The organism is Buttiauxella sp. BIGb0471 (assembly GCF_024807715.1).
In the GTDB taxonomy this organism is placed as follows: Bacteria; Pseudomonadota; Gammaproteobacteria; order Enterobacterales; family Enterobacteriaceae; genus Buttiauxella; species Buttiauxella agrestis.
In genome coordinates, this window is record NZ_JANUEU010000005.1 from 1 (window position 1) to 57,671 (window position 57,671).

52 protein-coding genes, 2 tRNA genes, 1 rRNA gene and 4 pseudogenes (1 of these 59 running past the window's edge) are annotated in these 57,671 nt (G+C 48.4%); 29 read left to right on the plus strand and 30 right to left on the minus strand.

Annotation, left to right across the window (positions count from 1 at the left end; genetic code table 11):
• From rrf to dkgB, 3 genes are all read left to right on the plus strand, one after another.
• A 5S ribosomal RNA gene (gene rrf / locus M2371_RS15885) occupies positions 1–87 on the plus strand; the annotation flags it as partial.
• A 63-nt stretch (positions 88–150) separates the two neighbouring features.
• Positions 151–227, plus strand: a tRNA-Asp gene (locus M2371_RS15890).
• 174 nt (positions 228–401) lie between these two features.
• Positions 402–1,205 (plus strand): 2,5-didehydrogluconate reductase DkgB, encoded by an 804-nt coding sequence (gene dkgB / locus M2371_RS15895; protein WP_259268142.1) that lies wholly within the window; start codon positions 402–404, stop codon positions 1,203–1,205.
• On the opposite strand, the pseudogene yafC reads toward dkgB, so the two are convergent.
• Positions 1,202–2,115 (minus strand): annotated as a pseudogene (gene yafC / locus M2371_RS15900) (DNA-binding transcriptional regulator YafC). The gene dkgB and the pseudogene yafC overlap by 4 nt on opposite strands.
• 104 nt (positions 2,116–2,219) lie before the next feature.
• On the opposite strand from yafC, the gene M2371_RS15905 reads away from it, so the two are divergent.
• The 3 genes from M2371_RS15905 to M2371_RS15915 all read left to right on the plus strand — a co-directional run bounded on the left by M2371_RS15905 (position 2,220) and on the right by M2371_RS15915 (position 5,187).
• Positions 2,220–3,395 carry an MFS transporter gene (locus M2371_RS15905; RefSeq protein WP_259268143.1) on the plus strand — a complete coding sequence of 392 codons (1,176 nt, stop codon included), beginning with the start codon at positions 2,220–2,222 and terminating at the stop codon, positions 3,393–3,395.
• A gap of 150 nt (positions 3,396–3,545) precedes the next feature.
• Positions 3,546–4,343: an endonuclease/exonuclease/phosphatase family protein gene (locus M2371_RS15910; RefSeq protein ID WP_034493561.1), complete on the plus strand. Its 798-nt coding sequence runs from the start codon at positions 3,546–3,548 to the stop codon at positions 4,341–4,343.
• A gap of 76 nt (positions 4,344–4,419) precedes the next feature.
• Positions 4,420–5,187 carry a class I SAM-dependent methyltransferase gene (locus M2371_RS15915; protein WP_172895478.1) on the plus strand — a complete coding sequence of 256 codons (768 nt, stop codon included), beginning with the start codon at positions 4,420–4,422 and terminating at the stop codon, positions 5,185–5,187.
• 59 nt (positions 5,188–5,246) lie between these two features.
• Here the strand turns inward: M2371_RS15915 and mltD are convergent, their stop codons facing one another.
• Together mltD and gloB are read right to left on the minus strand one after the other, a co-directional pair.
• Positions 5,247–6,605 (minus strand): murein transglycosylase D, encoded by a 1,359-nt coding sequence (gene mltD / locus M2371_RS15920; RefSeq protein ID WP_259268144.1) that lies wholly within the window; start codon positions 6,603–6,605, stop codon positions 5,247–5,249.
• A 70-nt stretch (positions 6,606–6,675) separates the two neighbouring features.
• Positions 6,676–7,431, minus strand: a complete 756-nt coding sequence (gene gloB, locus M2371_RS15925) for a hydroxyacylglutathione hydrolase (protein WP_259268145.1) — start codon at positions 7,429–7,431, stop codon at positions 6,676–6,678.
• Positions 7,432–7,467: 36 nt separating this feature from the next.
• On the opposite strand from gloB, the gene M2371_RS15930 reads away from it, so the two are divergent.
• A complete protein-coding gene (locus M2371_RS15930; RefSeq protein ID WP_172895475.1) occupies positions 7,468–8,232 on the plus strand; it encodes a methyltransferase domain-containing protein in 765 nt (254 codons plus the stop codon).
• Here M2371_RS15930 and rnhA read toward each other — a convergent pair.
• Positions 8,183–8,755 carry a ribonuclease HI gene (gene rnhA, locus M2371_RS15935; protein WP_167333327.1) on the minus strand — a complete coding sequence of 191 codons (573 nt, stop codon included), beginning with the start codon at positions 8,753–8,755 and terminating at the stop codon, positions 8,183–8,185. The two genes, M2371_RS15930 and rnhA, sit on opposite strands and share 50 nt — an antisense overlap.
• On the opposite strand from rnhA, the gene dnaQ reads away from it, so the two are divergent.
• From dnaQ to M2371_RS15955, 4 genes are all read left to right on the plus strand, one after another.
• Complete coding sequence (dnaQ, locus tag M2371_RS15940) at positions 8,709–9,440, plus strand: DNA polymerase III subunit epsilon (protein WP_172895474.1); 732 nt, start codon at positions 8,709–8,711, stop codon at positions 9,438–9,440. The genes rnhA and dnaQ overlap by 47 nt on opposite strands.
• Positions 9,441–9,574: 134 nt before the next feature.
• Positions 9,575–9,651 (plus strand) — tRNA-Asp (locus M2371_RS15945).
• A 308-nt stretch (positions 9,652–9,959) separates the two neighbouring features.
• Positions 9,960–10,850, plus strand: coding sequence for a hypothetical protein (locus M2371_RS15950; protein ID WP_259268146.1), 891 nt, complete (start codon positions 9,960–9,962; stop codon positions 10,848–10,850).
• 2 nt (positions 10,851–10,852) lie between these two features.
• Complete coding sequence (locus M2371_RS15955) at positions 10,853–11,302, plus strand: hypothetical protein (RefSeq protein ID WP_259268147.1); 450 nt, start codon at positions 10,853–10,855, stop codon at positions 11,300–11,302.
• A gap of 38 nt (positions 11,303–11,340) precedes the next feature.
• Here M2371_RS15955 and M2371_RS15960 read toward each other — a convergent pair whose 3' ends face one another.
• From M2371_RS15960 to tssB, 17 genes and pseudogenes are all read right to left on the minus strand, one after another.
• On the minus strand, positions 11,341–11,820 hold the full coding sequence (locus M2371_RS15960) for an Hcp family type VI secretion system effector (protein WP_259268148.1): 480 nt from the start codon (positions 11,818–11,820) through the stop codon (positions 11,341–11,343).
• A 158-nt stretch (positions 11,821–11,978) separates the two neighbouring features.
• Positions 11,979–12,530: a VasL domain-containing protein gene (locus M2371_RS21640; RefSeq protein ID WP_404979404.1), complete on the minus strand. Its 552-nt coding sequence runs from the start codon at positions 12,528–12,530 to the stop codon at positions 11,979–11,981.
• A 77-nt stretch (positions 12,531–12,607) separates the two neighbouring features.
• Positions 12,608–12,661 carry a hypothetical protein gene (locus tag M2371_RS21645; RefSeq protein ID WP_404979405.1) on the minus strand — a complete coding sequence of 18 codons (54 nt, stop codon included), beginning with the start codon at positions 12,659–12,661 and terminating at the stop codon, positions 12,608–12,610.
• A 328-nt stretch (positions 12,662–12,989) separates the two neighbouring features.
• A pseudogene (locus M2371_RS21650) lies at positions 12,990–13,358 on the minus strand (type VI secretion system ImpA family N-terminal domain-containing protein); the annotation flags it as partial.
• A complete protein-coding gene (tssM, locus tag M2371_RS15970; protein ID WP_259268150.1) occupies positions 13,358–16,900 on the minus strand; it encodes a type VI secretion system membrane subunit TssM in 3,543 nt (1,180 codons plus the stop codon). The pseudogene M2371_RS21650 and the gene tssM, both read right to left, overlap by 1 nt.
• A 14-nt stretch (positions 16,901–16,914) precedes the next feature.
• Positions 16,915–18,321, minus strand: a complete 1,407-nt coding sequence (gene tssA / locus M2371_RS15975) for a type VI secretion system protein TssA (protein WP_259268151.1) — start codon at positions 18,319–18,321, stop codon at positions 16,915–16,917.
• Positions 18,322–18,339: 18 nt separating this feature from the next.
• A complete protein-coding gene (gene vasI / locus M2371_RS15980) occupies positions 18,340–19,026 on the minus strand; it encodes a type VI secretion system-associated protein VasI (RefSeq protein WP_259268152.1) in 687 nt (228 codons plus the stop codon).
• Entirely contained in the window at positions 19,026–21,656 is a 2,631-nt protein-coding gene (gene tssH, locus M2371_RS15985; protein WP_259268153.1) for a type VI secretion system ATPase TssH, read from the minus strand. The genes vasI and tssH overlap by 1 nt, the downstream gene beginning before the upstream one ends.
• Before the next feature lie 16 nt (positions 21,657–21,672).
• Complete coding sequence (gene icmH, locus M2371_RS15990) at positions 21,673–22,434, minus strand: type IVB secretion system protein IcmH/DotU (RefSeq protein ID WP_172895464.1); 762 nt, start codon at positions 22,432–22,434, stop codon at positions 21,673–21,675.
• 4 nt (positions 22,435–22,438) lie between these two features.
• Positions 22,439–23,782 carry a type VI secretion system baseplate subunit TssK gene (gene tssK / locus M2371_RS15995; RefSeq protein WP_259268154.1) on the minus strand — a complete coding sequence of 448 codons (1,344 nt, stop codon included), beginning with the start codon at positions 23,780–23,782 and terminating at the stop codon, positions 22,439–22,441.
• A 5-nt stretch (positions 23,783–23,787) separates the two neighbouring features.
• Positions 23,788–24,318 carry a type VI secretion system lipoprotein TssJ gene (tssJ, locus tag M2371_RS16000; RefSeq protein ID WP_172895462.1) on the minus strand — a complete coding sequence of 177 codons (531 nt, stop codon included), beginning with the start codon at positions 24,316–24,318 and terminating at the stop codon, positions 23,788–23,790.
• Positions 24,315–25,640, minus strand: coding sequence for a type VI secretion system-associated FHA domain protein TagH (tagH, locus tag M2371_RS16005; RefSeq protein WP_259268155.1), 1,326 nt, complete (start codon positions 25,638–25,640; stop codon positions 24,315–24,317). Before tagH ends, tssJ begins: the two co-directional genes overlap by 4 nt.
• A 26-nt stretch (positions 25,641–25,666) precedes the next feature.
• Positions 25,667–26,704 (minus strand): type VI secretion system baseplate subunit TssG, encoded by a 1,038-nt coding sequence (gene tssG / locus M2371_RS16010; RefSeq protein ID WP_259268156.1) that lies wholly within the window; start codon positions 26,702–26,704, stop codon positions 25,667–25,669.
• Positions 26,668–28,506, minus strand: coding sequence for a type VI secretion system baseplate subunit TssF (tssF, locus tag M2371_RS16015; RefSeq protein ID WP_259268157.1), 1,839 nt, complete (start codon positions 28,504–28,506; stop codon positions 26,668–26,670). Before tssF ends, tssG begins: the two co-directional genes overlap by 37 nt.
• 5 nt (positions 28,507–28,511) lie before the next feature.
• Positions 28,512–28,943: a type VI secretion system baseplate subunit TssE gene (tssE, locus tag M2371_RS16020; protein ID WP_172895458.1), complete on the minus strand. Its 432-nt coding sequence runs from the start codon at positions 28,941–28,943 to the stop codon at positions 28,512–28,514.
• A 2-nt stretch (positions 28,944–28,945) separates the two neighbouring features.
• Positions 28,946–30,430: pseudogene (gene tssC / locus M2371_RS16025) on the minus strand (type VI secretion system contractile sheath large subunit).
• Between the two features lie 14 nt (positions 30,431–30,444).
• Positions 30,445–30,948, minus strand: coding sequence for a type VI secretion system contractile sheath small subunit (tssB, locus tag M2371_RS16030; protein WP_259268158.1), 504 nt, complete (start codon positions 30,946–30,948; stop codon positions 30,445–30,447).
• A 536-nt stretch (positions 30,949–31,484) separates the two neighbouring features.
• Here tssB and M2371_RS16035 point away from each other — a divergent pair.
• Positions 31,485–32,003 (plus strand): Hcp family type VI secretion system effector, encoded by a 519-nt coding sequence (locus M2371_RS16035; protein WP_172895455.1) that lies wholly within the window; start codon positions 31,485–31,487, stop codon positions 32,001–32,003.
• Between the two features lie 86 nt (positions 32,004–32,089).
• Here the strand turns inward: M2371_RS16035 and M2371_RS16040 are convergent, their stop codons facing one another.
• Both M2371_RS16040 and M2371_RS16045 read right to left on the minus strand, forming a co-directional pair.
• The gene (locus M2371_RS16040) at positions 32,090–32,860 is read right to left on the minus strand and encodes a hypothetical protein (RefSeq protein WP_259268159.1); all 771 of its coding nucleotides are present in this window, start codon (positions 32,858–32,860) and stop codon (positions 32,090–32,092) included.
• Positions 32,861–33,021: 161 nt separating this feature from the next.
• Positions 33,022–34,515, minus strand: a complete 1,494-nt coding sequence (locus M2371_RS16045) for an NCS1 family nucleobase:cation symporter-1 (protein ID WP_172895453.1) — start codon at positions 34,513–34,515, stop codon at positions 33,022–33,024.
• 220 nt (positions 34,516–34,735) lie between these two features.
• Between M2371_RS16045 and hpxA the strand changes: the two genes are divergently transcribed.
• Together hpxA and puuE are read left to right on the plus strand one after the other, a co-directional pair.
• Entirely contained in the window at positions 34,736–35,473 is a 738-nt protein-coding gene (gene hpxA / locus M2371_RS16050) for an allantoin racemase (RefSeq protein WP_259268160.1), read from the plus strand.
• Positions 35,474–35,503: 30 nt separating this feature from the next.
• Positions 35,504–36,460: an allantoinase PuuE gene (puuE, locus tag M2371_RS16055; protein WP_259268161.1), complete on the plus strand. Its 957-nt coding sequence runs from the start codon at positions 35,504–35,506 to the stop codon at positions 36,458–36,460.
• 34 nt (positions 36,461–36,494) lie between these two features.
• Here puuE and hpxZ read toward each other — a convergent pair whose 3' ends face one another.
• Genes hpxZ through M2371_RS16075 form a run of 4 tightly spaced genes read right to left on the minus strand, consistent with a single transcriptional unit; the run spans position 36,495 to position 40,050 of the window.
• Positions 36,495–36,878: an oxalurate catabolism protein HpxZ gene (hpxZ, locus tag M2371_RS16060; RefSeq protein WP_034493573.1), complete on the minus strand. Its 384-nt coding sequence runs from the start codon at positions 36,876–36,878 to the stop codon at positions 36,495–36,497.
• A 10-nt stretch (positions 36,879–36,888) separates the two neighbouring features.
• Positions 36,889–38,268 carry an AtzE family amidohydrolase gene (locus M2371_RS16065; protein WP_259268162.1) on the minus strand — a complete coding sequence of 460 codons (1,380 nt, stop codon included), beginning with the start codon at positions 38,266–38,268 and terminating at the stop codon, positions 36,889–36,891.
• Positions 38,265–38,453 carry an oxalurate catabolism protein HpxX gene (hpxX, locus tag M2371_RS16070; RefSeq protein ID WP_259268163.1) on the minus strand — a complete coding sequence of 63 codons (189 nt, stop codon included), beginning with the start codon at positions 38,451–38,453 and terminating at the stop codon, positions 38,265–38,267. The genes M2371_RS16065 and hpxX overlap by 4 nt, the downstream gene beginning before the upstream one ends.
• 10 nt (positions 38,454–38,463) lie before the next feature.
• A complete protein-coding gene (locus M2371_RS16075; RefSeq protein ID WP_259268164.1) occupies positions 38,464–40,050 on the minus strand; it encodes a gamma-glutamyltransferase family protein in 1,587 nt (528 codons plus the stop codon).
• Between the two features lie 115 nt (positions 40,051–40,165).
• Here M2371_RS16075 and M2371_RS16080 point away from each other — a divergent pair, with 115 nt between their 5' ends.
• The 5 genes and pseudogenes from M2371_RS16080 (at position 40,166) to uraH (ending at position 44,605) form a co-directional block, all read left to right on the plus strand.
• Entirely contained in the window at positions 40,166–41,005 is an 840-nt protein-coding gene (locus tag M2371_RS16080) for a MurR/RpiR family transcriptional regulator (RefSeq protein ID WP_259268165.1), read from the plus strand.
• Positions 41,006–41,277: 272 nt separating this feature from the next.
• Entirely contained in the window at positions 41,278–42,519 is a 1,242-nt protein-coding gene (locus M2371_RS16085; RefSeq protein WP_115630661.1) for an alanine--glyoxylate aminotransferase family protein, read from the plus strand.
• A pseudogene (hpxK, locus tag M2371_RS16090) lies at positions 42,519–43,769 on the plus strand (allantoate amidohydrolase); the annotation flags it as partial. The gene M2371_RS16085 and the pseudogene hpxK, both read left to right, overlap by 1 nt.
• 3 nt (positions 43,770–43,772) lie before the next feature.
• Positions 43,773–44,273 carry a 2-oxo-4-hydroxy-4-carboxy-5-ureidoimidazoline decarboxylase gene (gene uraD, locus M2371_RS16095; RefSeq protein WP_259268289.1) on the plus strand — a complete coding sequence of 167 codons (501 nt, stop codon included), beginning with the start codon at positions 43,773–43,775 and terminating at the stop codon, positions 44,271–44,273.
• Positions 44,270–44,605 (plus strand): hydroxyisourate hydrolase, encoded by a 336-nt coding sequence (gene uraH, locus M2371_RS16100; protein ID WP_259268166.1) that lies wholly within the window; start codon positions 44,270–44,272, stop codon positions 44,603–44,605. Before uraD ends, uraH begins: the two co-directional genes overlap by 4 nt.
• Here uraH and M2371_RS16105 read toward each other — a convergent pair whose 3' ends face one another.
• Both M2371_RS16105 and fadE read right to left on the minus strand, forming a co-directional pair.
• The gene (locus M2371_RS16105; protein WP_172895444.1) at positions 44,606–45,373 is read right to left on the minus strand and encodes an amidohydrolase; all 768 of its coding nucleotides are present in this window, start codon (positions 45,371–45,373) and stop codon (positions 44,606–44,608) included.
• Positions 45,374–45,482: 109 nt separating this feature from the next.
• Positions 45,483–47,927: an acyl-CoA dehydrogenase FadE gene (fadE, locus tag M2371_RS16110; protein WP_259268167.1), complete on the minus strand. Its 2,445-nt coding sequence runs from the start codon at positions 47,925–47,927 to the stop codon at positions 45,483–45,485.
• Positions 47,928–48,140: 213 nt separating this feature from the next.
• On the opposite strand from fadE, the gene lpcA reads away from it, so the two are divergent.
• Positions 48,141–48,722 carry a D-sedoheptulose 7-phosphate isomerase gene (lpcA, locus tag M2371_RS16115; RefSeq protein ID WP_115631891.1) on the plus strand — a complete coding sequence of 194 codons (582 nt, stop codon included), beginning with the start codon at positions 48,141–48,143 and terminating at the stop codon, positions 48,720–48,722.
• Between the two features lie 76 nt (positions 48,723–48,798).
• A complete protein-coding gene (locus M2371_RS16120; RefSeq protein WP_172895442.1) occupies positions 48,799–49,566 on the plus strand; it encodes a class II glutamine amidotransferase in 768 nt (255 codons plus the stop codon).
• On the opposite strand, the gene dpaA is transcribed toward M2371_RS16120, so the two are convergent.
• Entirely contained in the window at positions 49,537–50,274 is a 738-nt protein-coding gene (gene dpaA, locus M2371_RS16125; protein ID WP_115630651.1) for a peptidoglycan meso-diaminopimelic acid protein amidase, read from the minus strand. The two genes, M2371_RS16120 and dpaA, sit on opposite strands and share 30 nt — an antisense overlap.
• Positions 50,275–50,761: 487 nt before the next feature.
• Between dpaA and M2371_RS16130 the strand changes: the two genes are divergently transcribed.
• The 8 genes from M2371_RS16130 to dinB all read left to right on the plus strand — a co-directional run.
• On the plus strand, positions 50,762–52,105 hold the full coding sequence (locus M2371_RS16130; protein ID WP_172895441.1) for a Na(+)-translocating NADH-quinone reductase subunit A: 1,344 nt from the start codon (positions 50,762–50,764) through the stop codon (positions 52,103–52,105).
• A gap of 3 nt (positions 52,106–52,108) precedes the next feature.
• Complete coding sequence (locus M2371_RS16135) at positions 52,109–53,347, plus strand: NADH:ubiquinone reductase (Na(+)-transporting) subunit B (RefSeq protein ID WP_172895440.1); 1,239 nt, start codon at positions 52,109–52,111, stop codon at positions 53,345–53,347.
• On the plus strand, positions 53,340–54,134 hold the full coding sequence (locus M2371_RS16140; protein ID WP_034493592.1) for a Na(+)-translocating NADH-quinone reductase subunit C: 795 nt from the start codon (positions 53,340–53,342) through the stop codon (positions 54,132–54,134). Before M2371_RS16135 ends, M2371_RS16140 begins: the two co-directional genes overlap by 8 nt.
• On the plus strand, positions 54,127–54,765 hold the full coding sequence (locus M2371_RS16145; protein ID WP_081908371.1) for an NADH:ubiquinone reductase (Na(+)-transporting) subunit D: 639 nt from the start codon (positions 54,127–54,129) through the stop codon (positions 54,763–54,765). The genes M2371_RS16140 and M2371_RS16145 overlap by 8 nt, the downstream gene beginning before the upstream one ends.
• Positions 54,766–54,771: 6 nt before the next feature.
• On the plus strand, positions 54,772–55,368 hold the full coding sequence (gene nqrE / locus M2371_RS16150; RefSeq protein ID WP_034493595.1) for an NADH:ubiquinone reductase (Na(+)-transporting) subunit E: 597 nt from the start codon (positions 54,772–54,774) through the stop codon (positions 55,366–55,368).
• Positions 55,369–55,380: 12 nt separating this feature from the next.
• A complete protein-coding gene (nqrF, locus tag M2371_RS16155) occupies positions 55,381–56,604 on the plus strand; it encodes an NADH:ubiquinone reductase (Na(+)-transporting) subunit F (RefSeq protein ID WP_115630643.1) in 1,224 nt (407 codons plus the stop codon).
• Positions 56,605–56,615: 11 nt separating this feature from the next.
• A complete protein-coding gene (nqrM, locus tag M2371_RS16160; protein ID WP_259268168.1) occupies positions 56,616–56,840 on the plus strand; it encodes a (Na+)-NQR maturation NqrM in 225 nt (74 codons plus the stop codon).
• Between the two features lie 103 nt (positions 56,841–56,943).
• On the plus strand, positions 56,944–57,671 hold the 5' portion of the coding sequence (gene dinB / locus M2371_RS16165; protein WP_259268169.1) for a DNA polymerase IV. Its footprint extends 328 nt past the window's final position; 728 of the gene's 1,056 nt are visible here — the first part of the coding sequence; it begins with the start codon at positions 56,944–56,946; its stop codon lies beyond the right edge, outside the window.

A 57,671-nucleotide genomic window follows, 5' to 3' on the forward strand; every position in this document is an offset into this window, starting at 1 on the left:
TGACCCCATGCCGAACTCAGAAGTGAAACGCCGTAGCGCCGATGGTAGTGTGGGGTCTCCCCATGCGAGAGTAGGGAACTGCCAGGCTCCAAATTCAAAGCAGTAAAAGCCAGAATGTGACACCTGGTGGTAGTAAGAAAGAAATTCAGTGGAGCGGTAGTTCAGTCGGTTAGAATACCTGCCTGTCACGCAGGGGGTCGCGGGTTCGAGTCCCGTCCGTTCCGCCACTTATTTAAGCCCTGAGTCTTTTAGACTCAGGGCTTTTTTATGCATAAAATTTAGCATATCTCTGTATTATTGTGTTTAACGCAAATATCTTCTGCATTTACCTGACTTTTTTAGCAAAGTTATCCGCTGCATAATCCTCGTATAACAAACATATATCCCCAACGAGGTAAAAAATGACAATTCCTGCATTTGGTTTAGGTACATTTCGTTTGAAAGACGATGTTGTGATCGCATCAGTAAAAACAGCGCTTGAATTAGGTTATCGCGCGGTCGATACAGCACAAATTTATGAGAATGAAGCTGCTGTAGGGCAGGCTATTGAAGAAAGTGGTGTTGCACGTAGTGAGCTTTTTATCACCACTAAAATCTGGATTGAGAATCTAAGCAAAGAAAAATTAATCCCAAGCCTGAAAGAAAGTCTGCGCAAATTGCGTACAGATTATGTCGATTTGACTCTAATTCACTGGCCATCATCCAATGATGCTGTGCCAGTTGCAGAGTTTATGCAGGCGTTACTTGAAGCGAAAAAAGAAGGACTAACGCGCAATATTGGTGTTTCTAACTTCACTATCGACCTGATGCAGCAGGCAATTGATGCGGTGGGGGCTGAAAATATAGCGACCAACCAAATTGAGCTTTCACCGTATTTGCACAACCGCAAAGTCGTTGATTGGGCACATGAACATAATATCCATATCACCTCATATATGACTCTTGCCTATGGTAAGGCACTGAAAGATGAAGTCATTGGACGAATTGCACAGAAATATAATGCAACTCCGGCTCAGGTTATTTTGGCATGGGCAAGGAAGTTGGGTTATGCGGTTATTCCTTCTTCAACAAAACGTGAGAATCTGCAAAGTAATTTACGATCGCAGACTCTTATGCTCGATGAGGAAGATATGATGGCCATTACAGAACTGGACTGTAACGATCGACTGGTTAGCCCGGAAGGTCTGGCTCCACTCTGGGATTAATCTTCCATTACAGCCCCTGCGGGGGCTGTTGCACATGCTCACTTAGAAAATCAATAAATGCTCTAATCCGGCTACTGACAGCGCGATCGCTGTAATACACCGCACTGAATGGCATTTCTACGGGCAGCAGTCTGTCTGCAAGTAATTCCACAAACTTCCCTTCAGCTATTTCTTTATTAATCATGTAGTCAGACAGGCATGCAATACCATTCCCGGTCAGGCAAAGCTGCTTGAGTGTTTCACCGCTATTGGATGTTATTCCCGGTGTGATGTCATACCGTAATCCATCAGCTTGGGCGACCGGCCATTTGTTCAAACTTTCTGTTTCAGAGAAACCCAGGCAGATATGATCCTGAAGTTCCTCTGCACTTCGCGGTATTCCGTTTTGTGCTAAATATTCAGGAGAGGCAATAATTTTACGCTGGCTAGTGAAAAGAGGTCTGGCCCGAAGTGTTGAATCCGTCAACGTTCCTGCGCGAATGGCAACATCGACTTTACGTTCAATCAGGTTAATAAATGTCTCTGAGGAAATAAGCGAAAGTGTTATCTCCGGATAGCGTTCACGGAAAGGTTTAATGAGCGGCATCAAGAGGTGGAGCATCACAGGGGTCGCGGCATCAATGCGCAGTAAACCTCGAGGCCTTTGTCGTGTTTCCATTAGTTCATTTTCAGCCGCTGCCATCTCTTGCAAGATCTGTTGTACGCGGCGGAAATAACGCTCACCTTCTTCTGTAAGGCTCAGCTGGCGCGTTGTGCGATTTAGAAGTGTTACCCCTAGCTTCATCTCTAATTTTTTCACCGAGCGGCTCACAGCTGAATTAGCCAGTTCGAGCTGTATCGCTGCACGACTAAAACTTCCGCTTTCCACAACGGCGACAAAGATCGTCAGTTCTTCAGAGGTGGCCTTCATTATTGCTCCTGAGACAAAATTGTATTGAGATTTTGCATATTTTTGTTATTTAACCATCACGCCATACTGCGTGTCATCAAAAGACACGCAGTATGGAGTAAATTATGCCTCTGGCACTATGGGCGCTGACTATCAGTGCATTTGCAATCGGTACTACAGAATTTGTCATTGTTGGGCTGGTACCAACAATCGCTGACCAACTTTCAATTTCATTACCTTCTGCTGGATTGTTAGTCTCTATTTACGCGTTGGGCGTCGCTGTGGGCGCTCCTGTTTTAACGGCATTAACCGGGAGATTGCCTCGTAAGCAATTACTGATTGGTCTGATGGCATTATTTACCGCGGGTAATCTGTTAGCCTGGCTTTCGCCAAACTATGAAACCCTCGTTATTGCTCGTCTTCTGACAGGACTTGCGCATGGCGTGTTTTTCTCAATTGGCTCAACCATCGCAACCAGTCTGGTCCCTAAAGAAAAAGCGGCATCTGCCATTGCGATTATGTTTGGTGGTTTAACCGTGGCATTGGTTACTGGCGTACCCCTCGGGACGTTCATTGGCCAGCATTTTGGTTGGCGCGAAACGTTCCTTGCCGTTTCGGCTATTGGTGTTATTGCCTTAATAAGCAGCACGATTCTGATTCCAAAGAATATTCCAACCCGCGCTGTCGCCAGTTTAAAAGATCAACTGAAAGTGATGACTCACCCACGCTTGTTGATTATTTATGCGATCACGGCGTTAGGTTACGGTGGCGTGTTTACGGCATTTACCTTCCTGGCTCCGATGATGCAGGATCTTGCAGGTTATTCGCCAGCAGCAGTGAGCTGGATTTTATTAGGCTATGGTGTGTCCGTAGCAATAGGGAATATCTGGGGCGGGAAACTTGCTGACCGTCATGGTGCTGTGCCTGCCTTGAAATTCATTTTTGCAGCACTTGCCGCATTACTCCTGGTATTCCAGTTTACGGCTAGTTCACATATTGGTGCCTTAGTGACGGTGTTAATCATGGGGATTTTCGCTTTCGGCAATGTACCTGGTTTGCAGGTGTATGTTGTGCAGAAGGCTGAGCTTTACACGCCAAATGCGGTAGATGTTGCTTCTGGTCTGAATATCGCGGCTTTTAACGTTGGGATCGCATTAGGTTCTGTTATTGGCGGTCAAACGGTTCAAAGCTTTGGTTTGGCGCAAACGCCCTGGATTGGCGCGGTGATTGTTGTTGGTGCATTACTTTTAATTACGTTCAGTGGCCGACTTGATTCCCGCCGAGAAATTGCTGTCGGGTAACTCATTTAAACAAGATCGTTAGCAATTGCTTACGGTCTTGTTCATCAATGGTTTGAATTGGTCGTTGAAACTCTGCACTAAAGTCCCTATAACTGAAAGACAGCCTTCGATATGGAGGCTTCTTTGGTTACAGAGGTCATTAGTAAAAAAGTGCGCAAAAATACTTATGCCATGAGATATGTTGCCGGTCAGCCAGCAGAACGCATTCTGCCTCCTGGCTCCTTTGCAACTATTGGTCAGGCATTGCCACCCGGGGAACCTTTGCCGAGCGAGGCTTCCTTAAAAGTATTGGTATGGAATATCTTCAAGCAGCAACGAGCTGAGTGGCTTTCGGTGCTGCAAAATTTTGGTAAAGATGCTCACCTCGTCTTGTTGCAGGAAGCGCAAGCCACTCCTGAACTGGTAAAATTTGCGACCAGTAATTATCTGGCCGCAGATCAGGTTCCGGCGTTTGTATTGCCTCAACACCCCTCTGGCGTGATGACGTTGTCTGCCGCACATCCTGTCTACTGTTGCCCACTGCGCGAACGTGAACCGATTCTACGTTTGTCTAAATCCGCGTTAGTAACAGTTTACCCGCTGCCTGATGGCCGTTTATTAATGGTCGTGAATATTCATGCCGTGAATTTCAGCCTGGGTGTGGATGTTTACAGTAAGCAACTTGGGCCAATTGGTGATCAAATTGGCCATCATAATGGGCCGATTATTATGGCAGGCGATTTTAATGCCTGGAGTCGCCCTCGCATGAATGCACTCTACCGCTTTGCTCGCGAGATGACTCTGCGTGAGGTGCGCTTTACTGACGATCATCGCCGTCGGGCTTTTGGTCGCCCTCTCGATTTCGTGTTTTATCGTGGATTAAATGTTACGGAAGCCTCTGTTCTGGTTACCCGCGCGTCTGACCACAACCCTCTACTAGTCGAATTCCGTCCCGGCAAACCTGATTGAAGTAAGGTTAGTCAGGTCTGCCACTGGGCAGACCTGTGTGCTGCCCTTACTTATAATCAACTGCAAGGACAATACAATGACAACACAAACTCACCATGACAAAGTCAGCCAACAATTTAGCTCTCAGGCAGGGGCGTATCTGAGTAGCGCTGTACACGCTTCAGGAAGAGACCTGGAGCGCTTGAACGCGCGTCTGGCCGATTTTCCTGAGGCCCAACTGCTTGATATGGGATGTGGGGCAGGGCATGCGAGTTTTATTGCCGCGTCACAGGTGAAAGATGTTGTTGCTTACGATCTCTCCGAACAAATGCTGTCGGTGGTCAGTGAGGCAGCTAAAACTCGTAATATCTCCAATATAAAGACGCAGCAGGGTTATGCGGAAGCTTTACCATTTGCGGATGAATCATTTGATGTTGTGATCAGCCGCTATTCAGCTCATCACTGGCACGACGTTGGCAAAGCGTTACGGGAAGTAAGGCGCGTATTGAAACCTGGCGGCGTGGTGGTGTTTATGGATGTTATGTCACCTGGCCATCCTGTTCTGGATATCTGGTTACAAACTGTTGAAGCATTGCGGGATACTTCGCATGTTCATAACTATTCCAGCGGAGAGTTACTGGGCATGTTTAACGAGGCAGGTTTAGTGACGCAAAACTTATTGTGCGACCGATTGGTTCTGGAATTTTCAAGTTGGATTGCACGTATGCGAACACCTACGGTAATGGCTGATGCTATCCGTGCTTATCAACGAAGCGCATCAGACGAAGTACAACGCTATTTTGATCTGCAGGCTGATGGGACGTTTACCAGCGACATTGTGATGGTCGAAGCTAGGAAAGTCTGACATTGCGAAGCAGGAATAAAAAAGGCACCTAAATAGGTGCCTTTTCTTCGAATAAACAATCATGTATCAGGTGTAGAGTTGTTGCTTACAAACAGCGTCAACTGATCGCCAGGTTTCAGATTGTCCGTATCATCGTTCCAGCGTAGAACATCTTTGATATTCACACCGTGACGTTTAGCGATACTCGACAACGAATCACCCTTGCGCACCTTATACGTGATGCTATCGTTCTTAGCTAAGCTCTGAGCGCCATTTTTGACACTGAGTGTTTGGCCAACTTTGATATGCGCGCCACGTATGCCGTTCCAACTTTGCAAATCTTTTGAGCTAACGCCTAAGCGTGAAGCGATGCTCGACAGGGTATCACCCGAGCGAACACGATAAGATTTGCTGCCACCTGCGCTGATACGGTTATCCGCGACAAGCGTTGGCTGCACTGCTGCAATTTCACCGGAAGCCAAAGAGGCTTTCAGCTTGTCGGCATGCTTTTTAGGCACCATCACATAACGCTGATTTTTGCCAACAGTCGAGGTTTTAACCCCAGCGTTGAACGTTTTAAGCGTACTTAATGGTATTCCCGCCATTTCAGCCACTTGTGTCAGTTCCACCGGATCGCTCACTTCAACTCGCGCTAAAGCACGACTTTCGTCAGTCGTCGGCAGGCGTACACCGTATTTTTGGCTGTTCTTGAGTATATCGCTCAAAGCCAGCATTTTTGGTACGTAAATCTTGGTTTCCCGTGGCAGTGAAAGCGACCAAAAATCCGTAGGTAAGCCACGAGCTTTATTCGCTTTCATTGCCTTCAGTACACGACCTTCGCCGCTGTTGTACGCCGCCACGGTTAACAACCAGTCGCCGTCAAACATCTTATTCAGACGCTGCATCATATCGAGTGCGGCAGTGGTAGAAGCCACTACATCACGACGTGCATCGTATGCTTTGGTCTGTTTTAAACCATAATTTCGACCCGTACTCGGTACAATCTGCCAGATGCCAGCGGCATTCGCAGAAGAGGTAGCGTGGGGGTCAAAAGCGCTCTCCACTATGGGTAGTAGTACTAGTTCCATTGGCATGTTGCGTTTCTTAACTTGCCCGGCAATCCAGTACATATACGGCTCTGCCCGTAATGTTACATCGTGGAGATAGCTCTTATTCTTCAGGTACTTCTGTTTCTGTTCGCGGATCCGGGTATTCTCCGGTATCCCCATCTTTAGCTCGTCGCCAATGAAGTTCCACAAGTTTTGATTATCTGCGAGGTATGTCCCATCGTCCATCCATCGCTTACCTGTGTACTTTCCTGCTTCACCTTGACCAGCTGCAGACAGACTCTGTGCGTGCTGTTGGATGTTGCCGTCATGCTTCGACGCCTGGCACCCCACTAGCAGGACAGAGGCGAGTAATATCGCTTTTGCCTTCATGTGTGTGTCAATAGTTGCTTAAAAGACGAGCAAGAATACCTTCCACTTCCAAACAACACAACCAGAAAATTCAGAATGTATCTTTCTTTGTCCGTAACCATGCAAAAATCTGGTGTGGTTGTTGCAAGTTTGTTTCTTCTTTTATTTTGTCTTTTAAATCAATATCATGTGTTCTAAGGAATAAATTTATTTTGCGTTCATTTTCTAAAGAACTGGGTAGCGTTGATTGGTTTTTTGCACGTAACTCCTTAACTTTTCGACAGTATCGGTTTAACTCATCATCGCTGGGAAGGATCGATAAGGAAAACTTAATGTTCGAAAGTGTGTACTCGTGGGCACAACAAATTAACGTTTCAGCGGGGAGTTTGTTAAGCTTTTGAAAAGAATCAAACATATTTCTCGCTGTGCCTTCAAAAAGCCTGCCGCAACCACCAGAAAATAGAGTGTCGCCGCAAAATAGATAAGGTGCGCAGTAGAAACAGATATGTCCTAAAGTGTGACCGGGAGTGGCAATAACACTAAATTCATACTTTAAAATATTGACCTTATCACCCTCTCTGACTACCCGGTTCGTTCCCTTATCTTGTGTCTCTTCAGGGCCATATACCACAAGGTCTGGATACTTTTTCACAAGTTCTTTTACGCCGCCAACGTGATCGTTGTGATGGTGAGTCAGTAAAATTGCCTCTGGTGTCCATTGGTTGGTTTCAAGCGCTTTAAGCACTGGTTCAGCTTCACCAGGATCGACGATGATACATTTACCCTGTTCGTCGTTCAGAACCCAGATGTAGTTATCCTGGAATGCAGAAATACTGTTAAGATTCATAATTCAACCTCTCTGAATTGCGTTAAGAAGGTAGTGATGAAACCGGCAAGGATACCTGATAATTTCATTTCACCGCATCATTGGGGAGAGCTGCCCTGGGGCGAATATTACCGCGAAGCTCTGGAAGTCCAACTCCAGCCCTGGCTTGCTAAGATGTTCGGTTTTCATCTTCTGAAGATTGGTAACTTAAGCACAGAAATTAACACCGAAGCATGCGCTATTTCACACCAGGTGAATGTCGCACTACAAGGCGAGCGGCTTCAGGTTAATGCCGATCCGCTGTATTTACCCTTTGCTGCTAAATCGGTCGATGCCTGTATGTTGGCTCATACATTACCCTGGAGCCAGGATCCGCACGGATTACTCCGAGAAGTGGATCGAGTATTGATTGATGACGGTTGGCTAATTTTAAGCAGTTTTAACCCGGTGAGTTTGCTCGGCTTGGGTAAAATTGTTCCGTTTTTACGCAAACGCACGCCGTATCATTGCCGAATGTTCACACCAATGAGGATGTTTGACTGGTTAGCGTTACTGAATTTTGAAGTGATGCACCAACGCAGTTTCCAGGTTTTACCCTGGAGTAAACAAGGTGGGAAGATGCTCAGCACCCACCTTCCTGCGTTGGGATGTATGCATGTCATTGTGGCACGTAAGCGCACATTACCGCTGACGCTCAATCCAATGAAAAGTCGGAAAGCGAAAACACAAATTCGATCAGCGGTCGGGGCAACAAGGCAGTTTCGGGAGACAACTAAAGCTTCGTCTCTGGTTGATAACCCACGTCCTCAAGAGTTGGATTAGAAGCCGCTTCACGCGCAAGTTCATCGCAACGTTCGTTCTCGGGGTGACCGGCATGGCCTTTCACCCACTCCCAACTGATTTTATGCTCGCTTAATGCGGCATCCAGTCGTTTCCACAAATCGACATTCTTTACTGGTTTTTTATCGGCGGTTTTCCAGCCACGTTTTTTCCAGTTATGAATCCATTGGGTAATGCCCTGACGAACATATTGGCTATCAGTGCTAAGCACCACGTCGCAAGGTTCGACTAACGCTTCAAGTGCGACGATCGCAGCCATCATTTCCATGCGATTATTTGTCGTTAAACGAAAGCCAACGCTGAAAATTTTTTCGTGTTGCTTGTACCGTAAAATGGCGCCATAACCGCCCGGGCCTGGATTACCGAGGCAAGAGCCATCGGTGAAAATTTCTACCTGTTTGCGCATCTCTGGTAGACTTCCTGTGATTAAAAAACCAAGTCTGACATAAACGAGCGACATGAGCACACCAATTACACGACAGATAGTCCTGGATACTGAAACCACCGGTATGAACCAAATCGGTGCTCACTACGAAGGGCATCGCATTATTGAAATCGGTGCGGTTGAAGTGATTAACCGCCGGCTGACGGGTAATAACTTCCACGTTTACCTGAAGCCTGACAGGCTGGTGGACCCGGAAGCCTTTGGCGTTCACGGAATTGCCGATGAGTTTCTGGCAGACAAACCCACGTTTGATCAGGTTGCTGATTCGTTCATGGATTATATTCGCGGCGCGGAGCTGGTTATCCATAATGCGTCGTTTGATATTGGGTTTATGGACTATGAGTTCGGGAAGCTTAAACGCGATATCCCGAAAACCAATACCTTCTGCAAAGTTACCGATAGTCTGGCACTTGCTCGTAAAATGTTCCCGGGCAAGCGTAATAGCCTTGATGCACTTTGCAATCGTTATGAAATAGACAACAGCAAACGAACACTACACGGCGCATTGCTCGATGCCCAGATTTTGGCTGACGTCTATTTGATGATGACGGGCGGCCAAACCTCTTTGAAGTTTGCCATGGAAGGGGACGTTCAGCAGCGTACCGGAGATAGCGGTATACAGCGTGTTGTGCGTCATGATTCAGGTATACGTATCATTCGAGCCAGTGATGTGGAACTGGAAGCGCATGAATCGCGGCTTGATCTTGTGGAAAAGAAAGGTGGAAGTTGCCTGTGGCGGATGTAAAAACAGGATTGATGGATTAAAAATCACCAGTTGGGTTAAATTACCGGCAACTGATTAGATTTTTTAGAAAAAACGTTGACGCTTACAGGCCCAGTACGTAATATCTGCCTCGTTCCCGACGGGGAACAAAACGCGGAGCGGTAGTTCAGTCGGTTAGAATACCTGCCTGTCACGCAGGGGGTCGCGGGTTCGAGTCCCGTCCGTTCCGCCACAATCAGAAAGCCTGAATCAGAAATGATTCAGGCTTTCGTCGTTTCTGTATGTTTGTTTTTCACCTTCCTGCATTTAGTTTTTCTTAAGATCGTGCTTTCTCTTCATGCCCAACATCTTAAATATATTTAATTATTATAATTAGCGATCATTCATTTCCCTAGGTTATTTTAGAGTGATTTTTATTTTTAATATTCTATTTATTCGCATGTTATTAATGATATTTCCTTATATTTTAATGTAGATCACGAATGTGTATTGAATGAAAAATTATCATCCACGTTAAACTAACACATTAAGGACGATATCATGAAGGATGAACTTAGGCAGACTAATACCGCTGCAGGTTATTTAGGTGATTATTTAAGAAGGGAAGTTCCTATAAATCAACTGATACCTCAGCATGAATATATTTTGGACACATTGAATTTAGAAGCTGAACTCCAGAAAAATACAAAGCATATTATGTTGTTGACACTTTCCGAAGCTGATGCTGCGTTAAATCAGCTCCTTAATTTGGTCGATCCTGTAGCGACTTATGCAGGGAATATTAAAGATATGGTTGGTGGCATCAAAAATATTCATAAATTAACATCATACTATAATGATGCTAATAAACTAATTTTTAACCTAAAAGGATTGGGTATTAAAGCCTCTGTATATAAAGAAAAAGGTTTTCAATATGTAAAAATCACCGGATATGCAGGTATTCGTCGTATCCTAAAAGGTACGCGGTATGCAATAAACAACCCACAGGTACTAGAGCTAGGCATTGGTAACGCGGGAAAGAATGGAGCCATTATCAGTGGTGCTCGGTTCTGTATCTGGTTTTCATTGGCATACAGGACTATTGATTTGATATTTAAAGACGATTACAAAGTTGTAGATTTTATTGGTGACATTACTATGGATGTAGCGAAGATAATTCTGACTGTTTTTATTACAAAAATTATGATGATGGTTGGATCTGGTGTTGCAGCAACTGGTGTTATAACAATACCAATTTCTGGAGGGATTTTTTTGGTAGTTTTAATGGGTTTTATTATAACCTTTGCAATAGATTATCTTGATAAAAAATATCAATTATCAGATAAGTTGAAAAATGCTATTAAACAAGGTATTCAGGAAAGAAATAGAGTTGAAGAGTGGAATTTGAAAAAACTGTCCCCGACGTTAAATTCCCTGCGAGAGGGGTTCTAGATATGGATATAAGATTAAAGAGGTTATTAATCATTATAGCTGTTTCTATTAGTTTGCCTATAGTCACAATTTTTATTGCTAGGTTATGCTTAGCTGATGTTATGAGTTTATTATCTCACGGAGATTTCTTTTACCTTAACTGGAGAGTGTTTCCTATACTATCCTCTTTGCCATTTATTGTTTACATGGAAGTTGTGTTTATTAGTGGTTTTTTTACAAGAGATCACATAGCACATCCAGGTATTACGAAACATATGACAACAATGACTTTCGTTAGCTGTGTACTTTTCTTCTCTTCGGTATTAATTGGACCGGCTCTAAATATTGGTCTGGCTTTTTCCTCTTGGCATTCATGTCCGGTTGATGGCGGGTTTTCAGGTGTTTATTATGTAAAGGATAAAAGTAAATGCGCTACATTAACCAGCGCGGTACCCTGGGGGGATGGTAAGTAAAAGCTCCATAATAATGTATGGAGCTTAATTGACTCGAGCTAAAGAACTCGATCATTCCAAAGGCTATATGCACTAGTTCCTGCAGGTACATTCTCCCAGGTTATAGTTTCATAAGAAAGTGAAATAGCCTCCTGAGGTTGTTCTTTGTTGTCTAATAGGTTGTTAGGGAGCACAAGATGGTAATCCGTTATCCTGGCCTTTGTTAATTTTATTTTTAGGTAAAGTTCATTAATACCAAATCTGTTGATCCGATAAGTATCAAAGTCACAGTTTAATATTTCGTTTTCAGAAATTGCTTTGCCTAAAAGCGGTGTTGATTTATCAACGGGTTTAGTAATGATAACGGGGTGATGAACTGCATTTTCTACTCTAGTAATGGAGTGTGAAAATCCATAAACCATAATCTGATCCAAATGTGCAATTTGAGCTTTATTTCCAATTGAATCTAGCGAACAGCAGCCTGCGGACATCAGTCCTTGCTGTAATCCAGTCAGTGTCAGATAGATTAAATTTGCCATGGTAGTTTTCCCTTACTGGTGTTTATTATCGACAGGCAATGTATACCCGTCATATTTCAAGATGCACATGCGTTGACTGCGCTCGTGCGCCCCAGGAACATAGTTATCTATGTTCCTGGGGACTTACAGCCTTGTCGCCTTTGGGCAGTTCGAATTATTTAGGGTGTAGGTTCATTTTCTGCATTGAAATTGCGAACTAACAGGTAACGACTCGACAAGGCACTTATTCGTTCATCGATCTGCTTTTCTAGTATTTGTGTGCCCAGGTGTTGTCTCTTCGCATCCTCTAATTGGGTGATTAATACCTCCAGTGGTGTTCCCTGCTTCAATAAAGTCTCAACCTGATAAGCCACTGTTTTGAGATACGAAAGAGTCATACCTTCTTTATTTTTTTCACGTTCCACGAGTAGGGCTGCAAATGCATGTATATCCTGTTGTGCCTGCATATAGCTCCTTAGTGATGGGCTATTCTCAGCACGCGATTTAAGGGTTGCTTGCCATTTCGCACTGGCTAACTGTTGTTGAGTGCTTTCTGACCAGGTAACTTGTGCGGTACGTCTGAGGAGTTCACCGGTTTCGAGGGGTTGTAGCGGTGAGGCAGCAAGTAACTGGTCCAGTCGGTCGGTATAATCTTCCAGATCAGGTGAGGCAAGCCATAATGTTGCGCTGCCTTGTGGGGTGTCATTCACCTGAGTTATCTGTTGCTGCATAGGAAGCACATTCCACCACCATATACCGGCCGCAATAATCGCACTACAGATGGCACCTGATAGAAAACCGCGCAAAGTTAATGGTGGACAGGGGCGGGGGGGATTTTCTGATCCTGGAAAATGCACTTCAATTTTCGGTGACTGAGGGTTTGAATCTGTCATTGGCGGTGTGTAATTCATCGCATCCGTAAAGTCCGACTGCGCGGGCATATAAACTAATGTCGGTGATGAGTACGCTGGTGTAGAAAGTGCAAGTTGTTCACTCTCCACACGCTTACGGATGTTCTGCACGAAATAAAGCAGGTTTTCGACGCGAGGAATACGTTTTAATTCTACTTGCTGAAGCTTATCGCATATCAGTTGCAGAGTTTTTTCCGTACGCAGCAAAAGGTTTGTATCGGCGGTGAGAAGGGAAGGGTTCTGGCGCAAGATACTACCGACACGGTTATTAAACCATTCCAGCATATCTGAGCGGGCCTGATAGTTCTGAGGCCAAAAGTGTTCCCATTCCGCAGTAATTAACCCTGCCAGTAATTCGCATCCTTCGCAAAAACCCGCCAGCCCGTTAATCCTCGTGCGTGCCAGGGTGTAATAGGTGGCGCTATGCAGGTCAACTCCATTGCTTTTAAAAAGTGTTAGTGCCAGAGATTCGACGAGCCGCCAATTCACTTCTGGGTGAGTGGGATGATTGGCTTTATTCACCTCTTCCCGAATAGCACTAAACTCAGGCAAGCTACGTGGATCTTCACCCAGTTTGATGATCAATTTTGTGTCGCTCATACTGTCATTCCCTGAATATCCCCGGCGCTGCCACCGGGGAATAACCATTAATACAAAGTATCCGGAAGGGTGAAATCGCTAAAAAGCCCGCCGGTGAATGGATTGTCCTGAGTGTCTACGTGAATCCGATAGATCATATGGCCACCGTCGACATTAAACCGAACATCAAACGAGCCATCTTCAACGTTGGTCAGTTGGCCTGCATCTATCAGGCGGAATTGTGCCCATGGCCCGCTAAAGATGATGCTACGAGGTGCGCCACCACCCGTTCCAATGAGCGTGAGCTTACTTTCAGACCCTTCTCGCATGGTGTTTGGCCACACCAGATGAGCCGTGAAATTGCGCCCATGGCTGTAGTCCAATAACTGCCCATCCATATTCAGAACGCTGCGGCGCTTATTGGCGGACAACTCAACGGTTTCTGCGGCATATTGCGTCCCTAAACCACTTTGTTGCGTGAAGAAGGTGTCGCGAATTTTTTGTGCAGTTTCAATTTGTTGCTGTACATCCTGACGGATCAAGACCTGCCCGTCTTCGCCCAACGTCAGTTTGCTTTCAATAAACAGTTTGAGGTTTTCCTGGTAGAAGCTATCGAGGATCCCGGCTGGTTTGAAGAAACGATCAAAAGCATCCAGCGATGCATCTTGTTCGGCTTGTGGATCAAATGGATAGCGATCGGCTAAAGTCTGCTGCCAGGCTTTCACCACTTTTTCGTTCCACTCGACTTCCATGTAATGAACCGCTTCTATCATCACAACATGCCAGGCCTGATCGGCAAGTTTGCCCACCCATCTGTTCAACGGAGCTGGAAGCGTTTTTGCTAACTGGCGTGTCGCAAAGATAGGATCGCTGCTGTTTTGATCAAGGCGAAGCTGCACAGCTTTAAGTGCAGATTTACCCGGCACCGGCGAGTTATGGATGGCGAGCAGATACCGATGCAACTCGGTTAATTGCTGGTACACCGTCTGCAATGTGCTGTCTTTGTCTTTACCCTCGGCTAGCACGCTGTTTTCAGGAGCAAATTCGCGTCCAAGACGTGTCAGCAACTGGAAGTCCAACGCAGACATCATCGCTTCGCGAGTTTTATCCGGCAGGTTGGCTGGTGGAGGTGGCGATTGAGTATTGTCACGGAGCGCTTGCAGAGCGCGGTAAAAAGGCTGATCGCCACTAATTATCTGCTCGAGCGCATCAATCACCTGTTGCATGTCCTCATACTCCCGAAGATCGAGATTGTTCAGAGCTGCCTGCCAGGTCGCGGTATAGTCGCTGATATATTGCTCAGTAATATGCCGCTGAATCTCTTCACGATCGGCGGCACTGTAGGTCACATCTTTGGTGATATTCAGTACCCAGCTATCCAGCGCGGTAAGTTCAACCAGGCTGTCGCGCTGCTTAACGAAATAGCTTTGCAACCCGTAACGCGTCAGGAATTGAGGAACGGAGAGATCTTCTTCTTTATTGGCAACAAACACTTTGTCAAAGCTTGGCCCAATTTGATCGCGCAGGTTCAGGTCTGCAGGCAACACGCCTAATGCTCTGGTGCGCAAACTCTGGTAAACGCGCTGATAAATTGAGAGCTTACTGAGCTCTTTCTGTGCCGCTGCAATAGGTTTCGTATAGGGTAGAAAACGATTAATTGAATCGTTATCACCTGCCATGCGTTGCGCCTGCCAGTTTGTATGTTCAAGGGCATAATCCAGATGCGCCATAAGTTGCCCCTGCAAGCCTCGCTGACCATGGAAATTGTCACTCCAGCGTTGCCCCATATATTGCTCCACCACTTTGTTATCGCGGCCACTTTTATCTTCGAGCATGCGGATAACCCTCAGTACCGCGAGTTTTTTCTCACTTTCAGGCTCCGCATTGTTCAGGTCCCGAATCAATCCGTTTAGCAGTGCCGGTAAATAGCGTTGCTCAAGCAGTTGCAAGTAAGTTCTCTCGACATAGGGGCCAATTCTTCTTCCTTGATAAAGAGCCATATCGGTGAGGGCGTTATGTTCACGATAATCACCGTAAGCAAGCGTGGCGTCTCGAATGGGGTTGAGCAGCGGTAATTGCAGATTGCCAAGCTCATCAATGCCCTGCGGTGGTGGGATATCCATAAAGGATTTTGCCTGCGCAAGAACGGTGACACCCGAGCGGTAATTCGATTTGTAATAGTGATGCCAGCCAGCAATACAGGCGATTGCCGCAACCGCTCCAATAGCGGAAAAGACAGTGAGTTGACGTTTGTTTTTCCCAAGCCACACGCTGTTTTCGCTTGCCAGATTAGGTTCTGCCAGCAACGTTTGGGGGAACAGTCTGTGGGTAAAATAAGGCTGTGTTTCGACCATTGGCCAGGAGGTCATTGCATTCTGTCCCAGTCGGTATTGCGCTGCGGCTGACTGAATAAACATGTCGTCTACCTGACCACGTTGCAGCGACGAAGTGAGATAAACCCCGCGCAACATCACTGCCATATTGTCACCTGCCAGCAAACCTGAAATAAGGGCTTCCAGATGCTCGATAATTCCCTGAACCTGACGACTAAAGCTAAATAAAGTACTTCGCTGGCTGCTTTCCACATGATTGAGTGACAAATTCGGTAGCGCCTGATTAAAACGCTCCATCCACTCTTGCCAGAAAGCATGTAACTCCTCGCGCCAGCGCTCATTTTCGTGAGCACCTGCGGTAAAAGTGACGCCCAACGTTGCATCCCGCTCTTGCTTATCAAGCGGTTGGAAAAGTGGGGCGAATCCAAAAAGCAGATCAAGTTTTGTTAAGGTGATATAGACCGGCAGTTCGCAATGAAGCTGCTGGCGAATATCCTGAAGACGTTGGCGCAATATCGTGAGTTGACGCTCACGTTGATTTTTATTTGCCGTTAATAGCTCGGGCAAATCCACGGTCAGAATAATGCCGTTAAGGGGCTGACGATGACGCTTCTGGTTTAGCCAGTCCAGCCAATGTACCCATAATCTCGCGTTAGAATTCGTTTCTTCCTGCTCACTAACCGGCTGCTCGATAAGCGCCCCGTCGATATCGAAAATAACTGCATGAGCGCCGACCCGAGGTGAAATATGCCAGGTTGAGTTATTCTCGCCGCGAACTTTTTCAGGTGCGTAAATGGTATCGGCAGAATAGCCCTCTCCTAAAAGTGTACTTTTCCCGCTTCCAGAAGTGCCAATGATCATATACCAGGGTAAATGGTAGAGATAATTACGCCGTGCCAGATGGCGTTGCAGGCGTAATAACCAATGGTCTAGATGGCGCTGTTGCTGGTGGATCTCCAGGCTAATCGGATCCTTTTCATGCTGGCGTTGCTGCTGTTGCAGAGTTTCAAGAAACTGCAATCGTTTAACGATACGTAATGTTAGCCATGTCAGTGCAATCAGTACCCAGACGGCCGTTGCCAGCCAGCGGTTAGCCTGCGGAGCGAGTGGATGTTGGTCGCCCAGCATCCAGGTTGGCCCCTTCCACCAAATCCAGACCAGTGATAATACCCAGCCTACAATCAGCAAAATCATTGCGGAGATTTTTAACCTCGGCATTGCTGGTTTAAGTGTCGGTCTTAGCGCTCTTAAAAAGCCGGGTTTAGAAACTTTGAACACAATAAAACTCCTGTTTAAACATCACTGTCCGTCGTGATTTTTTCTTCTAATTGTTTAAGTAAGACGGGTTCCCACTGAGATAACGTCATCTGACATGCTGTTTGATGCAGCATTTTGTATTGCTGACGTGCAGAGGTGACCAATCCGGCTTGTTCAAAAAGCTGGGCGCCAAAAAATTGTCGGTAAAATTGATCTCGTGGTTCGTGAACTTGTTGCTGGTATTGATCGAGCAATTGCAATGCAGGGGTAAGGCCTTGCTCTGAAAAGCACTGCCAAAGAGTTTCTGTATCGCTATTACTGCTCAGAGAAGAAGTAGAAGCCGTTTTTGCTGCATGCGTATCAAGCCAATGCTGTGTCGTTTGTGACAAATACGGGGAATAATCGTTGAACAGTAATGTTTTTAGCGCCGGAATTCGGTTTAAGAAATAATTAAGCTCATCACGTATCGCTTCTGCGGTATCTGAATACCCTAGCTGCATTGCAATTCGGGCTGACAGACAGTGTCCGTCGAACCAGTAAGGCGTCAGCAGAAGGCTCTTCTCAACCTGTTCCCAGAGTTCACTATTTGCGGATGTCAGACGAGCCTGGTAATCCTCCATTAAATCGACAGAGAATGCCGCCAGCTGCGTTCTTCCATCAACTTCCGCCTGTGGGGCGCTGGTGATAGTTTGCCAGATAGCGTAGCGACGCAGACGATATCCAACCGGGCATTGAGGATTGCGCTCGCATAGCAAATCCGCGACTTTTAAAAGCGTTTGTCTCCAGGCTTTATCGTCATGATTTTCAATAGAAATAGTGGGGAGAGGCGTACTGATAGCCGTTGATAAATTGGCTGGTGTAGTCGCTAATACATTTTCAACTGGTGCAGAAGCATGTTCGAAAATATGACGCTGATAAAGCGAAATTAACTCATGTGCGGTCGCGGCAAGTTGCTCGCAGCCAGCCTTTTGCCAGAACGTTGAGAGTTGAGCAAATTCATCCAACATCGCTGTATGCTGGGTCTGGTTTGAATCACTCGCAAAGCCTGCCGCAGCAGCCTCAAAACGAGAGAGTATCTGCTGCGCGAAGCGGTTTTTATGAGCCTCTTTATGCGGCCATGACGGCTTCCAGAATCGCTGTAAATATTGATTGAGCAGTTGAACGGAAAGTATCAACTCAACCGCTTTCCCGGAATGTTGCAGTGTTCGTAGCAGATGGACTATTACGCGAAAATCTTTGCTTTCGTTCGCCAGTAATTTCAGGGAACGCTGCTGTATTTCAGCAATATCCAGCTGTGAGTGATTAAGCGACCCAAGCTTAACCATTTCCCTGTCAATGTATTCCCAGTCGGCATTACTTTCGCTGAGCACAGAACTGATTTGTTCTTCTGATAGAGAAGCGACAACGTGTTCAACCCATGTCTGCGATGTTGAAATATCCATATTAGCTCCCTTGTAAAACTAGCTTGCCCAATGGCAGGCAGCCCGCATTGGTTCAAGTGTTTTTTCCAGATCGGTAATGGCAAATGTCATCGCATGCAGGGAAGGTTGCGACTGGCCTGCAATGTCTACCGTCAGCGTCTGCGCAGCGAAGAGTTGTTTGATTTCATCGATCCCTGCCAGGCCTCGGCTGGACTCAAGAAGTGAATCGCTTTCACGTAAAAACCAATGGACGTTAAGGTGCGTTTTTTCCGTAGTAATCGACAGATTTGGTGCACTTTTAAGGGGTTCAGGTAAAGCAATTTGCATTCGAGTGATGTTATCAATGCAACTGAACATCAAAACCGGGCGAGGGGGCACACTTCCCAGCGCAGGGGTGGTAATCACCACTGAAGGGCGCTCACCCTCCGTTTGCCGGGTTATAAAAGTGGTGGAGTGATCGTCGCGCTGCAGCTCCTGGTTATAGGCTCGCATCCAGGCGTCGCCCTGCAATTGGGCTTTTTTTAGCGCGCCGGCAAATCCAGGATATTGTGGTGCCAGAGCATGGTCGTAACAGTCCAGTCGCACCAGCGAAGCCGGTTCGGCGCGACAGGTTAGCATCGCTTTTAGCGTGTCTTCTGTGGGGAAATTATCGAACTGAGTCGAGGCGCAATTGGCTTGTAGCGGTATTAAAGCCAGCAATATGCTGGCTAATGTCGATCCCTTCATCAGATGCCTTGCGCCTCAGTTGCCGCATCTTCAATCTCTGCGGTGAAACGGTGCTCATCAACAGCGATGTGCACACGCTGGATGACTGAACCCGCTGCCATTTTTTGCAGCAGCAGTAACGAAAGCGGCGGCAATACTTCACCATCAATGACGGATTCGAGCATGCGGGCACCGTTTTCGGACCGCGTGACACGAAGCATGATTTCTTCACTGACTTGCTCTGTAATTATTGTTTCAGCACTGAATCGCTGGTTTAGCAAAGTAATGAGCCTTTCCAGCTTAGCGGTGATAATGGTTTTTAAGGTCTCATCTGAGAGGGGCAGGAAAGGAATAATTTCCATACGCGCCAGCAGGGCCGGCTTGAAGAAATCGGCCAGTACCGGATAAAGTCCTTCATGAAGTTGCTCTGGGTTTTGCGCATGTTCGACGATGACCTGATAACCCAGGTTTGAGGTAAGGAAAAAGACCACGTTTTTGCAGTCGATCAGGCGTCCTTCGCCGTCGGCCATTTCGCCTTTGTCGAAAGCCTGATAGAAGAGATTCAGCACATCCGGGTGCGCTTTTTCGACTTCATCGAGCAAAACGACGGAATAAGGTTTCTGGCGAATCGCTTCTGTCAGCACACCACCTTCGCCGTAGCCGACATAACCTGGCGGCGAGCCAATCAAGCGTGAAACGGTATGTTTTTCCTGGAATTCCGACATATTGATCGTGGTGAGATACTGGCGGCCGCCGAACAACAACTCGGCAAGTTGCAAAACGGTCTCTGTTTTGCCGACGCCGCTTGGGCCTGCCAGCAAAAATGCACCCAATGGGCGCCCCGGGCGGCGCAGGTCAGCTCTCGCCGTCAGAAGATGTTTATGTAACTGTGCAATGGCTAGCGTTTGGCCTTTAATTTTGTCGCCGAGCCATGTCGGAAGCTCAGTAATTAATGTCATTTCGCTTTGCGACAAGCGGTTAAGCGGTACGCCTGTCCACTCTGCAATCACCGAGGCAATCTGGCGCTTATCAACATGCGGGGAAACCAACAATTGCTGTTGATGCAACGTATCCAATTCGACCATAAGCGACTGAAGTGTTTCTCGTTTTTCGGGCAGTGTTGTTGCAACATTTTCTTCACTGTTCATCAGTAGTTCATGACGCAGCGCCACAATGCGCTGCACCAAATCCTGCTGGTGGTGCCAGCTTTCATTCAGTTCGCCGAGCTGTGCGTTCGCCTGTTCATGAAGCTGATGTAATTCGAGCAGGCGAGCATCGTTTTGCGGCAAACCAATTTTATGCTCGCGCTCCAGCTGATGGATTTCTGCCTGGTACTGATGGCTCTGCGTTGTGAGTGCCGAGATTTGGCGCGGAGGGGAGGAAATATTAATTGCCACGCGGGCGCAGGCAGTATCCAGTACATCAATCGCTTTATCCGGAAGCTGACGGCCAGAAAGATATCGCTCGCTGAGTGTCGCGGCGGCCTGTAATGCTTCATCATCAATTAACACGCCGTGAGCCTGCTCGTAGACAGAGGCCAGTCCGCGCAAAATAATAGTCGCTTCAGCGGCGGTGGGTTCGTTTACCTTAACGGGCTGAAAACGCCGCGAAAGTGCGGCATCTTTCTCAAAATATTTTTTGTATTCACTCCAGGTTGTCGCCGCGATGGTTTTCAGTTCACCACGAGCCAGCGCGGGTTTAAGTAGATTGGAAATATCCAACCCGCCCTGTTGGTTGCCTGCACCAATAAGCGTATGCGCCTCATCGATAAATAAAATCACCGGAGTTGTGGCCTCACGCACTTCCGTCATGATCCCTTTGAAACGTTTTTCGAACTCGCCTTTAACGGATGCTCCAGCCTGAAGCGCACCTAAATCGAGGGTCACGAGTTCTGTATTCAACAGCTTTTCCGGGACCTGACCATGGATGATACGTAGAGCAAGCCCTTCAATTAGCGCACTTTTACCTACACCCGCCTCGCCAACCACAATGGGATTGTTTTTCCGTCGGCGACACAGAATGTCGATCATCAGATCAATTTCGGCATCGCGACACAGTACGGGGTCGAGTTTGCCGTTGCGTGCATCATTCGTCACATTGGTGGAGTAGCGAGCGAGCAGACTCTCTTCGTTGTGTGCTATCGCCGATGTTTTGGCATTGTCATCAAGAATGACGGACTCCGCAGAGTCTTTGGTGCAAGAGGTAAAATTCAGCCGGAGCAAGTCGCGGTTTATCTGCGCCAGTAATTGCGCTGCGGCTGGCGGTACGTAGCGCAAAGGCGTATGAAGCAGGGCAAGCAGTAAGATTCCGCCGCGTAATTGTCCAAGCTGCATCTCGGCGGAAGCCAGCAGCCATGCATCTTTAAGCCATTCCACCAGTAATGGTGAAAAACTTGGGTAGCTATCAACGGATTGACCTTTATATCCACCGACGAGAGTCAGTGCGTCGCGTAGCTCCCCGAGGTCAATCCCGGAATATTCGGCGATAACACGGACATCGCTACGCGGAGTTGCCAGCATTTGTATCAGGACTTGCGCGACGGTAATTTCTGATGCTTGCTGGTTGACGCATTCAGCCGCTGCCATCTCCAACGCTTGTTTTGACAAAAGATTCAGCCGGTTAACCAGCGTAGGTAAATCAATCTGGATCATCTCAATATCCTTATTGTTATCTCAGCAAGCCACTTAGCTGCTGCAAAATGTCCTGGGTCTGCGCGTTCAGGCGCAGTAGATAAAATAAATAGGTCGCGAGGAGAAGGGTGATACCGCCTACGAGCAAATGCTTAATGCCCAGGCGTTTTACTAAGCGGTACGGCGAATGCTGGTTTCTTTTATCCAGATGCAATAGCGGGAAGGGACCATCCCCACGCAACTGGTGGAGTACGTGGTGTAAGCGGCGAAATATATGTTCGAATTCATCGTTGTTTTGCATACTGACTTTATAGCGGCCACGGAATCCGAGCGAAAAACATAAGTACAGAAACTCAAGTAGATCGCGATATCGTTTCGGTTCACCAATCAGCCTTTCAAGCAGAATATAAATCTTCTCACCGCCCCAGGTTTCATTATGAAAATGAACCAACAGTGATTGTTTTACCCATTCGTTCTGGCTTGACCAGCCCTGGCCCAACGCCGCTTCATCAATGAAAGTACAAAGAACATAACGAAACGAAATGATGGTCCCAGGCTCGTAGCCATGGTTCTGCAGTAGTTGCTCAATCGCACGAATATCAGTAACAACCTGGCCAAAAAGATGGTCCGGTAACCCACGACTGCTCATGGTTTTCAGACGCAACACCATGCCAAGAAGAGGGGTTGCTCCATCAATCATTGGATTCAGACTATTGCCGCGAAGCGCCAGCCGATACTGGCGTTGGTTATCGTCATTGGTTTCATCAGTGAAAACCGATGCTTCAGAGAGTTCGCTCATAGCGTTATCCTCTTATTGCCCAAAGCTGTAGCTCGAGTTCCGGGAAGTTCCCGGAGACGTGCAAAGCGATTCCGTTGTGACGCACAATTTCCGCCCAGGCCAGGCTGTTTTTATCCAGGGTGAAGTAGACATAATTGGCGTGATACGGGATCTGGCGAGGAGCGGTGGAAAGCGGCACCAGCTGAACCCCCGGAACTTGAACGCTTACAACATTGCGGATTTTTTCCACGGAGCTGATTTTGGATTGCTGCACAAATTGGCGATGTAATGTTTCGTGTGGCATTTGCGATTTCACCGCCAGCACAAAGGTTGCGGATTGCAAAAGAGTTGAATCATTAACGATGGCGGCGTAAATGCCATCCATATAAGTAAATGGCAGATTCATCGCGCGTGGAGCTAATACCGTACTTAGCGCTTTGCGTAATCGAGGCATTATCTGATTAAACGTTTCGGTCAGATTTTCCTGCTGATAGAAGCCAAGCTTTTCAGACAGGCGACTCTCTTCTGTGAATGTCACAAGCTCGCCATACAATGAAATCAAATCCAGATAAAAAACCTCAGGGTGTAAGCGAGCCAGCGCAGAGCGATGAGCGAATTTTGTCTGATTGCGGTTAAACATCTGTAGCATCATAAATTCGGCAACATCGGCAATACCTTGTTGCGAAGGTGCGCCAATACGTTTTGCCAGTTCTTCGGCACGGTTAGTGACAGAGGAGGTCACTTCTCCCAGATAACGCGTCAAGGCGGTGCTGGAATGAGTCGTCATAACGCTGGGAATAAATTCGGGATCTAGCTCCAGCATCCCATTGGGATGGCGTTCTTTAATGCGACATAAAGGGATCGTCACCCAGGAACTTAAATCTTCGGCTCCGCTCATCAGGCAAGGAAGTAATTGACCCAGAGCGAGAGCGCTGGCATCGCCTTCATTGGTGTGAAGATCGCGAACATCGCTGTAGTTAATACGGTAACGCCCCGAAGATTGTCCTGCACTATGCATCCCTTCAACTTCATTAATCACATCGCTAATGATTGGCAGAGCCAGATAAATTTCGCGGCTGGCCGAAGTCTTTAACTCATTAATTAGCAGCGGCGCGGGGATAATATCCTGGTCTGGGATGCTAAATACTGTTCCATCGGACATACATCCGATCGCTTTATTAATACTGATTTTGCCATGCTTAAGTTGAGTTTCATCAATATCCAGATCGGTAAAACCCCAGTTGATATTACTCAGCGCCAGCAGACGATTCTGTAGAACATAATCGTTATGTCGTTGCTGTTGCTGAAAATGCTGGGGTTTAACAAATAAACCTTCCTGCCAGATAACTTTATTTTTCATGGTTGCCACGATCGTTATTCCTCTTTTTTTAATTCGATACTGCTGTCGCGCACATGTACCAGCAGGTGATAGGTATGTCCGATACCTTCAACAGATGTTATTTGCTTCCATTCTGTAATTTGATCATCAGCGAAATAGGCCACTACGCCGATATAACGAGTTACCGGATTCATTTTTATCAGTGGTAGCGTTTTAATGGTGTTGGGCAGTAAGCTGAAATCCTGGTTGTCGATATAGTTTTTACCCAATACCTCATCAAGCTTGGCACCCGCAATAAGATCAAAATCAGCATCTTGCAGCTTGGAGTCTTCACTCATATAAATAAGCTGAATGCTTACCGGCAAACCCTCGCCACTTTCGTTGGCATTAGCGTCCGGCTCGGTCAGAAGTGTGACGACCAGTTCAGAAGGCTGCTCGGCGGCTTCGCCCACTTTAATATTTGGGTCAGCGATCACCTGGCCTAACTTTTTTGCCGTTTCGCATCCGCTAAGTATTCCTGTGATGAGACACAGAATTGCCATCGCCAGGGACCATCTCCACTTCATAGTGCATCCGACTCCCGGTCTGACCGACGCAATACGCGGTCGTAGACCTGCGCGTAAACCTCATTGAATAATCTTTCGAAACCAAGCTGCCGGCTCGAAGCCAGCTCATCGTAATAGTTGCAGTACATGTTCCATGCCCAGGCATCGTTCATTTCCAGACGTTGTTCGTGGCTGCGGCGGTACTGTGCAAAACGCGTCATTAATTGATTGGGAGAGAAGGCATCAAGCATCATGCGAAGCGCTTCAACGATGGCAGTTTGATTCGCCTGGTTGTGCAGTTTCATATTGCGCAGGCTTTCAGCGACAGCGGCTGGAGCAGACAAATGCACTGGGCTTTTTCCATCGGCAAAGAGTACGTTCAGCGCACCTTCATAGCTCAAATTCAGACGTAACGGGTTATCCTCAAGCGGGCGTAAATGCTTATCAGAAAGGCTATTTTGCTGGTGTTGCAGATCTAACAACCCTTTCACCGCTGCTTGCAAAGTGCGGCCAATCTCTTCCAGAAAATCATCTGCACTTTGCGAGTTGTGCAGTGGAAGTGCATGACCCAAGCCACGCATGAGTGGTGAAACGGCGACATGGTGGTAAGTCAGATCGTTGGCATCGTTGTGGTGTGTTTCTTCATTTTCTTTAGCGCGCAAACTATTGATATCGGGCAAATCCATGAAGTGGTTATCGATGCCACCTTTTCGAGGAGCATCCGAACCCGGCGCGGTAAGCGGGACTTGATGGCTGTACTGCATAAGAGAAGGTTCATCAAAAGCCGAGAATGTTGCATGGTGAGTTGTCAGACTCTCTTTTTGTAGGGCTGCAAGCGGGTCCGAAGAAAAACCATTCACAATCGAAGGCGCGATTTCCCGGTAAGGCAGGGTGCTTTGGTAGCTTGGTTGCCCTTCTGTGGTCAGTAACGTTTCGGTTAACCGATCCTGGTTCATCACAATGGTTTCTGGCGTCGTATTTTGCAGATCCAAATCGTCGCCTTCGCCCAGATGAAATTGTGCTTTTATACGCAGGGTGCCGATGCCGATTTCATCTCCCTGACGCAAACGAATTAAACCCGCGTTCTGAGTTACAGGCGCCTGATTTAGCTGTAAATTTCGCGTGTGTATTTGCAAACAAAAAATGCCGTCTCGCCAGACAACGGAACAGGCTTTCTCATTAATACTTTGCTTGTTGTCCTGTACAGACCAGTAACACATTTCGGTATGGCCAATATCACCGCCTTCTGTCGTAAACAGGCATTTTGCTGCCCGGCCACTTTCCAGTTCATTACCATTCATAATCTGTAATGAAAGTGACGGCTGCTGTTTATCCTCTGCCATATTGCGCTCCGTTTTTAAGGCTCTGGTTACGTTCTCACCGTGATTGTCACGTGAGGATACTGATTGGGCTGGCCGAGAAAACTCGTCCATCCCAGAAGTGAATTTTGTTCATTGCCAAGCGTCATGCCGCCCACTTGTTGCGGGGCAATTCCTAGCCGTAGATCCCAGGCAAATTGGTCACGTAATACAAAGGCAACAAATAGTGTTAATGGCAGGAAGTTTTTACCGTTGGGTAAAAAAGAAAGAAATCGTTCACGAGAGAGATTGTTTAGACATAACAAAAATTTGCAACCTCGATCGGGAATATGACCGCCGATAGAGAAGTTCTTACCCAACACCGATTTTTCCTGATATTTATTACTACCGCGCATGACACGGCTTCCCAATCTGTTTTGTTGGTCGGGAGAAATATTGACTTTACGTAATTGCCAACCGTGTAATGTCACTTCTTCATGATCAAAGCAGTGAGATATCAGGCTGCAAATAACTTCAGGCGAGCGACCTGGATTTGCCAGCGCTCCAGCGTAAGCCAGCATTTTGCTGTGATTAATCGCCAGGCGGCTGCGAATAGTTTCGCTGCCCAATCCAACAAGTGAATACATTCGTTGAGAAAAGGCATCCACACCACCATTACGGAAACAGGCGTAGTAACGATATTTACGCCAGATATGGTAAATAAATTGAGTCCAGCGGTGAGAAAACATATCGAGAAAATCACCCAGTTTTTTTTCGCCTTGAGCAGAGCCCCAGGCAAGATTATCAAGGTAATAACCCGGTAATGGCGATTGACTGCCATGCAATCCCAGAAAGGTGGTGGTCATAATAAACTGGTCGATTTTATTACGGGTAAGCGCTTGAACATCGCTTTTAGGAAAAGCAATGCTGGCATCAGCTTCAAATCGCAATACTTCATCCTGAGGTTCAGTCTGAAGGGAAATGACCTGATATTTGTCGGTCTGCTTATAAATTGCTTCAACTAAAGCATAAAAATTATAACGACAGACGTCGTGAAAGGGGTTGTTCACTGCTAAATCAGCGCGTGCTGACCCATTCTCTCCGGCCATTCGTAACACTCCTGATTATCTATATTGACGACTTTTAATTCGTGGAAGCTATTCACGCTGGCATAGAGCGAAAAAAAGTGGGAAAGCACAGTGCCCAATAAATAAAGCTCACCCTCACAAATGAATGGGGTTTGACGGATATAGATTGTTGACGCTAAACCTCTGATTGGTACACCTTTAAAAAGGTGATCCACGGGTTTGGTTTCAATCTGCTCAATGGCGTCTAGTTTTTGTTGAGATAACCTTGCTGCCTGCGGGTGCTGAATACCCGGCAAATCATAAGTACGAAGTACCTGCTTCAAGGCATCCAGATCCAATAATGAGAGATAGTTAAGACTCATATTCGACAACAGCGACCAATGCAGACTGCCATCAAGAACGGGATATAAAGGCAGTGAGGGACGTGTGACATTACGGAAGGAGGATACCGCGGGGTTTTTTCCCATTGCGCAATTGATATCACCCGTTTTGAGTTGTGCAGGTAACTCTCTGTTGGTACAGGTTAATTCTGCTGAAACAACCTCATATCCGTCACCGCTATATTCCCTTTCAGATAAGGTACCGTCACCGTGGACAAAGGAAATAAAGTGCTCAAGCCCATGATAGGAAATCGATGTTTTGGATTTAACCCGATAATATAATGCTTCCCGTTGCTGAGAATATTCCACCTGATGCTGAAAACTTTCGAAAGAAGAATAGGTACGTATTGTCGTTTCGACTGCTTTGCCTCTATGATTATTATCATAACACCAACCACTTTCGACGTTATTCACTGAGAATATGTCGTAGCACTCAGATAGTCGATGGTTTGCTTTGAGTAAATAATCAGTAGTGGTGTTATTCAACTCAATAGGCTCTGCACTTTGTGAAAAAAGATTCACTGCAGGTGTGCAATATAATCTGACTGAGTCCTGTCTTAACTTTAGATCGGGAGGCAATGGTTTTGAAAAATGCAATCGAAGAGTGAACTTTTCCGTGATTGTCTCTGAAGGTAATGAATGAATACCTCTTGCATCGAAAAAGAAAAAGCTATCTAAATAGCATAAGTATTCTTGTAATATACGATATCCGCTATAAACATTCTTTGGATAGGGAAGTATGGCATCCTGTTTTTCAAAACCTACCGGAGTCAGCCTGAAATCAGGCAGGCGAATAGTATTTTCTCCTACAACTAATTCTGCTTCTGTCATGTATTCGCAGAACCATAGATAAAGTTGATAGCGAGTATAATTATCATCATTACCTAACCAGACGCGTATTTTGTCGAAGTCCAGCGTGCTGATATCCTGCGCATTACCCAGCGAAAATGATATATCAATCATGCCATGCTTGTGACTGCTATTGGTTGTGACGTCATCAATACTGATGGGTAATAACCAAACGTCACGACTTAGCGTGAATACGCATGCGGGTAACGATTCTTCAGAGTGTTGATCGGTAGTTATTCCAGCGGAGTCATTTGATGCACTCATGACCTGCGAATCAGCATTCACTAAAAATGCAGTGGTGACCGTTTTCGGATTGGGTGTGTATTCAATGATTGTCATACTCGGTGTTGGGCGCAGGTAATTTGGCCACAATAAATTGAGCAGACTATGAGTCAATTCAGGAAATTCATCTTCAATTCTGGATCGTAAATTACCCGATAAAAAAGCAAACCCCTCTAACAGGCGTTCAACGTCAGGGTCAGCTTCTTTTTCTGCTAGAAAGGGAGCTAAATGGGGTTTTTCTTTAGCCAGTAGCTTTCCTAACTGACGAAGATAATCCAGCTCTTCTCGAAAATACCTTTCCTCAAATGACATATAACTTAATCCAGATGGTAGTGATATTGGTTGTCTAATTGCATATTAAATTCCACGACATCCTTACGGCCGTTAAAGTCTAAATGCGCCACAATATGAAAATTAAGATCCATGGGGTCATATCCATCACTGCTTACAGCATGGACATCTGCTTGCTTTATACGAGGTTCGTAATCTTCAATACATTTCTTGATGGCTTCTTCGACCGTTTTTCGAAAATCTGCTGTTGAGGCCGTTGCGTCGTTTAAATCGATGACACCTAATTGCAGTGTGCTTTGAGAACTGCCAGGCCTGGAATTAAGGATGCTGCGCAAGTTACGTTTAATCGATAATTGTAAACTCTCGATTTGCATTGAACGTGAATGACCTGATGAACCATTCTCAATACGCTCAAATAAACTGGCTGATGCTTCTCTTTTCCGGCCTGGCGTTATCATAATTATTCCTTGTCAAGCCTGCCAACAAGAGACAATTCAAAGTTGGCACCCATATATTTAAAGTGAGGGCGAACTGAAATAGCGACCTGATACCAACCCGGCTCACCATCAACATCCAATACATCAATTTTGGCTGCGCGCAGAGGTTTGCGACTACGGACATCTGCTGGTGGATTCTCCTGATCGGCAATGTACTGCTTAATCCAGTTATTCAGTTCACGTTCCAGATCATTACGAACCTTCCAGGAGCCGATTTGCTCGCGCTGTAGCACTTTAATGTAGTGAGCCAGACGGTTGATGATGAACATATAAGGTAATTGCGTACCCAGCTTATAGTTGGTTTGCGCAACTTTTCCTTCAGGGGTGGCAGGGAATTTCCTTGGTTTTTGTACCGAGTTTGCTGAGAAAAACGCGGCGTTATTGCTGCCTTTACGCATGGTTAACGTAATAAAACCTTCCTCGGCAAGTTCAAATTCACGGCGGTCTGTGACGAGAATTTCGGTAGGGATTTTTGCCTGAGTCTGCCCAAGAGCGTCAAACATATGTACGGGTAAATCGTTCACCGCACCGCCACTTTGAGGGCCAATGATATTTGGACACCAGCGTTATTTGGCAAAGCTATCTGTCAGGCTGCTCGCCAATAAGAAGGCGGTATTACCCCATAAGTAATCTTCATGGTGATGGCTAACATCTTCTTGAAAATTAAAATTTTTAATAGGGTTTTCGATTGGTGAGTATGGCAGGCGTAATAAGAAACGTGGCGCCGTTAGTCCCAGATATCGGGCATCTTCAGATTCCCGTAATGCACGCCATTTTGTATAAGAAGGGCCTTCAAAAATGGAGGCAACATCTTTGATTGTTGGCAGTTCAGTAAAGGATTTTAGACCAAAGAAATCAGGCGATACGGATGTCAGGAACGGGGCGTGAGCCATTGCGCCAACAGCGCTGACATAATTCAGTAGCTTCATGTCTTGAGCGTTATTGTTAAACGCGTAGCTACCGATAATCGAAGCAATTGGTTCACCGCCGAACTGACCATAACCTGATGAATAAACGTGCTTATAAAATCCGGATTGAACAATCTCAGGAGCGAATTCAAAATCTTCCAACAACTCTTCTTTAGTTGCATGCAGGATATTGATTTTTATGTTTTCTTTGAAATCTGTCCGGTCAACCAGCAACTTCATCGAGCGCCAGAATGACTCAACTTGCTGGAATGGCTCAGCATGCAAAATGTTATTCATTTGCTTACTTATTTTGCCATCCAGTTCAGCAATCATGCGATCAACTGCAAGTTTATTAACAGGATCCTGGTGATTACCCGTTTGCAGAATACTGGTTACGAAAGCGGCAATACCCTGGCGTGCGACATCATAACCCTCAGACTCTGGCTGAATACGGGTTTGCGCCATAATCTCATCCAGAAGTGATGTTGATTTAGCAGCAGCTCCCGCTAAGGGCGAGGAAAGTTCTTCCTGTAACGACATGTTCAAAATCCTTCTTAAAATGATGCCTTATTGACGATATCTAGCTCTTTAAGGAGTTGGGCACGCGATTCTTCCTGATCCAGCAATGCCTGTAACTGGGTACGGAAAGCAGGAACATTCCCCATTGGCCCTTTTAACGCGACCAAAGCTTCACGTAACTCCAGCAATTTTCTGAGTTCAGGAACTTGTCTGGCGATATTATCCGGGGAGAAATCTTCGAGTGATTTCACGTCAAGCTCGACCTGAAGTTCTTCACCTTTCTTCTTGCTCAGGGCGTTGCCTACGCTAAAGTTCAGGTTGATCCCCGTTTCGCTCATTACTGCGTTAAAATTATTTTTATTGATAGAAACTGTATTGCGTTCATCCAGCTGTGAATCTTCTTCACGGCCTTTCATATCGCCAACGACTAATAAATTTAGCGGTAATTCGACTTCTGAATTTAACCCTTCAGCTTTGGGAACATAACGGATGTTAATTCGCTCTTTAGGCGCGACGCTGCCATCTTTATTGTTACTCATATTTACTTACCCTTGTGTTACGCACTTATTGGTATGCCTGGCATTGGTTGACTGGCGTTAGTTAATAAATAGTTAGGGCTGATTTGTTGTTTGTCAGAGTAATGGTTTCTGAATGGTGGCTACGTTAGCACTATAAGCCAGCGTTTTGTACAGATACAAAAGTCCAGAAAACGACTTCTAATTATGTTTTTTTTGTTGTGGTTTTATGTTTGCAACTGGAATGTAATCAGAGAACGATTCTTTATTTATCACTGTATTATTTTTTCGTATGCTTGATAGTGTATTCATAATTTTTATAATTAATTAAGGTAGGGATACGGACATTGCTCTGTATTTTTGTTCTTTCGCCTTTTTGCTGGTGTTATTTTATTGCCTGGTTTCGTTTTGTTTTGTTTGCCTGTTTAAAATTTTAAATGATGCAAATCACTCTAGTTCATTCATATTACTGATGTGTATGACGTAGTTGGCAAACCAAATGAATGTTAAGAAATCATCGTTGATTAATAGTGATGTTTATTACTTACAGGAGTTTTTCAATGCCAACCCCATGTTATATATCAATGAATGGTCAGACTCAGGGCAATATTACTGCTGGGGCTTTCACCGCTGAATCAGTCGGCAATATTTATGTTCAGGGGCATGAAGATGAAATGCTGGTGCAAGAGTTCCAGCATATCGTTACCGTACCTACCGATCCACAATCAGGCCAGCCTGCTGGGCAGCGTGCTCATAAGCCTTTCATTTTCACTGTAGCGCTTAATAAAGCCGTACCACTGCTTTATAACGCGCTGGCATCAGGCGAAATGTTGCCAACAACAGAGTTGAAATGGTTCCGTACTTCTGTAGAGGGTAAGCAAGAGCATTTCTTTACCACCCGTCTGACAGATTCAACCATTGTGGATATCAATTGCCATATGCCACATTGCCAGGACGCTACCAAGCGTGAATTCACCCAATTAATCCAGGTTTCACTGGCTTATCGCAAAATTGAGTGGGAACACACTTCTGCGGGGACTTCTGGCGCTGACGACTGGCGCGCACCACTGGAATCTTAATTCCGGGTTAAAGGTAATAACGTCCTGCATGCAGGACGTTATTTTCTCGTACTTTTGATTCTTCAACCGTAGCTATATAATCTAAATCAACCCCTACCTTTCCCCAGGCTAAACCGTGAATATATCTCCTGAGCATTTGCCTGATAGGTTTGTTGTTTTGATTTTTTGACCACATCCTCCAGGTCTTTCGCTTTAGTCGTACTGGCTGGCGTGATGGGAATCGCTGTTTCGATACTCGCTGGTGAATACATTTCCCAGTTACCCGTTTTGACATCAATAACGGCATAGCGCGTCAAGTAACGTAGCGAACTAATTTGATTGTTATTATTAACCGGTTGAAAGTCCTGCCACACAACAGAGTTAGCTTGTTTATCAAATATTCCCATCTGCAATGTTGGCCAGTAAACAATCACTGTGCTTTGTCTACCCCTTGCGCCGAAATAACGGAGAGTCAACATATAACTATTGGTGGTAGTGGAGGGTTCTTTATTTGCAGTGATTTTTTTGGAAGGTAAAACCCCAGAGAATGTCGCGACTTTGTAGTATTTTTCCAGCTCTTTTTGCATGTCAGTATCAGGGGTTTTCTCTCCTGACTGCACCAAAATAATTGAAGCATTGTGTGGGATGCTTATTTCATCTTCTGCCTGGGCAATAGCGTCCTGGATATCCTCTTCTGTGATCTCCGCAGAAGGATCCCAACCGAAAAGTTCTTGCTCAGTTAATTGAGGTGATACCACTGGGCGCGGTTTATATGTCGATTTTTGAGCATCAATGAATTTTCCTTGTTGACCGCATCCAGTTAGCGACAGGCAAAAAATAGCAGAAGTGATTCCAACAATGATCTTTTTAGTTTCCATTCTAATCATGCACCTTATCAGCAGCTTGCAATGGTTCCAGCTAACTGAAAATAATAAGGTACAGAAGGGGAAATGGCTCTTTGATAACGTGTCGGATTTCGTACTATTTAATTTGAAAAGGCCTGAGTCTGCAACAACTCAGGCCTTTATCGTGCGCAAGATTATTCTTTTGAAGCCGCAACCTGCCCATTAAAGTCAGCAACTTCATTCACTTTCTCGGCACGAGCCAGCCAGCGGTAGCAGCCTGCGCTCATGAATGCGCCGATAAACCAGCTAAAGTTTGCCACTTCATGAAGTGAAGGAGTAAAGCTAATTGTCAGACAAACTGCGACGGATGGCACCAGAGCAAGAATCGCTTTTGGGTTGAAGCCCCCTTTGTACCAGTAGCGTCCTTTAGGAGTGGCATCAAACAGATCGTCGACATAAATTTTGCTGCGTTTGATGATGTAGAAATCAGTCAGCAAAATCCCGAACAGCGGCCCAATAAACGATCCCAGCACATCCAGCGTGTAGTGAATAAGTTCAGGGGACTGGAACAGGTTCCACGGTGTCAGCAATACAGAGCCTACGGCCGCAATCATCCCGCCAGTGCGGAAGCTAATCTTCTGCGGTGAGCAGTTCGAGAAGTCAAAAGCGGGTGATACGAAGTTCGCGACGATATTAATGCCGATAGTGGCGGTAATCATGGTCAGCAAACCAATTGCCATCGCGAGGCTGTTGCCAACATGACTGACAGTTTCGATTGGGTCTGTAATCATTTTTCCAAACAACGATTGGGTGCCGGATACGATAACCACGGTCACAATCGAGAACAGCAGGAAGTTGAACGGAAGCCCCCAGCGGTTGCCACGGCGGATCTCTTTCATGCTTTTACCGTAGCGCGAGAAGTCACCGAAGTTCAGTAACGGGCCGGAGAAGTATGAAACCACCAGTGCAGTTGCGGTCAGCATTTGCCATGCTTGTTCGCCAGAAGTGAGTTGTTTACTGGCAAGAGTAAACGAAATTCCATCAAACCCTGTTTGATACAAAATCCAGCCCGCCAGGGCCATCATCACCACATAAACCGCAGGTCCGGCGATATCAATAAAGCGTTTAATCGCATTCATGCCGTGCCAGAACACCATCGCCTGTAGCACCCACATGATGCCAAAGCAGACCCACCCGAGATGCGAAAGACCGAGAAAGTGCCCGGTGGTCATTGGCGCAAGTGACGGCCAGAACTTCAGCATAACGAGCATCAGGGCGTTGGCTGCCAGCCAGGTCTGGATGCCGTACCAGGCGAATGCGATGAGTCCGCGAATCACAGCCGGAATATTGGCTCCAAATACGCCAAATGCCTGGCGGCAAATTACGGCATAAGGCACCCCAGCCATTTGACTTGGTTTAGCGACCAGGTTTGCACACAGTTGCACGATGCAAATTCCGACCAACAGGCAAAGCAAAACCTGCCAACTCGCCAGCCCTAACGTGAAGAAACTGGCTGCCACCACATAGCCACCCATACTGTGCACGTCGGACATCCAGAAAGAAAAAATATTGTACCAGGACCATGTCTGGTTGCGCGTCGGCGCCAGATCATCATTACACAGGCGCGGGCTGTACCCGGCACTGGCGCTATCGGTCAAAGCTGATGACGTATTTTCATTGTTTGGCATGAAATCTGCTCCTTTAAAAACAGATGCTGACGGAATGTCTGCAACTTTCGTTGCATTAACCAGGCCAGGTTTCATGTTTTGTGGAACAAATGGATTATTCAGGCTTTTTGGTGCATTAATAAGGCCGCGCGGTTAATCGTTGCGCTTTGCCATGGTGCAATTGAACATTTCGTTGCCCGGATCTGGTGCTAAATCCCGGGAAAAATACAGAGGACTCAATATGACGAAACATTTGATCCAGGTGATCAACCCAAATACTAATGTTGCGATGACACACACCATCGCGCAGGCGGCGCGAAGCGTTGCTGCACCTTCCAGCGAAATTATTGCCGTTTGCCCAACGCAAGGTGTGGAATCTATTGAAGGGCATTTTGATGAAGCCATTGCCGCCATTGGTGTGCTTGAGCAAATCAAGCGCGGCAAGGAGCAGGGAGTGAGCGGCCATGTTATTGCCTGTTTTGGCGATCCGGGTTTGCTGGCTGCGCGTGAGCTTGCGAATGGGCCGGTTATCGGGATCGCAGAAGCGGCAATGCACGCTGCAACGATGGTTGCGACACGTTTCTCTATCGTCACCACCTTGCCGCGCACCGTGATTATTGCGCGTCATTTATTACGCCAGTATGGCTTCGAGCACCACTGCGCGGCGTTGCATGCGATTGATCTCCCGGTGCTGGCTTTGGAAGATGGCACGGGTCTTGCTCAGATGAAGGTACGCGAGCGTTGTATACAAGCCATGAAAGAAGATAACAGCGGAGCTATTGTGCTCGGTTGTGGCGGGATGGCTAATCTTGCGCGGGAACTGACTGCTGAGTTGGGTATTCCCGTAATTGATGGCGTCACGGCTGCGGTGAAAATGGTCGAATCCCTCATCGCACTTGGCCTTGGAACCAGTAAATACGGTGATCTCGCGTATCCGAATAAAAAGCCGTTATCCGGCTGTTTTGACATGCTGAGTTGATTTTCTGGCTCGGCTCATAAGGACCGAACCATGAATGAAGCACCAAAAACTAAAAACTATCACTTTACCGAGAACTACCCGCGCGACATGAAAGGTTATGCGGGTACGCCGCCACACGCGCAGTGGCCGAATAACGCCCGAGTTGCCGTACAATTTGTCCTCAATTTTGAAGAGGGTGGTGAAAACCACGTACTGCACGGCGATGCCGGTTCCGAGCAATTTCTTTCAGATATTATCGGCGCCGCGAGTTTTCCCGACCGCCATATGTCGATGGACTCACTCTATGAATATGGCTCGCGCGCCGGGTTCTGGCGCATCCACAATGAATTCCAGAAACGCGGCCTCACCATGAGTATTTTTGGTGTCGCAATGGCTCTGGCGCGAAACCCTGAAATCGTTGCCGCAATAAAAGCCGCTGATTATGACGTGGTGAGCCATGGCTGGCGCTGGATCCACTATCAAAACCTCGACGAAGCTACAGAGCGTCAGCACATGCACCAGGCGATAGAAATCCTCGAAGATTTATTCGGCAACAAACCGCTGGGCTGGTACACCGGGCGCGACAGCCCTAATACGCGTCGTCTGGTGGCGGAGAATGGCGGTTTTCTTTATGACAGCGATTATTACGGCGATGATTTGCCATTCTGGAGCAAAGTCACCTGTAGCGACGGCAGCGTAAAACCTCATCTGGTGGTGCCGTATACTCTCGATGCCAACGACATGCGCTTTGCCACCGCGCAGGGTTTTAACACCGCCGAGCAGTTTTATACTTATCTTAAAGACAGTTTTGATGTGTTGTATGAGGAAGGGGAAACCGCGCCGAAAATGATGTCGATTGGTATGCATTGCCGCTTGTTGGGGCGTCCTGGTCGTTTCAAAGCGCTACAACGTTTTCTGGATTATGTGCAGCAACATGAAGATGTGTGGATTTGCCGTCGTCAGGATATTGCCGAGCATTGGGTGAAGACGCATCCATTTAAGGAATGACTTGAGTGGCGGGTGCATTGACCCGCCATTCTCTTTAACTCATCAAGCTGACATGGGCTGCCACAATACGCCAGCCATAAGGGAATTTGACCCAGGTCTGCATCTGGCGGCCAATTTTATCGCAACCTTCCCGGGTAAACTCAGTACTGGCAACGGCCATATCATCGCCGTAGGTGGTGATCGTCGTGTTCTGTAAAAGCCGCTCTAACCCCTGTGATGAACGGGTATTTCTGAACGCTCTGATCTCATCGATCCCGTACAGGTTTTCACTGGCTCCGTAGCGCACGGTGCGCGGATCGGACCAGAATAACTCATCCAACACTGCAACATCGTTGCTGATCAACGCCTGTTCGTAGCGGTAAAAAGCGGCACTCACTTCATTGACGATTGCCGGGCGATCAATATTATCTCGCATCATAGTATTTACCTTACCTGGTGATTTTCCCTGCCAGCATACCCTGTATTTCGAGCCGATGGGCGGCTCTCAGGCAGATATCTTCTCGCCAGGGCGGCGCAATGAGCTGCACGCCAATAGGATTGCCACTTGCGGTCATTAACGGCACCGTCACCACTGGTAAGCCGAGGAAAGAAATTGGCTGTGTCAGCATTCCCATGCTGGCTTTTACAGGAAGGTCTGTGCCGTTGATTCGCATGGTTTGCTGGCCGATAAGTGTTGCGCTGCATGGCGTAGCCGGGGCAATCAACACGTCAAAATCGTCAAATAGCGGCAGCGTTTTATCGCGCAACCAAGTGCGGAAACGCTGCGCCTGCGTGTACCAGGCGGATGGTGTCATTGCGCCTGCCAATAAACGTTCGCGAGAATTAATCTCAAAACGTTCGGCCTGTTCGCGCAATGCGGGCAGATAATGATTTCCTCCTTCCGCGGCAGAGAGCAAAAATGCCGCCGAGCGGGCTAGTTCGGCTTCTGGCAGCGTGATGCATTCCAGTGCCTCGAGCGTGTGAGCCACTCGTGCAACGGCATTTTTCGCATCTTCATCGCACCAGTTCTCAAAAAAACCGCCCAAAACGGCACAGCGTAAATGCGATGAGTGTTCCAGTTTATCGGCGACCGGTTCAGTTGCCCGCGCCGATTGAAAACGATCGTCAGCATCAATTCCCTGAAGCACGTCATAAACCTGAGCCAGGTCATCCACGCTGCGTGCAAGGGGGCCGATATGATCGAGGCTGGCAACAAAAGGCTGGCTGCCGCTGCGTGACAACCTACCGAAAGTAGGTTTCAACCCGAAGACGCCGCACAGCGAAGCGGGAACGCGAATCGATCCGTTGGTGTCGGTTCCAAGCGTAAAATTCACCATCCCAGCCGCGACGGCTGCGGCAGAACCGCCGGATGAGCCACCCGCAATGCGTGCAAAATCATGTGGGTTTCGGGTCGCGCCATAATGGCTATTTTCTGTGGTAAAACCGTAGGCGTAGGCATCCATATTCAGCGCGCCTGAAAGCATGGCTCCGGCAGCGCTTAATTGTTTGATGGCGAACGCATCAGCACTGGCAGGAGGTTGTGTGCTAAAAAGCTCGGCACCAGCAAGAGTTGTCACATCTTTAATATCAAAAAGGTTTTTTACCGCATAAGGCACGCCAGCCAGTGTTGGCAGGGTTTCCCCGCGGGCGCGACGCTCGTCAATGCTCGCTGCTTCTTGCAGCAAACGCGGGGCGGTGATTTCAGTGAAAGCGTTAATATCAGGGTTCGATTGCTCTATTTTAGCGAGCGTAAGGCGTGCCAGTTCCTGGGCCGAAAACTCACTGGTTGCTAATCCTTGCTGAATATCGCGAATGGAAAGTGCGTTCATAGTTTATAAACCCCCGCGACTTCCTGGCGTTGAGGCAATGGAAATTCCATCAGCGGCTCCGCTAATGCCGCCATGCGCGTCAGTTGGATTTCCATTTCCTTTCTGCGCATATCATCCAGCGGGACATTAAGCAGTTGTTCCATTAACTGGATATAAGCGGGCCAGGCAAAACTTTCTGATTTCATCTGTTTTTCCTTAGAATCCTGCGGCGCTGCCATTACTGCGTGGGTCATATGCGCCTTCGAGCATGCCGTTGATGTGGCGCACAATGGCTCCGGCGTGGCCGACGGCCTCACTAAAATCAGGCAACGCTTCCACGTCATGCCCCAATTCGCGTAGTGCTTTGAACGTTTCCGGGCTGAATCGGCCTTCTAATTTCAGGCTGTCGGAGGCTTGCCCCCAGGTTCTGCCTAATAACCAGCGTGGCGCGGTCACGGCTTCTTGTAATGGCATCCCCTGAATAACGTGGCGCGTAAAAATGGCGGCCTGAGTCTGCGGTTGCCCATCGCCGCCCATCGAGCCGTAAACCATCGTGCGCCCGTCAGCCAGCCGTGCAGCGGCTGGGTTCAGCGTGTGGAACGGCTGTTTTCCGGGAGCCAGACTCAGCAAGCTTTCAGGTTGGAGGCTGAACGCCGCGCCGCGGTTTTGCCACAAAACGCCGCTTTTTGGCAGCACAACGCCGCTGCCAAACTCGTGATAAATGCTCTGAATAAATGACACCGCCAGTCCGCTGCTATCCATCACCCCCATCCATACCGTGTCGCCTGGGCCTTTGCCGGTTCCCCATTCTGCGGCTTTATTGTCGTCAATTTCTGCGGCCAGTGCGGCAAGGGGGGCAGGCTCCAACAGGCTTTGGATTGAGGTGGTAATGTGGCGAGGATCGGTAATGTATTTGTCACGCAGAGCAAAGGCTTTTTTGGTCGCTTCAACGATGCGATGAACGGTTTGAGTTTCATCGGCTTGCGCCATATCCAGATTCTCGGTGATCCCGAGGATTGCCAACGACACCAGGCCCTGAGTCGGTGGCGTCATATTATAAACATCACCCAACTCATGGCTCAGATGCAGCGGAATGCGGCGTTTCGCACGTTGGGCGGCGAGATCTTGTAACGTGATGGGCATGCCTAAATCAGCAAGTTCTTTGGTAATCAGCGCGGCTAACGGGCCGCGATAAAAACTATCGAGTCCTTCAACGGTCAGGCGCGTCAATGTTTCAGCCAGGCGGGGTTGAGTGAAGCGGCTACCTGCGCGCGGAATTTCACCCCGGTCCAAAAACGTCTCGGCAAACCCCGCGATATTGACCAGTTCGTCATATTTGCTGTGCGTCGCCTGCGCCTGGGATTGCGTGACCGGAATACCATCTGCCGCATAGCGAATGGCGTCGGCCAGTAAACGCGAAAGCGGTAATTGCCCGCCCCCAAGTTGTGCCGCAATCTTCAGCGCTTCATCCCACCCGCTAAGGGTTCCAGGAACAGTCAGCGCTGCTTTGGGGCCACGATGTGGGATTGAGGAAGCGCCTGCATAAAATTCTAAAGATGCGAGAGAACCCGCAGCACCGCTGGCATCAATAGCAATCGGTTCGCCCTCTGGCGGAACAATCAGCCAGAAACCGTCACCGCCAATACCATTCATATGGGGATAAACCACGGCAATGGTTGCCGCTGCAGCTACCATCGCTTCGATAGCGTCACCACCATGGCGCAGCACGGATAACGCAGTTTCACTGGCTAAATGATGTGGAGTGACCGCCATACCGGAAGGAGCCATATTGCTTTGCATCATCGTTTTATCTCTCAGAATGGAAGCTCAGGGATCTCTCTAGCAAGAGATGTTCCAGGTTGACTCTGTTCGTTTCACTGTGCCAGGCTCGAGTGAAACAAAAGTTACAGAGGTCATAATGAAACAATTAGATGAGCGCTTAAGGGCGACATATGAACAGCTTTCCCCACAAGAACAGCGAGTTGCTGCATTTATTGTCGATCATTTTGATGACCTGATTAGCTACAACAGCGCAGAGTTAGCCCGCCTTTCTGGGGTATCTAAGGCGACGGTTAGCCGCTTATTCAAACGTCTTGGCTATGACCGCTACAAAGATATGCGCGAAGAGTTGCGTAACCTGCGCCAGAGCGGGATGCCGCTCACCGAAAATCGCGATGCGGTACAGGGTAACACTTTACTTGCGCGTCATTACAAGCAGGAAATGGCCAATCTAACGCAGTGGGTTAGCCTGCTCGACACGCAGCAATTTGCCGACGTAGTCACAACTCTCACGACGGCAAAACGTATTTTTATTATTGGGTTAAGAAACTCATGGCCGGTTGCAATGCACTTGCGCCAGCAGCTATTGCAGGTTCGTAGTGACGTCTGGCTATTGCCGCAGCCAGGGCAGACGCTGGCCGAAGAGGTGGTGGATATCAGTGAACAAGATTGTGTTATCGCCATCGCGTTTCGTCGACGCCCGCGCATTATCAAACCGCTGCTGGCAAATTTGCATCAACGCCAGGTCCCGCTGCTGGTGATGAGCGAAGCGCAGGGATCAGGCCTCACACCTTATTGCCGCTGGCATTTTGCCGCGCCGCTCGACAGTGTTTCAGCCTTTGATAGCTATAGTGGTGCGATGAGTCTGGTGAATCTATTATCCAACGCCGTACTCCACGAAGCGTTAACCACAGGCCGTCAGCGTATTCACCACATTGCTGAATTGTATTCTGAGTTTGATGAACTGGAACAACGCTAACGCACTTTAGTGGTGCGTTTGCACGCATCATGGGAACCATTCTGGTTCAGAGATGAAGAGTTAGTGAACGGGTTTTGTAGGGTGGATAAGCGGTAGCGTCATCCACAATTTTCGCCGCTTTTGTCGGATGACGCTGCTGCTTATCCGACCTACGAAGAGGTATGTCATCTGTCTCGTTTTCTTCTTTGTCTTTCGCGAAAATTGGTGGCACATTAGTTGCAGAATATTTTAATTAAGAATCTTTTGTTTCACGCAGAATAAAAGGAAATACCATGTTCGATATTCAGCACTTCTCACAAATCAATCCACCGCATCGTTTGTTAATGGGGCCGGGGCCAATCAATGCAGATCCCCGCGTATTACGCGCGATGGCGAGTCAGTTGATTGGGCAGTATGACCCGGTTATGACCGGTTATATGAACGAAGTGATGGTGCTGTATCGCGAACTTTTCCGCACGCAAAACCGTTGGACGATGCTGGTGGATGGGACTTCCCGTTCCGGTATTGAAGCGATTTTACTGTCTGCCATTCGCCCCGGTGACAAAGTCCTGGTCCCGGTGTTTGGGCGCTTCGGCCATCTGCTGTGTGAAATTGCCCGTCGTTGTCGCGCAGAAGTTCACACCATAGAAGTGCCGTGGGGTGAGGTTTTCACGCCCGACCAAATCGAAGATGCCATTAAAACGGTGAAACCGCGTTTGCTGCTAACCGTTCAGGGCGACACGTCTACCACCATGCTACAACCGCTGGAAGAACTGGGTGACATCTGCCGTCGCCACGGCGTGTTGTTTTATACCGATGCCACAGCTTCATTTGGCGGCAACAAACTGGAAACCGACGCCTGGGGTTTAGATGCGGTTTCTGCCGGTTTGCAAAAATGCCTCGGCGGCCCGTCGGGCAGCTCGCCGATAACCTTGAGTGCGCAAATGGAAGAGGTTATTCGCCGTCGCAAATGTGTTGAAGAAGGGATCCGAACCACAGCCCATCAGGACGGCGATGACGAAATGATCTACTCGAATTATTTCGATCTCGGCATGGTGATGGATTACTGGGGGCCGGAGCGACTCAACCACCATACCGAAGCCACCAGCATGTTGTTCGCCGCCCGTGAATGCGCGCGCATTATTCTCGAAGAAGGGCTGGACGTGGGCATCGCGCGCCACGAATTGCATGGTCGTGCGCTGGTGGCCGGAATTCAGGGCATGGGGCTGGAAACTTTCGGCAATCTACAACACAAAATGAACAACGTACTTGGCGTTGTGATCCCGTCCGCTGTTCACGGTGAAGAAGTGCGCAAAATGCTGCTCGAAGATTTCCATATCGAAATCGGCACCTCATTTGGTCCGCTACAAGGCAAAATCTGGCGCATCGGTACCATGGGTTATAACGCGCGTAAAGATTGCGTACTGCAAACCCTGACGGCGCTTGAAGCGGTGCTTAACCGCCTCGGTTTTAAATCGACGCAAGGGGCTGCAATGCAGGCCGCGTGGGATGTTTATGCGCAGGAAAGTCGCTGATGGTTAAACATGTCATGAACGCCATGCAGGCGAGTTTTGCCGCCCGCCGAATTATGCAGCGAGCAGATGAACTGGCGCAGGTTAGCGAAACGCCGGAACAACTTACTCGAGTCTATCTTTCACCCGAGCATCTGCGCGCCAATTATCTGGTGGCAAGCTGGATGGAACAGGTGGGAATGACCACCTGGCAAGATGCGGTGGGCAACATTTGCGGGCGCTATGAAGGCGCAAGAGAAGGCGCTCAGGCTGTTTTGCTTGGCTCACATCTTGATACCGTACGCAATGCCGGGCGTTACGATGGCATGTTGGGCGTCTTAACCGCGCTGGAAGTTGTCGCCTTTCTCCATGAACATAATCTTCAATTAGAGCAGGCGATTGAAATCGTTGGCTTTGGGGATGAAGAAGGTACGCGTTTTGGCATCACATTATTAGGCAGTCGTGGCGTGACCGGGACGTGGCCGGATAACTGGCTGGCGTGTGAAGATGCCGCAGGTATCAGTGTTGGGCAAGCACTGGTGAATGCCGGTTTTGACCCTTCGCGTATTCAGAGTGCGGCGCGTGGCGCGGAAGAGTTCAGTGCTTATCTGGAACTGCATATCGAACAAGGGCCGGTGCTGGAGCGCGAAAATCTGGCGCTCGGCGTGGTGACGGCTATTAACGGCGCTCGTCGTCTGAAATGCCGCTTTGTTGGCGAAGCAGGGCATGCGGGTACGGTGCCGATGACCATTCGTAAAGATGCGCTAGCAGCAGCCGCTAATTGGATGACTTACATCGAAAGCACGACTGCCAGTTACGCCCCAGATATTGTTGCGACTGTCGGCTCGCTGCAATGTTTACCGGGCGCGGCGAATGTGATTCCGGGGGAAGTTCTGCTCACGCTGGATATCCGTAGCCCGCGAGATTCAGATATCGAAGCGCTGCTTGAAAAATTGTTATGCGAAGCGCAGCAAATTGCCGCTCAACGAGGTGTGGCGTTCGACTCTGAAATCTATTATTCAATTCCCGCCACGCCATGCGACGCGAGTTTGCAGCGCCGGTTAACATCAGCCATCACTTCGGTGCAGGGGCGTAGTTTATCGCTGCCAAGTGGCGCAGGGCATGATGCGATTGCCATCGCTGAACTCTGGCCGGTGGGCATGATGTTTGTCCGTTGCGATCGTGGGATTAGCCACCATCCGGCAGAATCTGTCACTGAGGCTGATGTGATGCAAGCGGTGCAGGCATATACACAAACGGTGGTGAATTTGGCTTCAATGAATCCACTCACCGAGTTTAACCATGCAACGGAAAGTGAAGCGCTAAGCCAGATAACACCCTGTGTTGCGATACCTGCATGGGTTGAAAATCTGGTTGCCGCCCGGCCTTATGCGACCGTCGATGTGTTGCAGCATTATGCCTCGCAACTGACACTGGATTGGGGGCGCAATGAACTGAACCAGGCGCTTAGCGCGCATCCTCGGATTGGTGAAAAAGCGCAGGGCAGCAGCAAAGAGGCTGCGTTGTCAAAAGGTGAACAGTCTGCTGTCGATACGCAAAACAGCGAATTAACGCTCGCGCTGGCGCAGGGGAATGCTGATTATGAAACGCGGTTTGGACGAGTATTTCTTATTCGAGCCAAAGGGCGCAGTGGCGATGACATTCTCACCGAACTTCGTCGTCGCCTGAATAATTCGCCAGCCGAGGAAGAAGCTGAAGCGCTGGAGCAATTACGCCAAATCACGTTGTTACGCCTGGAAGGAGTGTTTGCATCATGAGTCAGTTGAGTACGCATATTCTTGATACTGCGCTCGGGAAGCCGGCGACAGGTGTAGCGATTTGCCTTGAACAGCAGCTTGGTGACACCTGGGAAACGGTGGCGCAGGGGGTCACTGACTCTGACGGGCGGCTGAAAGATTTCACACCTGCAGCATTGGCGGCGGGGCGGTATCGTCTGACGGCAGAAATCGGGCTTTATTTTGCCGCAACACACAGAGAAACACTGTATCCCACCGCGCAAATTGATTTCGTGATACCGCAAAACGGCGGGCACTATCACCTGCCGTTTTTGATTTCCCCGTGGTCGTGGTCGACTTATCGGGGAAGTTGATTACAAACTGAAGGGATCGGCATCCTGCCAGGCGGGGAATTTCTCGCGATATTCTTGTAATGCAATCAATGACAAATCGGCATCGAGGCGCATCGCCTGATGGGCATCGCCATTCGCCAGGATTTCACCCTGTGGGTTAATAATTTTGCTGTCGCCACGGTAATGATGCCCGTTACCGTCGGTGCCGACGCGGTTGCAGCCTGCGACATACGCCTGGTTTTCAATGGCGCGAGCGACCAGCAGGCTTTGCCAGTGCAAGGAACGCGGTGCAGGCCAGTTCGCGACGTATAGCGCCAGATCGTAATCGTTGCGGTTGCGCGAAAACACCGGGAAACGCAGGTCGTAACACACCTGTGGCAGAATGCGCCAGCCGCGCCATTCCACGATAACTCGCTCATTGCCCGCCTGATAATGATGATGTTCATCTGCCATGCGGAACAGATGACGTTTATCGTAGAAGTGGACTTTGCCATCAGGCTGTACCAGCAAGAACCGATTTACCGGCCCGCGATCGGTCTGGAGTGCGGCACTTCCGGCGATCATGGCCTGAGTTTGCTGGGCTTTAAACTGCATCCAGTCAATCACTTCTTCTTCAGCAAGCGATTGAATGGCGGCTTCCATCGCGAAACCGGTGGTGAACATTTCCGGCAAGACAATCAGATCGCGGCCATGAATAGCGTCCAACTGTACATCGAAATGGCGCAAGTTTGCCGCGCCGTCCATCCAGACCAGCGGTTGTTGTAGAACGGTAATTTTCAAACCAGACACAATCGGAAGCCTCGTGATAAGCAGTGTTTCATTCACTTTAGCATGAGTTCGCTGGCTTTTGTTGGGCAATAAAAAACCCCGCGAGCGGGGTTTTTAGAGCATAGTCTGCTTATGCGGCTTCAATCTTACGATGCTTTTCCGGCACCTTTACCGGCATGGTTGCCAGCTCCTCCGGTTCAAACTCATCGACATTGATACTGCGCAGACGGCTTGCTTCAGCTTTGGTCAATATCGCCGCTTCTTCTGCGTTGATTTTCCCTTCAGCCAGCCACTGTTTCGCTTGTTCATCAAGTCGAGTGAATGGCAGGTTACGCCCGGTTTCTTTGCAGATGCGCAAATGAATTGGCTCGGCGGCCATAACATCCATCAATGCTTCTTCCAACAGACCCGCAGGGTTGAACTCGCTTGGCGTCAGGTACTGACCACGACCAATGCGTGAACGAGTCGCTGATGGGATCTGCATGATCTTCGCTAGTTTATGATCCAGCTTGTCTGATGGCGCGTCGTAGCGGCGGCCCAGCGGGAAGATCACCACACGCAGCATGCCAGCCACAAACGCATTCGGGAAGTTACGCAGCAGGTCGTCAATCGCCTGTTCAGCCTGATACAGCGCATCCTGTACGCCCCAGTGAACCAGGGGTAAATCGGCTTCGTTACGGCCTTCGTCGTCGTAGCGTTTCAGCACCGAAGACGCCAGGTACAGCTGGCTCAGAATGTCACCCAGACGCGCGGAGATACGTTCGCGACGCTTGAGACTGCCACCCAGAACCGCCATGGAAACGTCTGACAGCAGTGCCAGGTTGGCGCTCAGGCGGTTCATATATTGGTAGTAACGTTTGGTTGAATCTTTGGTCGGTGTGGCGCTGGTCAAACCGTTGGTCAGGCCAAGCCACAGGCTTCGCATTTTGTTGCTGCCGACGTGGCCGATATGCTTGAACAGCAGCTTATCGAAGGCGTTAACGTCATTGTTTTGCGCCGCATTCATTTCGTCGAGAACATACGGATGGCAACGAATTGCACCCTGGCCGAAGATAATCATGCTGCGTGTCAGGATATTCGCGCCTTCAACGGTGATAGCAATGGGTGCACCCTGATACGCTCGCGCTACAAAGTTGGAATTACCCAGCATGATGCCTTTGCCGCCGACAATATCCATCGCATCCAGAATGGCCCGCTGGCCGCGATGGGTACAGTGGTACTTCACGATGGCTGACAGAACAGCGGGTTTTTCACCAAGCATAATCCCGTAAGTCACCAGTGATGCAGCTGCGTCCATTACGTAAGCGTTACCGGCAATACGCGCCAGTGGTTCTTCAATCCCTTCCATTTTACCGATAGAGATTCTGAACTGACGACGGATATGAGCATAAGCGCCCGTAGCCATTGCGACAGATTTCAAACCACCGGTTGCGTTGGATGGCAGGGTAATGCCACGACCAACTGACAGACATTCCACCAGCATACGCCAGCCCTGACCGGCCATTTTCGGGCCACCGATGATGTAATCAATCGGGACGAAAATATCTTTACCGCGAGTTGGGCCATTCTGGAATGGTACGTTAAGCGGGAAGTGGCGTTTGCCGATTTCTACACCTGGCGTATGTGTTGGGATCAACGCACAGGTAATGCCGAGATCTTCTTCATCGCCCAGCAGTTTATCCGGGTCAGACAGTTTGAATGCCAGACCTAAAACGGTAGCGATTGGTGCCAGCGTAATGTAGCGCTTGTTCCAGGTTAGACGCATCCCAAGAACTTGCTGGCCCTGCCATTCGCCCATACACACGACGCCAGTATCAGGAATCGCACCCGCATCGGAGCCTGCTTCAGGACTTGTCAGAGCAAAGCATGGGATCTCTTGCCCACGAGCCAGGCGCGGCAGGTAATGATCTTTCTGTTCTTCCGTACCGTAATGTTGCAGCAATTCGCCTGGGCCTAATGAGTTAGGCACACCGACGGTAATGGCCAGAATCCCGGAAACACCCGAAAGCTTTTGCAACACACGAGCCTGAGCGTACGCAGAAAACTCCAGGCCGCCGTACTCTTTCTTGATGATCATCGCGAAGAAGCGATGCTCTTTTAAATAGGCCCACAGCTCTGGCGGCAAATCTGCCATTTCGTGTGTGATTTGGAAGTCATTTGCCAGGCGGCAAGCTTCTTCAACCGGGCCGTCGATAAAGGCTTGTTCTTCTTCAGTCAGTTTTGGCTGCGGATAGTTGTGCAGCTTTTCCCAGTCAGGTTTACCGCGGAACAAATCACCTTCCCACCACGTTGTCCCCGCGTCGATAGCTTCTTTTTCAGTACGCGACATTGGCGGCATGACTTTGCGGAAGCTGCGGAATACCGGGGCGGAAATCAAAGATTTGCGAATCGGGGTGAAGACAAACGGCACCAGAATAATCGCCAGTGGAACCAGTACCCAGATAGACCAGATACCAGCAAAACCAAGCGCGGCTGTCCACGCCAGTAGAATTGCGCTACTGAGCAGCAAATTGACCTGGTGATAGAAAAGCACACCGAGGAGAACAACGGTTGCGACAATACTCAAAATCAACATAAAGGAAACTCCCTTGCTTGTAGGAGGTCTGACCACTTGGATGTATTGGTTTTAGTTCATGTGGTTTTTTTTAGCAATATATTCACAAAATAATTACAACTCAGCTCACATTGTTACCGCACAGAACAGCAAAAGCAGGAGGATATGGCGCTTCTCGCGCTATCCGGTAAACTGCTTGGGTTAATCAATCAAAAAATGCTGAAGGACATCCTCATGTACCAGGATCTTATTCGTAACGAATTGAATGAAGCGGCAGAAACGCTGGCTAACTTCCTGAAAGATGACGCTAACATTCACGCAATCCAGCGTGCAGCGGTGCTGTTGGCTGATAGCTTTAAAGCAGGCGGTAAAGTGCTTTCTTGCGGTAACGGTGGCTCACATTGCGATGCAATGCACTTTGCTGAAGAACTGACAGGTCGTTATCGCGAAAACCGTCCGGGCTACCCGGCGATTGCGATTTCTGACGTGAGCCATATCTCTTGCGTCGGCAATGATTTTGGTTACGACCACATTTTCTCTCGTTACGTTGAAGCGGTTGGCCGTGAAGGCGACGTGTTACTGGGCATCTCCACTTCGGGTAATTCCGGCAACGTCATCAAAGCGATTGAAGCCGCTCGCGCGAAAGGCATGAAAGTCATCACTCTGACCGGGAAAGACGGCGGCAAAATGGACGGTAGCGCCGATGTTGAAATTCGTGTGCCGCACTTTGGTTATGCTGACCGCATTCAGGAAATTCACATCAAAGTGATTCACATCCTGATCCAGCTTATCGAAAAAGAGATGGTTAAAGCTTAAGTTTTGCCTGAACTTGTATCCTCTCCCCCAAGGAGAGGATTAGGGTGAGGGTGGTTAAAAGTGGTGGGAGGTTAATATGTGCGAACTGCTCGGGATGAGCGCCAACGTACCAACGGATATTTGCTTTAGTTTTACCGGTTTGGTGCAGCGTGGCGGGGGAACGGGGCCGCATAAAGACGGCTGGGGCATTACCTTTTATGAAGGTAAGGGCTGTCGTACGTTCAAAGATCCGCAACCCAGCTTTAACTCACCCATCGCTAAATTAGTGCAGGATTACCCCATCAAATCTTGCTCTGTGGTCGCCCATATTCGCCAGGCGAACCGCGGAAAAGTCGCACTTGAAAATACGCACCCGTTTACCCGTGAACTGTGGGGGCGCAACTGGACTTATGCTCACAACGGGCAGCTTAAAGGCCATCGTGCATTGGATACCGGCCCGTTTCGCCCGATTGGTGAAACCGACAGCGAACAAGCATTTTGTTGGCTGCTGCATAAATTGACGCAACGTTATCCACGCACACCTGGCAATATGCAGGCGGTGTTTCGCTACATCACCGAGCTTGCGGTGCAATTACGTGAGAAGGGCGTGTTCAATATGTTGCTGTCCGATGGGCGTTACGTGATGGCGTTTTGTTCCACCAATTTATACTGGATTACCCGACGGGCACCGTTTGGTGTGGCAAAACTGTTGGACCAGGATGTGGAAATTGATTTTCAGGAAGAGACCACACTGAACGATGTGGTCACTGTCATTGCGACACAACCCCTGACCGGAAATGAAACCTGGCACAAAATTGCGCCAGGTTCGTCAGAATTATTTTGTCTCGGAGAGCGTGTAGTTTGACGCCAGTTGCGGTTGTGTCGTTGGCACAACCGGCTTACTAATCACATAATTACCGCTGATGACCGAAACGCCCGGCGGTTGATGATTCGCCATGAAGTAGTCGTAACCCGGCTTCAGTTGTTTCCAGAAATTGATGTAGTAAGAGTACTTGTGGCGTTGCATGTTCGCGTCTGTCATCCGGAACGGATAGATACTGACTTGTACACTTGGCTGGCCAAATACCAACGCGCCGGTCACAAACTGGAAAATCTCATCAATGTTGGTGTCAGTCATGGCATAGCAGCCAACAGACACGCAAGCACCGTGAATCATCAAATACTGGCCTTGATAACCGTGTTGGCGATCAAACTCGTTCGGGAAGCCAATATTAATGGCTTTATAGAAACGGCTATCGGGTTTTAGCTGGCTACGGGTCACATTGTAGAAGCCTTCAGGACTCTTAAAATCACCCTGACGCTGTTTGGGACCTAACCCACCGGAATAGTTACAGATGCTATAGCTGTCGAGCAGTTGGAACTTTTCGCCCATCTTGACATATAGCTCTAGCGTGCGCTCTTCCTTAAATATTTGAATATAAACAGGAGAGCCCATGAGTTGTTGCTTGAATTCTTTGCTGACAGGCGTGGTTGACGAATTGCTGCTTAACAAGCTGGCAAACGAAAAGCACGGGATCAGAAGCATCGCAATAACGAGTGCGATCTTACGCATACTGCTTTATTCCTTGATAAAACTTATACCGAATGCCAGGACGGCAAAATAGGGACCCGAAATCAGATTACTCTGGATTAGGAGCGCTCACATTATCATCGTTATGATTTTTCGCAAGCCCAAAGCAGGGGATGCAAAGTTATAAATTTGGACTTTATACAATACTTTTGGAAAGGGAAAGGATTAGCTTTTTGCGTAACAGCTCCCATAGCTGCATATCTGTGTGTTGTTTTGTGCCCCTTCCAGCCTCTAATGATGCTAAAATCCCCGCCGAATGTTGACCTGCGGATATGAACGGAAACTATCCATAAGTCAGTTGTCCCGGTTGTCCGGGCGGCTTATACCTCCCTCTCGCAATAGTGAATGGATGCGTTTCCTGTTTTCACCGCTTTATGTGTCGCATCGGTTGAACGTTAATTCAACCCATCCGTTGTCGGCTACAGTTTTTTGTCGGTATGTTTAAGCCAATTTTAAACGTGATAACCTTATGATAAAAATCAAAAAAGGTCTGGATTTGCCTATTGCCGGTTTGCCGGAACAGCAAATCCATGACGGCGCAGCGATACCTTTCGTGGCCTTGCTCGGTGAAGAGTATGTCGGCATGCGTCCCTCCATGCTGGTGCAGGAAGGCGACAAGGTATTGAAAGGCCAGCCTCTCTTCGAAGATAAAAAGAACCCAGGCGTTCTCTTTACCGCTCCTGCGAGTGGAACGGTATCAGCGATTAATCGTGGTGAGCGTCGAGTACTGCAATCTCTGGTTATTGAAGTCCAGGGTGATGAGCAGGTTGTTTTTGAGCGTTTTGCTCCTGAAAGCCTTGCCAAACTGCCGCGTGAAACCGTCCAGGCGCAATTGCTGTCGTCTGGTTTATGGACTGCGCTGCGTACACGCCCGTTTAGCAAAACACCGCAACCTGCAACAGTTCCAGCCGCCATTTTTGTTACTGCCATTGATACCAACCCGCTGGCAGCGGACCCGCAGCCCATTATTCGCGCTCACCGCGAAATGTTTGATGCAGGCTTAACCGTATTGTCCCGACTGACCGATGGCAAAGTCCATGTCTGTCAGGCAGGCGGCGGTAAGCTGGGCGGTCATCCTGCTGGGCAGGTGACATTTAATGAATTCGCAGGCCCGCATCCGGCAGGGTTAGTGGGTACACACATTCATTTCCTGGAGCCGGTCAGCCTGCAAAAAATGGTCTGGCATCTTAATTACCAGGATGTCATCGCCATCGGCAAATTGTTCGTGGAAGGCGATTTGTGGACCGATCGTATTATCGCGCTTGCCGGGCCACAGGTGAAAAAGCCACGTCTGATTCGCACACGCCTTGGTGCTTCACTGGAAGTGCTGACGGCGGGTGAACTTGCTGAAGGTGAAAACCGCATTATTTCAGGCTCTGTTTTAAGCGGAACTATCGGGGCGGGGCCGCGCGCCTGGCTGGGGCGTTTCCATCTGCAAGTTACGGTTCTGAAAGAAGGCCGTGAAAAAGAGCTGTTTGGATGGGTGATGCCTGGTGCCGATAAATATTCGATTACCCGCACCACTGTTGGCCACTTCCTGAAACGCAAACTGTTTAGCTTCTCGACAGATACCAATGGCGGGGAACGTTCAATGGTGCCCATTGGCAACTATGAGCGTGTTATGCCGCTGGATATTCTGCCAACGATGCTGTTGCGTGATTTGCTGGCAGGAGATACAGACAGCGCACAGGCGCTGGGGTGTCTTGAGCTGGATGAAGAAGATTTGGCGCTTTGTACCTATGTGTGCCCGGGTAAATATGAGTACGGCCCGGTACTACGCGAGGTATTAACCCGCATCGAGCAGGAAGGATAAGTCATGGGCTTGAAGCATTTATTTGAAAAACTAGAGCCGCACTTCACGCAAGGCGGAAAGCTAGAAAAGTACTACCCGCTCTTTGAAGCGACGGCGACACTGTTTTATACACCCGGTATCGTTACGCCTGGCGCTTCCCACGTTCGTGATGCAATCGATCTGAAACGCATGATGATCCTGGTGTGGTTTGCGGTGTTCCCGGCCATGTTTTGGGGTATGTACAACGTCGGGCTACAAACGATTCCGGCCCTGAACAAAATGTACGGCGCGGAACAACTCCAGCAGGTGATTTCATCTGACTGGCATTATGTTGTCGCGCAGTGGCTGGGGGTGAACTTCACGCCGGATGCTGGCTGGTTAAGCATGATGACCCTTGGGGCCGTGTTCTTCCTACCAATTTACATCACGGTATTCCTGGTAGGTGGTTTCTGGGAAGTGCTGTTTGCCATCATCCGTAAACATGAAGTTAACGAAGGTTTCTTCGTGACCTCCATCCTGTTTGCGCTGGTGGTTCCACCGACGTTACCTCTCTGGCAAGCGGCATTGGGGATTAGTTTCGGTGTGGTCATTGCTAAAGAGATCTTTGGTGGAACTGGCCGTAACTTCCTGAACCCAGCACTGGCGGGCCGTGCATTCCTGTTCTTCGCTTATCCAGCGCAAATCTCCGGTGACCTGGTGTGGACCGCGGCTGACGGTTTCTCTGGGGCAACTCCACTTTCGCAGTGGTCTCATGGCGGCGGCGAAGCCTTAGTGAATGTTGTCACAGGCCAACCTGTCACCTGGATGGATGCTTTCCTCGGTAACATTCCGGGTTCCATTGGTGAAGTTTCCACGCTGATGATCCTGATTGGTGGCGCGATAATCCTGTTTGGCCGCGTCGCTTCCTGGCGCATCGTCGCGGGTGTTCTGCTTGGCATGATTGCCACTGCCACTTTGTTTAACTTCATTGGTTCTGAAACCAACCCGCTATTTGCGATGCCGTGGTACTGGCATCTCGTGCTGGGTGGTTTTGCTTTCGGCATGATGTTCATGGCAACCGACCCGGTTTCAGCCTCGTTTACCAATAAAGGTAAATGGTGGTATGGGGCGCTTATCGGTGTGATGTGTGTCCTGATTCGAGTTGTAAACCCGGCCTATCCAGAAGGGATGATGCTGGCGATCTTGTTCGCCAACCTCTTTGCACCGCTGTTCGATTATCTGGTGGTGCAAGCCAATATCAAGCGGAGGAAGTCGCGTGGCTGAAGTAAAAAGTAACGATAGCATTGGCAGAACGCTGCTGGTGGTGCTGGTGCTTTGCCTGGTGTGTTCCGTTGTGGTGGCTGGCTCTGCTGTGGGGCTGAAAGCTCGCCAGCAGGAGCAAAAAGCGCTCGATAAGCAGCGTAACATCCTGGATGTTGCTGGCTTAGCAACGCCAAAAATGACCGGCGAAGATGTCAAAACAATCTACGAATCACGTATTACACCGCGTTTGCTCGATCTGAAAAGTGGTGAGCTGCTGGATAAAGACTCGTCTAAATTTGACCAGGCTGCGGCGCTACGTGACCCTGAACAAAGCGTCACGCTCTCTTCAAGCGAAGACCGTGCCGGGATAAAACATCGCAGCAATATCGTTGAAATTTATCTGGTGCGTGATGAGCAAAACAAAGTGAAGGAAGTCGTGTTGCCAGTTTATGGCAAAGGCTTGTGGTCGATGATGTATGCCTTTGTTTCGCTTCAAACTGATGGCCGGACGGTGAAAGGTATCACTTATTACGACCAGGGCGAAACACCAGGGTTGGGTGGTGAAGTTGAAAATCCGAACTGGCGTGCGCAATGGATTGGCAAGAAATTGTTGGATGACAACGGTCAGCCTGCGCTACGCGTGGTGAAAGGCGGAGCGCGTCAGGGCGATGAATATAGTGTGGATGGTTTGTCTGGCGCGACGCTGACGGCAAACGGGGTACAACATACTTTTGATTTCTGGATGGGTGAACTTGGTTTTGGTCCTTTCCTGAAACAAGTACGTGAAGGAGCGCTCAATAATGGCTGATATTTCAGACATGAAAGAGGTCAAACGGGTTCTGGTTAGTCCTCTGGTGGATAACAACCCAATTGCCTTGCAAATACTCGGTGTCTGTTCGGCGCTGGCGGTCACGACTAAGCTGGAAACGGCATTCGTAATGACCATCGCGGTAACAGTGGTGACGGCATTCTCTAGCATGTTCATCTCAATGATCCGTAACCTGATCCCTAACAGTGTGCGAATCATTGTTCAGATGGCGATCATTGCTTCGTTAGTTATCGTCGTGGATCAGATCCTGCGTGCTTATGCTTACGAGATCTCCAAACAGCTTTCCGTCTTCGTCGGCCTGATCATCACTAACTGTATCGTGATGGGACGTGCTGAAGCCTATGCCATGAAGTCACCGCCGCTGGCGAGCTTTATGGATGGTATTGGCAACGGTCTGGGCTATGGCGTGATTCTGTTGCTGGTTGGCTTCCTGCGTGAGCTTATCGGCAGCGGTAAACTCTTTGGTATCACGGTGCTGGAAACGGTTCAGAACGGTGGCTGGTATCAGCCAAACGGGATGTTCCTGTTAGCGCCGAGTGCGTTCTTTATTATCGGCCTGCTGATTTGGGCCTTGCGTACGCTTAAGCCTGCTCAGCAGGAAAAGGACTAACTGACTATGGAACATATGATTAGTCTGTTTGTGCGCGCAGTGTTTATTGAAAACATGGCGCTCGCGTTCTTCCTTGGTATGTGTACCTTCCTTGCAGTTTCCAAAAAGGTCTCCACTGCATTTGGATTGGGTATCGCAGTGACCGTGGTGTTAGGGATTGCCGTACCTGCGAACAACCTGGTTTATAACCTGGTGCTTCGTGACGGCGCACTGGTTGAAGGCGTTGATCTCAGCTTCCTCAACTTCATCACCTTTATCGGTGTGATTGCGGCATTAGTTCAGATTCTTGAGATGATCCTCGATCGTTTCTTCCCGGCACTTTATAACGCGTTGGGTATCTTCCTGCCGCTCATTACCGTTAACTGCGCTATCTTCGGTGGCGTGTCGTTTATGGTGCAGCGTGATTACAGCTTCGGTGAATCCATTGTCTACGGCGTGGGCTCCGGAGTGGGCTGGATGCTGGCCATTGTTGCGATGGCGGGGATCCGCGAAAAGATGAAATATGCCAATGTGCCCGCAGGATTGCGTGGCTTAGGAATTACCTTTATCACCACTGGATTGATGGCGCTGGGCTTTATGTCATTCTCCGGTGTGCAGCTATAAGGGCATAAACGTATGGAAATTATTCTTGGCGTGGTGATGTTCACGCTAATTGTTTTGGCTCTGGCGTTGTTGATTTTGTTTGCCAAGTCAAAGCTTGTTAACTCCGGCGATGTGCTGATTGAGATTAACAACGAAGCAGACAAACAGTTCCATGCTCCGGCTGGCGATAAGCTGCTGAATACGCTTTCAAACCAAGGGATTTTCATCTCTTCGGCTTGTGGTGGCGGCGGTTCATGTGGGCAATGCCGTGTGACCATTAAAGAGGGGGGCGGTGATATTCTGCCGACCGAGCTTTCGCACATCACCAAGCGTGAAGCGAAAGAAGGTTGCCGTCTAGCGTGTCAGGTCGCTGTGAAGCAGGACATGAAAATTGAGCTGCCGGAAGAAATATTCGGCGTGAAAAAGTGGGAGTGTGAAGTTATCTCTAACGATAACAAAGCGACTTTCATCAAAGAGCTTAAGCTGCGTATTCCTGATGGCGAAGTTGTGCCTTTCCGTGCCGGTGGGTATATCCAGATTGAAAGCCCGCCTCATGAAGTTAATTATCAGGACTTCGATGTTCCACAGGAATATCGCGGTGACTGGGATAAGTTTAACCTTTTCCGTTTCAAATCTGTGGTGAAAGAGCCGTGTGTCCGCGCTTACTCGATGGCGAACTACCCGGATGAAGCAGGCATCATCATGCTGAACGTACGTATTGCTACGCCACCGCCGAATGTACCAGATGCTCCTCCAGGCATAATGTCCTCGTACATCTGGTCGCTGAAAGCGGGCGATAAAGTGACAATTTCCGGGCCGTTCGGTGAGTTCTTTGCCAAGGAAACGGATGCGGAAATGGTGTTTATTGGCGGTGGGGCCGGTATGGCGCCAATGCGTTCACACATCTTCGATCAGCTCAAACGCCTTCATAGCACCCGCAAAATCAGCTTCTGGTACGGCGCTCGTTCTCTGCGTGAAATGTTCTACGAAGATGAGTTTGAAAAACTGGCGCAGGAAAACCCGAACTTTACCTTCAATGTGGCGCTTTCTGATCCGCAACCAGAAGATAACTGGACGGGCTACACTGGCTTCATCCACAACGTATTACTGGAAAACTATCTTCGTAGCCATCCAGCTCCAGAAGACTGCGAATTCTATATGTGTGGGCCGCCAATGATGAATGCTGCGGTTATCAAAATGCTCAAAGACCTGGGTGTCGAGGATGAGAACATCATGCTTGATGACTTCGGCGGCTGACGGGAGCCATTATGCTGACAGTATTTTTAGCCACCTTTACCATTTTTATTCTGGTGATTTTCGGCATGTCGCTGGGCGTTATCGTAAAGCGTAAAACGCTTCAGGGTAGCTGTGGTGGTATTGCCGCGCTAGGCATGGAGAAAGTCTGCAATTGCCCTGAACCTTGCGATGCACGTAAGAAACGAATCGCAAAAGCGGAGCGGCAGGCAAAACTTCAGCAAAACCGCATCCTTTAAGCCTTGTGAAACCTCCTGCATCTGCGGGAGGTTTTCTTTCTGTCTTTCCTCAATCATAGTTTAACTGTATACTTATCCAGTATCAAAACTGGTGTGAAAAAGTATGCGTAAAATCATTCATGTTGATATGGACTGCTTTTTTGCAGCCGTTGAGATGCGTGATAACCCGAGCTTGCGGGATATTCCATTGGCTATCGGTGGCAGTGCGCAGCGACGCGGGGTTATCAGCACAGCAAATTATCCAGCGCGTAAATTTGGCGTGCACAGCGCAATGTCGACCGCCATGGCACTCAAATTGTGCCCGCATCTGACACTTTTACCTGGGCGCTTTGACGCATATAAAGAAGCCTCCAACCATATCCGCGAAATATTTAGCCGCTACACCACGCTTATTGAACCTCTGTCTCTGGATGAAGCATATCTGGATGTGACCGCAAGCATGAACTGCCACGGTTCGGCTACTCTCATGGCGAAAGAAATTCGTCAGACCATTTCAGATGAACTTAATCTCACTGCTTCAGCGGGGATCGCTCCGGTCAAATTTCTCGCGAAAATAGCGTCAGACCTTAATAAGCCCGACGGGCAATACGTCATCACTCCAGAAGAAATTCCTGCATTTTTGCAAACTTTGCCGCTTGGCAAAATTCCAGGCGTTGGCAAAGTGACTGCGGGAAAACTGGAAAGCCTGGGCTTGCGGACGTGTGCCGATGTGCAGAAAACGGATTTAGCGTCTTTGCTCAAACGCTTTGGTAAGTTCGGGCGGATACTTTGGGAGCGAAGCCAGGGTATTGATGAGCGCGAAATTAACAATGAACGTCAGCGCAAATCGGT

What these genes read in the sequence shown, in the direction of transcription:
- gloB (WP_259268145.1), bottom strand. Translation starts at nt 7,431, where the DNA reads ATGAATCTTAACAGTATTTCTGCATTCCAGGATAACTACATCTGGGTT.
- M2371_RS16120 (WP_172895442.1), top strand. Translation starts at nt 48,799, where the DNA reads ATGTGCGAACTGCTCGGGATGAGCGCCAACGTACCAACGGATATTTGC.
- dkgB (WP_259268142.1), top strand. Translation starts at nt 402, where the DNA reads ATGACAATTCCTGCATTTGGTTTAGGTACATTTCGTTTGAAAGACGAT.
- M2371_RS16135 (WP_172895440.1), top strand. Translation starts at nt 52,109, where the DNA reads ATGGGCTTGAAGCATTTATTTGAAAAACTAGAGCCGCACTTCACGCAA.
- mltD (WP_259268144.1), bottom strand. Translation starts at nt 6,605, where the DNA reads ATGAAGGCAAAAGCGATATTACTCGCCTCTGTCCTGCTAGTGGGGTGC.
- dpaA (WP_115630651.1), bottom strand. Translation starts at nt 50,274, where the DNA reads ATGCGTAAGATCGCACTCGTTATTGCGATGCTTCTGATCCCGTGCTTT.
- tagH (WP_259268155.1), bottom strand. Translation starts at nt 25,640, where the DNA reads ATGGCAGAGGATAAACAGCAGCCGTCACTTTCATTACAGATTATGAAT.
- M2371_RS16085 (WP_115630661.1), top strand. Translation starts at nt 41,278, where the DNA reads ATGTTCGATATTCAGCACTTCTCACAAATCAATCCACCGCATCGTTTG.
- M2371_RS16075 (WP_259268164.1), bottom strand. Translation starts at nt 40,050, where the DNA reads ATGATGCAAAGCAATATGGCTCCTTCCGGTATGGCGGTCACTCCACAT.
- M2371_RS16065 (WP_259268162.1), bottom strand. Translation starts at nt 38,268, where the DNA reads ATGAACGCACTTTCCATTCGCGATATTCAGCAAGGATTAGCAACCAGT.
- M2371_RS16130 (WP_172895441.1), top strand. Translation starts at nt 50,762, where the DNA reads ATGATAAAAATCAAAAAAGGTCTGGATTTGCCTATTGCCGGTTTGCCG.
- vasI (WP_259268152.1), bottom strand. Translation starts at nt 19,026, where the DNA reads ATGAAGGGATCGACATTAGCCAGCATATTGCTGGCTTTAATACCGCTA.
- M2371_RS15955 (WP_259268147.1), top strand. Translation starts at nt 10,853, where the DNA reads ATGGATATAAGATTAAAGAGGTTATTAATCATTATAGCTGTTTCTATT.
- M2371_RS16035 (WP_172895455.1), top strand. Translation starts at nt 31,485, where the DNA reads ATGCCAACCCCATGTTATATATCAATGAATGGTCAGACTCAGGGCAAT.
- tssE (WP_172895458.1), bottom strand. Translation starts at nt 28,943, where the DNA reads ATGATAACGCCAGGCCGGAAAAGAGAAGCATCAGCCAGTTTATTTGAG.
- nqrM (WP_259268168.1), top strand. Translation starts at nt 56,616, where the DNA reads ATGCTGACAGTATTTTTAGCCACCTTTACCATTTTTATTCTGGTGATT.
- M2371_RS15915 (WP_172895478.1), top strand. Translation starts at nt 4,420, where the DNA reads ATGACAACACAAACTCACCATGACAAAGTCAGCCAACAATTTAGCTCT.
- tssG (WP_259268156.1), bottom strand. Translation starts at nt 26,704, where the DNA reads ATGGCCGGAGAGAATGGGTCAGCACGCGCTGATTTAGCAGTGAACAAC.
- M2371_RS16045 (WP_172895453.1), bottom strand. Translation starts at nt 34,515, where the DNA reads ATGCCAAACAATGAAAATACGTCATCAGCTTTGACCGATAGCGCCAGT.
- hpxZ (WP_034493573.1), bottom strand. Translation starts at nt 36,878, where the DNA reads ATGATGCGAGATAATATTGATCGCCCGGCAATCGTCAATGAAGTGAGT.
- M2371_RS15960 (WP_259268148.1), bottom strand. Translation starts at nt 11,820, where the DNA reads ATGGCAAATTTAATCTATCTGACACTGACTGGATTACAGCAAGGACTG.
- uraH (WP_259268166.1), top strand. Translation starts at nt 44,270, where the DNA reads ATGAGTCAGTTGAGTACGCATATTCTTGATACTGCGCTCGGGAAGCCG.
- lpcA (WP_115631891.1), top strand. Translation starts at nt 48,141, where the DNA reads ATGTACCAGGATCTTATTCGTAACGAATTGAATGAAGCGGCAGAAACG.
- nqrF (WP_115630643.1), top strand. Translation starts at nt 55,381, where the DNA reads ATGGAAATTATTCTTGGCGTGGTGATGTTCACGCTAATTGTTTTGGCT.
- dnaQ (WP_172895474.1), top strand. Translation starts at nt 8,709, where the DNA reads ATGAGCACACCAATTACACGACAGATAGTCCTGGATACTGAAACCACC.
- M2371_RS16040 (WP_259268159.1), bottom strand. Translation starts at nt 32,860, where the DNA reads ATGGAAACTAAAAAGATCATTGTTGGAATCACTTCTGCTATTTTTTGC.
- M2371_RS16145 (WP_081908371.1), top strand. Translation starts at nt 54,127, where the DNA reads ATGGCTGATATTTCAGACATGAAAGAGGTCAAACGGGTTCTGGTTAGT.
- fadE (WP_259268167.1), bottom strand. Translation starts at nt 47,927, where the DNA reads ATGTTGATTTTGAGTATTGTCGCAACCGTTGTTCTCCTCGGTGTGCTT.
- M2371_RS16080 (WP_259268165.1), top strand. Translation starts at nt 40,166, where the DNA reads ATGAAACAATTAGATGAGCGCTTAAGGGCGACATATGAACAGCTTTCC.
- M2371_RS21640 (WP_404979404.1), bottom strand. Translation starts at nt 12,530, where the DNA reads ATGCAGCAACAGATAACTCAGGTGAATGACACCCCACAAGGCAGCGCA.
- tssH (WP_259268153.1), bottom strand. Translation starts at nt 21,656, where the DNA reads ATGATCCAGATTGATTTACCTACGCTGGTTAACCGGCTGAATCTTTTG.
- uraD (WP_259268289.1), top strand. Translation starts at nt 43,773, where the DNA reads ATGAATCCACTCACCGAGTTTAACCATGCAACGGAAAGTGAAGCGCTA.
- hpxA (WP_259268160.1), top strand. Translation starts at nt 34,736, where the DNA reads ATGACGAAACATTTGATCCAGGTGATCAACCCAAATACTAATGTTGCG.
- icmH (WP_172895464.1), bottom strand. Translation starts at nt 22,434, where the DNA reads ATGAGCGAACTCTCTGAAGCATCGGTTTTCACTGATGAAACCAATGAC.
- tssF (WP_259268157.1), bottom strand. Translation starts at nt 28,506, where the DNA reads ATGTCATTTGAGGAAAGGTATTTTCGAGAAGAGCTGGATTATCTTCGT.
- puuE (WP_259268161.1), top strand. Translation starts at nt 35,504, where the DNA reads ATGAATGAAGCACCAAAAACTAAAAACTATCACTTTACCGAGAACTAC.
- tssJ (WP_172895462.1), bottom strand. Translation starts at nt 24,318, where the DNA reads ATGAAGTGGAGATGGTCCCTGGCGATGGCAATTCTGTGTCTCATCACA.
- hpxX (WP_259268163.1), bottom strand. Translation starts at nt 38,453, where the DNA reads ATGAAATCAGAAAGTTTTGCCTGGCCCGCTTATATCCAGTTAATGGAA.
- tssB (WP_259268158.1), bottom strand. Translation starts at nt 30,948, where the DNA reads ATGAGTAACAATAAAGATGGCAGCGTCGCGCCTAAAGAGCGAATTAAC.
- M2371_RS15930 (WP_172895475.1), top strand. Translation starts at nt 7,468, where the DNA reads ATGAAACCGGCAAGGATACCTGATAATTTCATTTCACCGCATCATTGG.
- tssA (WP_259268151.1), bottom strand. Translation starts at nt 18,321, where the DNA reads ATGGATATTTCAACATCGCAGACATGGGTTGAACACGTTGTCGCTTCT.
- nqrE (WP_034493595.1), top strand. Translation starts at nt 54,772, where the DNA reads ATGGAACATATGATTAGTCTGTTTGTGCGCGCAGTGTTTATTGAAAAC.
- M2371_RS15905 (WP_259268143.1), top strand. Translation starts at nt 2,220, where the DNA reads ATGCCTCTGGCACTATGGGCGCTGACTATCAGTGCATTTGCAATCGGT.
- M2371_RS15950 (WP_259268146.1), top strand. Translation starts at nt 9,960, where the DNA reads ATGAAGGATGAACTTAGGCAGACTAATACCGCTGCAGGTTATTTAGGT.